Annotated in this window: 42 protein-coding genes and 1 tRNA gene; 18 read left to right on the plus strand and 25 right to left on the minus strand. The window is 64.4% G+C overall.

The genetic code is table 11. The features are described from left to right. The first annotated feature begins 291 nt into the window (after positions 1–291). Both KHP60_RS20655 and rlmN read left to right on the plus strand, forming a co-directional pair. Positions 292–993 carry a hypothetical protein gene (locus KHP60_RS20655; protein WP_213566189.1) on the plus strand — a complete coding sequence of 234 codons (702 nt, stop codon included), beginning with the start codon at positions 292–294 and terminating at the stop codon, positions 991–993. A 146-nt stretch (positions 994–1,139) separates the two neighbouring features. Next, entirely contained in the window at positions 1,140–2,453 is a 1,314-nt protein-coding gene (rlmN, locus tag KHP60_RS20660) for a 23S rRNA (adenine(2503)-C(2))-methyltransferase RlmN (RefSeq protein WP_249688980.1), read from the plus strand. A gap of 159 nt (positions 2,454–2,612) precedes the next feature. Here rlmN and KHP60_RS20665 read toward each other — a convergent pair whose 3' ends face one another. Beyond that, positions 2,613–3,119: a hypothetical protein gene (locus KHP60_RS20665; RefSeq protein ID WP_213566190.1), complete on the minus strand. Its 507-nt coding sequence runs from the start codon at positions 3,117–3,119 to the stop codon at positions 2,613–2,615. Positions 3,120–3,247: 128 nt separating this feature from the next. On the opposite strand from KHP60_RS20665, the gene KHP60_RS20670 reads away from it, so the two are divergent. Further along, the gene (locus tag KHP60_RS20670; protein ID WP_213566191.1) at positions 3,248–3,742 is read left to right on the plus strand and encodes a hypothetical protein; all 495 of its coding nucleotides are present in this window, start codon (positions 3,248–3,250) and stop codon (positions 3,740–3,742) included. Here KHP60_RS20670 and KHP60_RS20675 read toward each other — a convergent pair. Further along, positions 3,717–4,355 (minus strand): LysE family translocator, encoded by a 639-nt coding sequence (locus tag KHP60_RS20675; protein ID WP_213566192.1) that lies wholly within the window; start codon positions 4,353–4,355, stop codon positions 3,717–3,719. The genes KHP60_RS20670 and KHP60_RS20675 overlap by 26 nt on opposite strands. Positions 4,356–4,501: 146 nt before the next feature. Between KHP60_RS20675 and KHP60_RS20680 the strand changes: the two genes are divergently transcribed. Genes KHP60_RS20680 through KHP60_RS20690 form a run of 3 tightly spaced genes read left to right on the plus strand, consistent with a single transcriptional unit; the run spans position 4,502 to position 6,530 of the window. Then, complete coding sequence (locus tag KHP60_RS20680) at positions 4,502–5,101, plus strand: LemA family protein (RefSeq protein ID WP_213566193.1); 600 nt, start codon at positions 4,502–4,504, stop codon at positions 5,099–5,101. Between the two features lie 13 nt (positions 5,102–5,114). Continuing rightward, positions 5,115–5,918, plus strand: a complete 804-nt coding sequence (locus KHP60_RS20685) for a YgcG family protein (RefSeq protein ID WP_213566226.1) — start codon at positions 5,115–5,117, stop codon at positions 5,916–5,918. Then, positions 5,919–6,530 carry a TPM domain-containing protein gene (locus KHP60_RS20690; protein WP_213566194.1) on the plus strand — a complete coding sequence of 204 codons (612 nt, stop codon included), beginning with the start codon at positions 5,919–5,921 and terminating at the stop codon, positions 6,528–6,530. Here KHP60_RS20690 and KHP60_RS20695 read toward each other — a convergent pair whose 3' ends face one another. From KHP60_RS20695 to KHP60_RS20730, 8 genes are all read right to left on the minus strand, one after another. Beyond that, positions 6,531–7,268, minus strand: coding sequence for a thioredoxin family protein (locus tag KHP60_RS20695; RefSeq protein ID WP_249688981.1), 738 nt, complete (start codon positions 7,266–7,268; stop codon positions 6,531–6,533). It lies immediately after the preceding gene. Between the two features lie 28 nt (positions 7,269–7,296). Further along, positions 7,297–8,244, minus strand: coding sequence for a lipid A biosynthesis lauroyl acyltransferase (locus tag KHP60_RS20700; protein WP_311925217.1), 948 nt, complete (start codon positions 8,242–8,244; stop codon positions 7,297–7,299). 130 nt (positions 8,245–8,374) lie between these two features. Continuing rightward, on the minus strand, positions 8,375–9,397 hold the full coding sequence (locus KHP60_RS20705) for a zinc-binding dehydrogenase (protein ID WP_213566196.1): 1,023 nt from the start codon (positions 9,395–9,397) through the stop codon (positions 8,375–8,377). A 350-nt stretch (positions 9,398–9,747) separates the two neighbouring features. Then, positions 9,748–10,494 carry an SDR family NAD(P)-dependent oxidoreductase gene (locus tag KHP60_RS20710; RefSeq protein ID WP_213566197.1) on the minus strand — a complete coding sequence of 249 codons (747 nt, stop codon included), beginning with the start codon at positions 10,492–10,494 and terminating at the stop codon, positions 9,748–9,750. A gap of 2 nt (positions 10,495–10,496) precedes the next feature. After that, positions 10,497–11,777, minus strand: coding sequence for a beta-ketoacyl-ACP synthase (locus KHP60_RS20715; RefSeq protein ID WP_213566198.1), 1,281 nt, complete (start codon positions 11,775–11,777; stop codon positions 10,497–10,499). Positions 11,778–11,787: 10 nt separating this feature from the next. Beyond that, complete coding sequence (locus KHP60_RS20720) at positions 11,788–12,912, minus strand: beta-ketoacyl-ACP synthase (protein ID WP_213566199.1); 1,125 nt, start codon at positions 12,910–12,912, stop codon at positions 11,788–11,790. Then, positions 12,912–13,373, minus strand: a complete 462-nt coding sequence (locus KHP60_RS20725) for a 3-hydroxyacyl-ACP dehydratase FabZ family protein (RefSeq protein ID WP_213566200.1) — start codon at positions 13,371–13,373, stop codon at positions 12,912–12,914. The genes KHP60_RS20720 and KHP60_RS20725 overlap by 1 nt, the downstream gene beginning before the upstream one ends. 204 nt (positions 13,374–13,577) lie before the next feature. Continuing rightward, on the minus strand, positions 13,578–13,859 hold the full coding sequence (locus KHP60_RS20730; RefSeq protein WP_009490841.1) for an acyl carrier protein: 282 nt from the start codon (positions 13,857–13,859) through the stop codon (positions 13,578–13,580). Between the two features lie 308 nt (positions 13,860–14,167). Between KHP60_RS20730 and KHP60_RS20735 the strand changes: the two genes are divergently transcribed. Then, positions 14,168–14,890 carry a fused DSP-PTPase phosphatase/NAD kinase-like protein gene (locus KHP60_RS20735; protein ID WP_213566201.1) on the plus strand — a complete coding sequence of 241 codons (723 nt, stop codon included), beginning with the start codon at positions 14,168–14,170 and terminating at the stop codon, positions 14,888–14,890. Between the two features lie 16 nt (positions 14,891–14,906). Here the strand turns inward: KHP60_RS20735 and KHP60_RS20740 are convergent, their stop codons facing one another. Further along, positions 14,907–16,688: an ABC transporter ATP-binding protein gene (locus tag KHP60_RS20740; protein WP_213566202.1), complete on the minus strand. Its 1,782-nt coding sequence runs from the start codon at positions 16,686–16,688 to the stop codon at positions 14,907–14,909. A gap of 185 nt (positions 16,689–16,873) precedes the next feature. Between KHP60_RS20740 and KHP60_RS20745 the strand changes: the two genes are divergently transcribed. Further along, complete coding sequence (locus tag KHP60_RS20745; RefSeq protein WP_213566228.1) at positions 16,874–17,500, plus strand: LysE family translocator; 627 nt, start codon at positions 16,874–16,876, stop codon at positions 17,498–17,500. Positions 17,501–17,514: 14 nt separating this feature from the next. On the opposite strand, the gene KHP60_RS20750 is transcribed toward KHP60_RS20745, so the two are convergent. Continuing rightward, entirely contained in the window at positions 17,515–19,911 is a 2,397-nt protein-coding gene (locus KHP60_RS20750) for a transketolase-like TK C-terminal-containing protein (protein ID WP_213566203.1), read from the minus strand. A gap of 152 nt (positions 19,912–20,063) precedes the next feature. Further along, a tRNA-Gly gene (locus tag KHP60_RS20755) sits at positions 20,064–20,138 on the minus strand. 150 nt (positions 20,139–20,288) lie between these two features. On the opposite strand from KHP60_RS20755, the gene KHP60_RS20760 reads away from it, so the two are divergent. The 4 genes from KHP60_RS20760 to KHP60_RS20775 all read left to right on the plus strand — a co-directional run bounded on the left by KHP60_RS20760 (position 20,289) and on the right by KHP60_RS20775 (position 22,910). Next, positions 20,289–20,816 (plus strand): prolyl-tRNA synthetase associated domain-containing protein, encoded by a 528-nt coding sequence (locus KHP60_RS20760; RefSeq protein ID WP_213566204.1) that lies wholly within the window; start codon positions 20,289–20,291, stop codon positions 20,814–20,816. A gap of 259 nt (positions 20,817–21,075) precedes the next feature. Beyond that, positions 21,076–21,981 (plus strand): thioredoxin, encoded by a 906-nt coding sequence (gene trxA, locus KHP60_RS20765; protein ID WP_213566205.1) that lies wholly within the window; start codon positions 21,076–21,078, stop codon positions 21,979–21,981. Positions 21,982–22,005: 24 nt separating this feature from the next. Continuing rightward, a complete protein-coding gene (locus KHP60_RS20770) occupies positions 22,006–22,677 on the plus strand; it encodes an LON peptidase substrate-binding domain-containing protein (RefSeq protein ID WP_213566206.1) in 672 nt (223 codons plus the stop codon). An 11-nt stretch (positions 22,678–22,688) separates the two neighbouring features. After that, complete coding sequence (locus tag KHP60_RS20775) at positions 22,689–22,910, plus strand: Trm112 family protein (protein ID WP_213566207.1); 222 nt, start codon at positions 22,689–22,691, stop codon at positions 22,908–22,910. A 111-nt stretch (positions 22,911–23,021) separates the two neighbouring features. Here the strand turns inward: KHP60_RS20775 and KHP60_RS20780 are convergent, their stop codons facing one another. Continuing rightward, positions 23,022–23,903, minus strand: coding sequence for a CoA ester lyase (locus tag KHP60_RS20780; RefSeq protein ID WP_213566208.1), 882 nt, complete (start codon positions 23,901–23,903; stop codon positions 23,022–23,024). Between the two features lie 218 nt (positions 23,904–24,121). Between KHP60_RS20780 and KHP60_RS20785 the strand changes: the two genes are divergently transcribed. The 4 genes from KHP60_RS20785 to KHP60_RS20800 all read left to right on the plus strand — a co-directional run bounded on the left by KHP60_RS20785 (position 24,122) and on the right by KHP60_RS20800 (position 31,024). Then, a complete protein-coding gene (locus tag KHP60_RS20785) occupies positions 24,122–24,859 on the plus strand; it encodes a DUF429 domain-containing protein (RefSeq protein ID WP_213566209.1) in 738 nt (245 codons plus the stop codon). Between the two features lie 3 nt (positions 24,860–24,862). Further along, a complete protein-coding gene (locus tag KHP60_RS20790; protein ID WP_213566210.1) occupies positions 24,863–25,801 on the plus strand; it encodes a threonine/serine dehydratase in 939 nt (312 codons plus the stop codon). A gap of 13 nt (positions 25,802–25,814) precedes the next feature. Further along, positions 25,815–26,498 carry a carbonic anhydrase gene (locus KHP60_RS20795; protein WP_213566211.1) on the plus strand — a complete coding sequence of 228 codons (684 nt, stop codon included), beginning with the start codon at positions 25,815–25,817 and terminating at the stop codon, positions 26,496–26,498. Positions 26,499–26,605: 107 nt separating this feature from the next. Beyond that, on the plus strand, positions 26,606–31,024 hold the full coding sequence (locus tag KHP60_RS20800) for an S-layer family protein (protein WP_213566212.1): 4,419 nt from the start codon (positions 26,606–26,608) through the stop codon (positions 31,022–31,024). 171 nt (positions 31,025–31,195) lie between these two features. Here the strand turns inward: KHP60_RS20800 and KHP60_RS20805 are convergent, their stop codons facing one another. Both KHP60_RS20805 and KHP60_RS20810 read right to left on the minus strand, forming a co-directional pair. Next, positions 31,196–32,227 (minus strand): aspartate-semialdehyde dehydrogenase, encoded by a 1,032-nt coding sequence (locus tag KHP60_RS20805; RefSeq protein ID WP_213566213.1) that lies wholly within the window; start codon positions 32,225–32,227, stop codon positions 31,196–31,198. Positions 32,228–32,493: 266 nt separating this feature from the next. Continuing rightward, on the minus strand, positions 32,494–32,976 hold the full coding sequence (locus KHP60_RS20810) for a GNAT family N-acetyltransferase (protein ID WP_213566214.1): 483 nt from the start codon (positions 32,974–32,976) through the stop codon (positions 32,494–32,496). Between the two features lie 121 nt (positions 32,977–33,097). On the opposite strand from KHP60_RS20810, the gene KHP60_RS20815 reads away from it, so the two are divergent. Then, positions 33,098–33,892, plus strand: a complete 795-nt coding sequence (locus tag KHP60_RS20815) for a hypothetical protein (RefSeq protein WP_213566215.1) — start codon at positions 33,098–33,100, stop codon at positions 33,890–33,892. On the opposite strand, the gene KHP60_RS20820 is transcribed toward KHP60_RS20815, so the two are convergent. Next, positions 33,870–34,994, minus strand: a complete 1,125-nt coding sequence (locus KHP60_RS20820; RefSeq protein ID WP_213566216.1) for a sulfite oxidase — start codon at positions 34,992–34,994, stop codon at positions 33,870–33,872. The genes KHP60_RS20815 and KHP60_RS20820 overlap by 23 nt on opposite strands. A gap of 139 nt (positions 34,995–35,133) precedes the next feature. On the opposite strand from KHP60_RS20820, the gene KHP60_RS20825 reads away from it, so the two are divergent. Continuing rightward, on the plus strand, positions 35,134–35,469 hold the full coding sequence (locus KHP60_RS20825; RefSeq protein WP_213566217.1) for a hypothetical protein: 336 nt from the start codon (positions 35,134–35,136) through the stop codon (positions 35,467–35,469). Positions 35,470–35,515: 46 nt separating this feature from the next. Here KHP60_RS20825 and leuB read toward each other — a convergent pair whose 3' ends face one another. From leuB to KHP60_RS20865, 8 genes are all read right to left on the minus strand, one after another. Continuing rightward, the gene (gene leuB, locus KHP60_RS20830; RefSeq protein WP_213566218.1) at positions 35,516–36,622 is read right to left on the minus strand and encodes a 3-isopropylmalate dehydrogenase; all 1,107 of its coding nucleotides are present in this window, start codon (positions 36,620–36,622) and stop codon (positions 35,516–35,518) included. Between the two features lie 99 nt (positions 36,623–36,721). After that, positions 36,722–38,107 carry a bifunctional serine/threonine-protein kinase/universal stress protein gene (locus KHP60_RS20835; RefSeq protein WP_249688982.1) on the minus strand — a complete coding sequence of 462 codons (1,386 nt, stop codon included), beginning with the start codon at positions 38,105–38,107 and terminating at the stop codon, positions 36,722–36,724. A gap of 26 nt (positions 38,108–38,133) precedes the next feature. Further along, positions 38,134–38,874, minus strand: a complete 741-nt coding sequence (locus KHP60_RS20840) for a metallophosphoesterase (protein ID WP_213566219.1) — start codon at positions 38,872–38,874, stop codon at positions 38,134–38,136. A gap of 70 nt (positions 38,875–38,944) precedes the next feature. Next, entirely contained in the window at positions 38,945–40,135 is a 1,191-nt protein-coding gene (locus tag KHP60_RS20845) for a lytic murein transglycosylase (RefSeq protein ID WP_213566220.1), read from the minus strand. 80 nt (positions 40,136–40,215) lie between these two features. Further along, on the minus strand, positions 40,216–40,596 hold the full coding sequence (locus KHP60_RS20850) for a cupin domain-containing protein (RefSeq protein WP_213566221.1): 381 nt from the start codon (positions 40,594–40,596) through the stop codon (positions 40,216–40,218). A gap of 48 nt (positions 40,597–40,644) precedes the next feature. After that, complete coding sequence (leuD, locus tag KHP60_RS20855; RefSeq protein WP_213566222.1) at positions 40,645–41,247, minus strand: 3-isopropylmalate dehydratase small subunit; 603 nt, start codon at positions 41,245–41,247, stop codon at positions 40,645–40,647. 105 nt (positions 41,248–41,352) lie between these two features. Beyond that, positions 41,353–43,089, minus strand: a complete 1,737-nt coding sequence (gene poxB, locus KHP60_RS20860; protein ID WP_213566223.1) for a ubiquinone-dependent pyruvate dehydrogenase — start codon at positions 43,087–43,089, stop codon at positions 41,353–41,355. A gap of 129 nt (positions 43,090–43,218) precedes the next feature. Further along, positions 43,219–44,076, minus strand: coding sequence for a YdcF family protein (locus KHP60_RS20865; protein ID WP_213566224.1), 858 nt, complete (start codon positions 44,074–44,076; stop codon positions 43,219–43,221). Positions 44,077–44,899 lie beyond the last annotated feature (823 nt).

Consider the following 44,899-nt stretch of genomic DNA (forward strand, 5'->3'; position numbering starts at 1 on the left):
GTGGCGGGCGGCCGCGTGACAGGAATGCCCCGCCTCGACAAAGCGCGCCACTCGGCGGCGCAGATCCAGCGAGTAGGACTTGGTCATCGCTCATCTCCTCCCAGAAAGAGGGCTGAGACAAGTGAATCACGAAGCCGCCGCGCCGCATAGCCCCAAGGACTCCGTCAGAACTGCCGTTGCTCTAGAGTGCTGGTCGCCACCGCCACGTTTCGACGCATCGCCAATCCCGGACTCGGGCCTTAACGGAGATGGTGAAGAGTTCTTAACCATCCGCCTGTATGGTCCCGCCCCATGATTACTGCATCTCTCCAGCGCGGCATCGCCGCGGGCATCCTTTCCGCCATATTCGTCATCGGAACTGGTCCTGCAGCCCTGGCCCAGTCCCAGCGTGGGCAGCAATCGACGCGTCCGGCTGCCGCCAAACCGGCGCCGGCGGCAAAGCCCAAGCCTGCTCCGGCGGCCAAGACCAATGCGGCCAAGCCTGCAGCCGCAGGAGCCGCGGCCGGGGCGGCAGCTGCCGCCAGGCCGGCTCAGGCGGCGACGGGCCCGGGCGGCGCCTCGCTCCTCACATCCTATGGCGATTGGGGCGTCTATACGGCCCAGACCGGCCGCTCCAAGATCTGCTATGCCCTGAGCCAGCCCAAGGACCGGTTGCCGAAGAACGTGAACCGGGATCCGGCCTATCTCTTCGTGTCGTTCCGCCCGGCGGAGAACGTGAAGAACGAGGTCGCCCTGGTGCTCGGCTTCAGCGCCAAGGAGAACGGCCCGGCCGAGGCTGCCGTCGGCAATGCGTCCTACGCGCTGATCACCAAGGCGACGAATGCCTGGCTCAAGAACCCCGCCGAGGAGGGCCAGGCCATCGCCACCATGGCCCGAAGCGGAAACGTGACCGTCAAGATGCAATCGGCCCGCGGCTCGAGCCTGACGGACCGCTATTCCCTCAACGGATTCAGCAAAGCCCTGGAGCACGCCCGCAAGGAATGTGCGTCCTAAAAGAAGCATCCCGAGCGGTTGAAAAGACGAATCTCAATATGCATGTTCCGGGCCTTAAGCCCGGAATTTTGCGTTGTGAGGCTCACGTTTCCGACGCAATCGTGTTATAAGACCCGTTCATTCCCAACAACGAGGCTGAATTTCCCATGGCGACGGTGCTCGACATCGCCAAGCGTAACCCCAATGCGGCGCCCGTAACCGTCAGCGATGCTGCGCGTGCGGCCGGGTTCATCGAAAAGACGGCGGAGCTGAACGTGGCGGCGGGGGCCGCCCCCGGCGGCGCGTCGCTCGTCGGCCTCACCCGCGACCAGCTCAAAGATTCGCTTGCCGCCATCGGCGTGGCCGAGCGCGAGCTCAAGATGCGCGTCGCCCAGCTCTGGCATTGGATCTATTTCCGCGGGGCGAAAGACTTTGCCGAGATGACCAATGTGGGCAAGGAGCTGCGCGCCAAGCTGGCGGCCGCTTATACGCTCGCCCGCCCGCAGGTGGTCTCGGAGCAGGTCTCGAAGGACGGCACCCGCAAGTGGCTCATCCGCATGCCCTCCACCGGCCCGCTCGACAAGGGCGCGGAGATCGAGTGCGTGTACATTCCGGAGGTCGACCGCGGCACGCTGTGCGTGTCGAGCCAAGTCGGCTGCACGCTCACCTGCTCCTTCTGTCACACGGGCACCCAGCGCCTCGTGCGCAACCTGACGTCGGCCGAGATCGTGGCGCAGCTCATCGTCGCCCGCGATTCCATCGGCGACTGGCCCGACGCCACCCCGCCGGAAGGCGCCTTCGTGCCCACCGACGGTGGACGTTTCGTGTCCAACATCGTGTTCATGGGCATGGGCGAGCCGCTCTACAACATCGGTGACGTGGTCGCGGCCATCGACGTCATGTCGGACGGCGAGGGCCTGACCTTGTCGCGCCGGCGCATCACCGTCTCGACCTCCGGCGTCGTGCCGCAGATGGAGCGCTTAGGCAGCCAAGCCAACACCATGCTGGCGATCTCGCTCCATGCGGTGCGTGACGAGCTGCGCGACGAACTGGTGCCGATCAACCGCAAATACGACATCAAGCAGCTGCTCGATGCCTGCCGCGCGTATCCGGGCCTGTCGAACGCCCGCCGCATCACGTTCGAATACGTGATGCTCAAGGGCGTCAACGACTCGGATGCGGATGCCCGCGAACTCGTGCGCCTCTTGAAGGGCATCCCCGCGAAGATCAACCTGATCCCGTTCAATCCCTGGCCCGGCTCGAAATACGAGTGCTCGGACTGGGAGCGGATCGAGCGCTTCTCCGAGATCGTCTACCGCGCGGGCTATGCCTCGCCGGTGCGCACCCCCCGCGGCCGTGACATCCTCGCCGCCTGCGGCCAGCTCAAGAGCGAGACCGAAAAGCTGCGCGCCCGCGCCCGCATGATGGCCGAGCAGGTCATCGGGGCCGAAGGCATCTATGCCCTGAGGGACGGAGAGTAGCGCTCCGACGTTCCACGCCTTCGCTCAGAAGAGAGTCATCCCTCTCCTCGTCATGGCCGGGCTTGTCCCGGCCATCCCAATCGGAAAAACGTGACGCTTCAATTCATCGGGATCACCGGCACAAGGCCGGTGATGACGGAGGAGGAAGCGGAGCATTCCCTATGCGTTGTCCCGCACCGCCTGCGCGCGTTTGCCCGCCTGCGAGACGCGCCCGGCGTCCATGGGATTGACGATCCGCTCGCGCCGGGTGCTCGGGTTCTTGCGCATGCCTTTCCGGGCCGTCCGCCCGGAATTGGGGTGCGCCGGCGCCTCCGCGCCCTGTCGCAGGGCGAATGCCCGGCGGGCGTTCGCCCGGAACTCATCCGCTTTCCGGTGCATGCGCTCGCTGTTGATCCGGGTCAGGGCCTCGCCCAGGATTCCCGCCTTCTGACGGTTTCCGGCGTCCTGCTTCTCGAAAGTCGTGGCCTGCCGGCCCTTGCCGCGGACGTCGCGGCGCTGGCGATGGGCGATGTCCCGGGCCCGGTCGCGCCGCTCCCGCAGGCGCTGGGTCAGGTCCTTCAGTGCAGCGTCGTCCAGCTTGCCCAGAACGGGATAATGGGTCTGCTCGACGAGGGTATATTCCTCGTCTGTCATGAGCCGCCGCTCGTCCAGCTTCGACGTCGCCATCGCGTCCTCCTCCTGCATGGATGCCCGCCGCCCGGTTCCTTAAGTAGCGCATCGCTCGGCGAAGGAAACCGAACCGTTCCGAGGAGGCCTCTGGCGGGGCGATGCGAACTTTGCCACTATGCGCGGACATGATCCGCTGGCTTCTCCTGATCCCCTTCGCGCTCCTCATCGCCATCGGCGCGAGCGGCACCTTTTTCCTCATCGCCACCATCGTCGATCCGGTCATGGCGGTGCTGACGGGGGACACGCTCTTCGTCGGCTTGTGGTCGCTGGTGGACGCGGTATTTGCCGCGGAGGATCCCGGGCCCATCGTGGAGGACGCGTTCCTGGCCGTCGGCCGGATCGTCTTCACCCTGCTCGTCTTCCCGCCGCTGATGATCGCGATCATCAGCGAGGTGCTGGGTATGCGCAGCCTCCTCTGGCACGCGCTCGCCACGGGCATCCTCACGGCGGCCGTGCCCTTCATCCTGCGCGGATCTGCGCGGATCGCCTCGCCGGCGGAACTGCATGTCAGTGTTGTGCTCGGACTCACCGGTGCGGTTGCCGGCCTCGTCTATTGGGCGATCATCGGAGGGCGCGAGCCCAGGCGGCCCAATCCTACCGCGCCGTTGTCAGGATCTTGATCGCGAAGACCGAAAACAGGCCGGCGAAGGAATAGTCGATTCCGCGCATGAATTTCGGGTGCCCGCGCAGGAGTGCGATTACCTTGTCGGCGCCCAGGATCATGAGCGCGCCCATGGGCGCGGTGAGCGCGATGAAGTACAATCCCAGAAATACGAGCTTGTCGGCCGCATGCGGATCGGCCGTGTCGACGAATTGCGGCAGGAAGGTCACGAAGAACAGAACCACCTTCGGGTTCGTGAGGTTGATGCCTACTCCCATGAAGAAGGTCTTCCAGAACGGGATCTCCGCCCGTCCCTCTTCTTTCACATGCAGCGCCGAGCCGTTGCGCACGGCATCGAAGGCCATCCACAACAGATAGAGTGCACCGACGATTTTCAGCACCGTAAATGCCGTAACGGAAGCGGCCAGCAGGGCCGAGAGACCAAGCGCCGCAAGCAGGGTATGCACGCCGCATCCGGTCATCGCACCCAGCATCGAGGCCATGCCGGCCTTGCGTCCGCCTGCCATGGTCTTCGCCAGGAACAGGCTCATGTCGGGGCCCGGGGTGATGAAGAGCAGGATCGCGGCCAGAGTATAGGTGAGCAGGGTGCTGACGTCGGGCAGGAAGGTCATGAGGAGGATCCGGTCTGTATCCCGGCGGGATCATGCCTCAATCCCATGTGTACGGCCACTGAAAAGCGGCTTGTTGAAACGCCACCCCTGCTCCATGTGTTGATCCCAGCAAAGGTTCGAAAAACCGAATCGCGGGAAGGACCAAGATGAAGGCTTTGCTTTCGAGGATGCACGTGGCGCTGGCCGGCATGATCCTGGCATTCGGCCTGTCCGCCTGCGGCATCAACAACGTCCCGACCCTGCAGGAACAGGCCAAGGCCGCCTGGAGCGAGGTGCAGAACCAGTACCAGCGCCGGGCCGACCTGATCCCCAACCTCGTCGAGACCGTGAAGGGCTTCGCCCAGCAGGAGCGCGAGGTGCTGACCCAGGTGACGGAAGCTCGGGCAAAGGCGACGCAGGTCCAGGTCGATGCCTCCACCGTCACGGACCCTGAGAAGTTCAGGCAGTTCCAGGAGGCGCAGAATCAGCTCTCCGGCGCGCTGGGCCGGCTGCTGGCCACCGTCGAGCGCTATCCGGAGCTGAAATCGAACGCCAACTTCCTGGCCCTGCAATCCCAGCTCGAAGGGACGGAGAACCGCATCGCGGTGGCGCGGCGCGATTACATTGCGACGGTGCAGGCCTACAACACGGAGCTGCGCACCATCCCCGGCCGCTGGATCGCCTCCATCGTCTATCCCGACGCCAAGCCCATGGAGACATTCACCGCCACGGCCGGCTCCGATCGCCCGCCGGAGGTGAAGTTCTGACGTGCTTCGTCCGATGAAGGGCGGCGCTTCCTCCCTGCGCTTCTCGGTTTGGCAGAGGGTCATCGTGGCGCTCGTCGCCATGGTCTTCCTTGGGTTCGGCCCCGCCCTCGCCCAGACCTTTCCGCAGCTCACGGCCCGCGTCGTCGATACGGCGAATCTCCTGAAACCCGAGGAGCGGGCGGCCCTCGAAGCGAAATTGAAGGCCCACGAGGACAAAACCACCGATCAGGTGGTGGTCGCGACATTGCGCTCCCTCGAGGGCTACGAGATCGAGGATTATGCCAACCGTCTCTTCCGGCACTGGCAGCTCGGCCAGAAGGGCAAGGACAACGGCGCACTGCTCCTCGTCGCGCCGCAGGAGCGGAAGGTGCGCATCGAGGTGGGCTACGGGCTGGAAGGTGCGCTGACGGATGCGCTCTCCAAGGTCATCATCACCACGGCCATCGCGCCCCAGTTCCAGAAAGGCAATTTCGCCGGCGGCATCGATGCAGGCGTCGATGCCATGCTGTCGATCCTCACCGGCGACGCCGAGGAATGGCATCGCCGGGCCGAAGTGCGCGAGGACAGCTCCACGAGCATCGATCCCATCATCGCCTTCGTCATTCTCCTGATCCTGTTCTTCCTGATCTCGCGCCTGATGGGATCGGCCCGGGGGCGCGGGGTCAGGCGGGGCCGCCGCGGCCCGTGGATCGTCACTCCCGGCGGATGGTCCGGTGGAGGGGGCTGGTCCGGTGGCGGGGGTGGATGGTCCGGTGGGGGCGGCTTCTCGGGAGGAGGCGGCTCGTCGGGCGGCGGCGGCGCTTCGGGGAGCTGGTAGATGATTTCAAACGACGATCAGATGCGGCTCGCCCATGTGATCAGCGACGTGGAGGACAATACCTCCGGCGAGGTCGTGCTCGTGATCGCCGAGCAGGCGGGCCATTACCGCGCCATCCCGCTGCTCTGGGCGCTTCTCGCGGCTCTGGTCACGCCGTGGCCGCTGATCTGGCTGACATCGATCAGCACATCGCGGATCTTCCTGATCCAGCTCGTGGTGGCGCTGACCTTGAGCCTCGTTCTCTCCTGGCCGAAGCTGCGCTATGCCCTCGTGCCGCGCTCGATCAAGCGCGCCCAGGCCCACGAGGCCGCCTCGCGCGAGTTCCTGCGCCGGGGGCTTACCCGCACGCGGGAGAAGACCGGCGTGCTGATCTACCTGGCGCTCGCCGAGCACCATGCCGAAATCCTGGCCGACACGGGCATAATGGACCGGCTGGATGCGGGATTATGGGCCGACGTCGTTGCGGAACTGACCGCTGCGATCGGAGACGGGCGCATGACGGAAGGATTGGTCGAGGCTATCCGTCGCACCGGCGCGATCCTGGCGGAGCAGGCCCCTCCCCGCCTCGATGACGTGGACGAGCTGCCCAACAAGGTCATCATTCTGATGTGACTATAGGCCGGGACCTTTCGCGGCGCCCAGGATGATGCCGGGCCGGGACGCATCGGTGCTCTGCAGCAGCACCACATAGGCGTCCCCGCCGCTGCGTGCGGTTTCGAGTGGCACCTCGAAGCGGGCCGAGCCGCCGAGCCATTCGCCGACGCGCGTCAGGCCGCGCACCACATTGGCATAGGTGATCGTCTTGCCGCGGTTTTCGCCGCGCTCAATCGGCACCGTCTGCGTCTTCAGGACGGGCAGCACCCACAATTCAGCCGAACGCTGCGCAGTGTCCGGGGTCTCCTCGACGGCAATCGTCACCGTGCCGTTCTGCTCACCCACGGTCACGTTCACCGGCAGGGTCTTGCGGCCCTTCGAGGTATATTGGATGGCCTTCTCGATCTGGTCCCGGTCGGAGCCGATGCAGGATTTCTTGCCGTTGACGATCATCTGCGGCGTGAAGACCTGCCGGTCCTTGCGGGAATGAGCGTAGGCCTTCTGGCGCTCGGTGAAGGCCACGTGGGCGAGTGTGTCCTTCCAGCCGAGATAATCCCAATAATTCACGGGCATGGACAGGGCGATGATGTCCGGCTGGCGGGAATACTCGACCAGGAGTTCATCCGCCGGCGGGCAGGAGGAGCAGCCCTGGCTGGTGAACAGCTCGACGACCGCACGCGGGGGATCCGCCAGAGCAGGCTGAAGGAGGGCGGCCAGACCGAGGGCCGCCAAAGTCAGTATCAAACGGGACGCCATGGTGCCGCCATGGAACACGAAATCGACCTCAAGGGAAACTCACGTTACCTTGAACGGTGGCCGGAACCCGCCAGCGGCGGTGCATCCACAGCCATTGCTCAGGATATTCCCTTACCCATTCCTCTACGACGGAGGTCATGGCCTGCATGGCGCCCTGCACGTTGATCTGCCCGTCGGGATCGCGGGGCAGGTCGAGTGGCGGGGTGAGCTGCAGGCGGAAGCGGTGGTTGGGCAGACGGATCACCCGCACGCCGTGAACCGGGCAATCGAACCGGCGGGCGAACTTGCCGAGGATCGGATTCACCAGGGCCGGGCGGCCCATGAAGTTCACGATCACGCCTCGGGTGAAATGCTGGTCGATGAGCATGCCGAGGTGGCCGCCCTTCTCAAGCGCCCCCTGCATGGCGAAAGCCGCACCCTGGCGGGCCGCCTCCAGATTGCCCATGGTCTCGCTGCGGATCTCATGCAGGACGCGGGCGATGGCCGGATCGTTGGGCGCGCGGAACACCGCCGTGGTGTCGAGCCCGAAGCGTGCGGCGCAGATGGCGGGCAGCTCCCAATTGGCCAGATGGGCGGAGAAGATGAGCCCGGGCTTGCCATCGTCCCTCAGGCTGAGGAAGTGATCGATGCCGTCGACCTCCGTGCGGCCGGGTATCGTGCTGTCCGGATCGAAATCGAACAGGCGGCCGAGATGGGGATATTCGCCGCCCGTGCGGCCGAGATTGTCCCAGGCGGCAAGCGCGATCGCCTTCACCTCGGCGTCCGGTTTCTCCGGATAGGCGGCACGGATATTGGCGAGAGCAGTCCTGTGAGGCTTCAGGAAAGGGCCGATCCAGCGGGCGAGGGCCGCCCCGACCGCGCCTGAGCGCTCGGGCCCTAGAGCCCGCGACAGAGCAAAGACGCCGCGCACGACGCCGACCATGACCGTTCCAATGAGACGCGAGGCGAGATTCCGGGAACGGTGGGGCTGCTGCACGTCGGTGAAATCCTGGCACGATGAGCCGGCACAGGGCCGGTGTTAAAAAGAAAAGGCCCCGCGTCTTTTTCGCGGGGAGCCCGTTTCGTCAAGATCTGTAGCTGCGCGGCCGTTTGTACCAGAGGCCGGGTCAGAAAGTCACGACGACCTTGCCGAAGACCTTTCGGCCTTCCAGCCGCTCCAGCCCCTGTCGGAACTCATCGAGGGGGAAAACCGCGTCGATGACCGGCGTCATGCCTTGCGCCATCTTCTCCAACGACTGCGCGATGTTCTCGATCCGGCAGCCGAAGGATCCGAAGATCCGGTACTGCTGCTGGAACAGCTGCATCAGGTTCATGGTCGTGGAGACTCCGCTCGTCGAGCCGCAGGTCACGAGGCGCCCGCCGCGCTTGAGGCAGAGCAGCGAGCCGTTCCAGGTCTCGGCGCCCACATGCTCGAACACCACGTCGACGCCCTTGCGCTTCGTCAGGCGCCGCACCTCGCCCTCGAAGCGCTCGGTGCGGTAGTTGACGACGTAATCGGCGCCGAGCGCCTTCGCCTTCTCGCCCTTCTCGTCATCGCCCACTGTCGTGTAGACCGTGCAGCCGATGGCCTTGGCCATCTTGATCGCCGCCGTGCCGATGCCCGAGCCGCCCGCATGGACGAGGATCGACTCGCCCAGCTCCAGCTTGGCGTTGTCGAAGAGCATGTGCTGCACGGTGCCGAAGCCGATCGGCGCGCAGGCCGCCTGCTCGAAGGAGACGCCCTGCGGCACCGGAATGACCAGCCGCTCGGGCCGGTTGATGAGCTCACGAGCGAAGCCATCGATATGGAAGCCCATGATGCCGGCGACGTTCTCGCACAGATTGTCCCAACCCTTTCGGCAGGCCTTGCAGTGGCCGCAGGTCTCGGCCCCGTACATGGTCACCGGATCGCCCGCCTTGAACCGGGTTACGCCCTCGCCCACCGCGGCGATCTCGCCCGAGGCTTCGACGCCCACGGCCTGAGGCATCTTGCGCTTGGCAAAGGCCATGCCGCGAAAGCCCCAGACATCAAGGAAATTGAGGGCCAGCGCCTTCACCCGCACCTGCACTTCACCGGGAGCCGGTACCGGGGGAGGTTCCATTTCGGTGATGCGAAGGTCACGGTCGCCGAAGAGCTGAAGGGAGCGCATGAAAACCAATCCTGGTCGTGTGACCGCCTGCGTCTCAAAGTGCAGCGTTCACAGAGAAATTCTTTTCCGGCGGCTTAAAGGGCTGAGGGGCGGATGACAAGTTTTGTGTCATTTCCCGGCCGGAGCGGGAAAGACGCTCCATCATCGTCCGCAGCGCTTGTCAGTGGATCCCCTCTTGGCCTTTCGGCCGCCGGGACGACACCCTCCAGGTCATGGCCGGGCTTGACCCGGCCATCCCGATAGGAAAAGCGCGGCGTTTCAATCCATCGGGATCACCGGCACAGGGCCGGTGATGACGTGAGAGGTATCATTCTCTCGCAAAGCATCAGCGCCGAGGTCGACAGGGGAGACTACCGATGCACACCCAGCATCGAAGTCAGGCCGCCGTCGATGGGGAGCACTGCGCCGGTGATGTAGGCGGCAGGCTCGCTCAGGAGAAATGCGGCGAGGCCCGCGATCTCCTCCGGCTTGGCGAAGCGCCCGGCCGGGATCTGCTTCTCCATGTTTTCACGGTAGGCCGCATAAGGGGCCATCATGTCCGTGTCGATGAAGCCCGGCGCGATCACGTTGACGGTGACACCGCGCTTGGCGGTCTCGACGCTGAGCGTGCGGCAGTAGGAGATCAGCGCGCCCTTGGAGGCCGCATAGGCCGCATTGCCGGGATTGCCCTGGAGCGCCGCGACGGACCCGATGGTGACGATGCGACCGGCCTTGGCGCGGATCATGCCGCGCATGAGCGCCTTGGCGATCCGGGTAAGCGACCAGAAGTTCACCTGCATGGCGGCTTCGGCCTTGTCCTGCTGCATCATGGCGGCGAGCGCGTCGTAGGGCTGGCCCGCATTGTGCACGAGGCCGAAGAAGTTCTCGCCCTCCATGGTCTCGCAGAAGGCTTCCAGGGCCGCCTTGTCGGCAAGATCGACTTCATGCGCCGCAATGGTGCGGCCAGGGTTCGCCTGCATCAGCTCCTCGGCCAGCGCCTTCGCGGCATCGCCGGAGGAGCGGTAGGTGAAATCGACATCGTGGCCAGCCGCAACCAGCGCCCGCACGATGGCGGCGCCCACACCCTTAGCCCCGCCCGTCACCAGAACCCGGCTCATATCTAAGCCCCTTTCGGCTCGGCCCCGAAGACGAGGCAGGTGTTCTGGCCGCCGAAACCGAAGGAATTCGAAAGCACGTAGTCCACTTTCGCATCGCGGGCGACGTTCGGAACCACGTCGAGCGGGATCGCAGGATCCGGTACCTGATAGTTGATTGTCGGCGGGATGCGGCCGGTGGCGAGAGTGAGCAACGACATCACTGCCTCGACCGCACCGGCGGCCGTGAGAGTGTGGCCGATCATCGACTTGTTCGAGGAGATCGGAAGATTGGCTATGCGCTCGCCGAACACAGCGGTGCAGCTCATGGCCTCCATCTTGTCGTTCTCCGGCGTCGAGGTGCCGTGGGCGTTGATATAGTCGATGTCCTCAGGGACAACGCCCGCATCCTCGAGCGCCTGGCGGATCGCTGTGATGGCGGGCATGCCGTCAGGCGAGGAGCGGGTACGATGGAACCCGTCGCCCTTCTCGCCGCAGCCGAGCACATAACCGAGGATCTTGGCGCCGCGCGCCCTGGCGCTTTCCGCGTTCTCGAGCACGAGGGCCGCGCCGCCCTCGCCCATGACAAAGCCGTCGCGGTTCTTGGAGAAGGGCTTCGAGGCGCCTTCCGGGTTCTCATTCTGGGTCGAAAGCGCCGAGAGCAGCGAGAAGCGGATGAGCGATTCCGGATTGACCGAGCCATCGGTGCCGATGCAGAGCGCCGCATCCGTCTCGCCCCGACGGATGGCTTCGACGCCGAGCTGGATCGCGGTGGCGCCGGACGAGCAGGCGGTCGAAAGCGAGATCGGCGAACCCCTGGTGCCGAAACGATTGGCCACCCGGTCGGCAACGGTGCCGAAGATGAAGAGGTCGTGCCAGGGCTTGAACTCGCCGGAAGCCGCCGCCTTCAGGAGGTCCTTGTACGTGACGTCCCCCTCCTGACCAGACGCCTTGGCCAGCGCTTGGCGCTGCGGCCATTCCATCTCGACTGGAGGCACGGCGATGAAGAGTGCCCCGGGAAAATCCTCTTGGGCGAGGCCCGACTGGCCGACGGCTTCCTCCGCCGCCAGCATGGCGAGGCGCTCGGAAAGCATGGGAGCGCAGAAGGGCTCCACATCGACCGTGTCGATGGTGCCGGCAATGGTGGTGCGCAGGCCTTCCGTGGGGAAGCGGTTGATACGGTGGATGCCGGATTTGCCGGCCGTGAGTGCGGCCCAGGTGTCGTCCTTGCCCTGGCCCAGGGATGTGACCGTGCCCATGCCGGTGACGGCGACGAGCGGGCGACCCTGTTTATCGCGAAGCGCCATAGCCTTCTCCTCAAGCCTTGGTGAGCCGGATGGCGCCTTCGCCGCGCCAGTGACCGACGGAGGTGACGAACGCCTCGCCTGCTTTTCCTTGTGCGATCAGACCGGCGGCCAGCGCCACGCCGGTGGGGGCCTGGGCTTCCATCATATGGCCGACGAGATCGCCGGTGGCGTGAACCGCCGCACCCGGCGCGATGTCCTTGAGCGCCGCCTGCTCCTCGTCCGTGATGCCCTTGATGCCGGTGGCACCGGAGATCACCACGTCGGGCTTGGCTCCGAGCCGCTTCGACAGAGCGTGGAGCGCCCCCTCGATGCTGCCCGCCCTGCGGCGGGAGCGGTCGGAGGCAATGCCCGCGATGGCGGCGAGCGGCTTTGCGCCGCGTGATGCCGCATGCTCTCGGGATTCGAGCACCATGAAGCAGGCACCGGATCCGAGGATCATGCCACCGCCGTCGGCTGGGCGTTCCCGGACCGGGCGGTACGGCTTCTTCCAGAGGAAGCCGCCCATCTCGTAGATCAGGAGCACGTCGGCCCGCTCGGCATTGTAGGCTCCGCCGACGAGGAAGATGTCATCCTGCCCCGATGCGATCCGCTCGCGGGCGATGCGGATCGCATCGACGCCGCTCGATTCCTCACCCATGAAGGTGCGTGAAGCTCCCGTCACGCCGTGAACGATGGAAATGTTGCCTGCCAGGAGGTTCGAGAGCTGCGCGAGAAACAGGGTCGGGCGCAGGTCGCCCATCAGGCGCTCGTTGAGGAAGACGCCCGGGTTCCCGGCCTTCGCCAAGCCGGTGAGGATCTGCCCGTCGACCGCGTAGTCCCGCTCGCCGCCGCCGGCGGAGACGATGAGCTGCATGCGGCTCTTCAGGGCGGCGTCCTCCTTCGCACCCGCCGCGTCGAGGGCGAGACCTGAGGCATAGCAGCCGAGCTTCTGCCACGCCTCCATCTGGCGCTGGTCCGATTTCTTCGGGATCTGCCGGTCCCATTCCAGGGCCGCGACCGGATGGACCGGGAACGGCTCGAAGGTCGTGGCATCCGTGTTCGGAGCGCCGCCGCCCAGAAGCGCCGTCAGATGCGCCTCCAGGCCCTCCCCGGCGCTGGAGACCAGCCCGATCCCCGTAACGACGACATCCCGCATCAAACAGCCTCCTCCAGGAGGCCGATGCGCCTGGCTTGCGCGCGCATCAGGCCGTCCATGCCTTCGGGGAAGGGCATGATCCGGAAGCGCAGCTCCGCGTCGCAGATCGGCTTGCCCTCGGCCATGATCCTGGCCTTGGTCACCGCGTAGCCCGAGCCCTCGTGCTCCAGCTGCGCCGTGACGGTGAGCACCGTACCCGGTCCGACGAACGTGCGAAAGCGCGCCTTGTCGACGCCCATCAGGAACGGCATGTGGGAAAAGCCCATGAGGCCAAGCATGAGATAGCCGGAGGCTTGGGCCATGGTTTCGGTCAGAAGAACGCCAGGGACGAGGGGATGGCCGGGGAAATGCCCTTCGAAAACCGGGCTTTCCATCGGCACGGTGGAGGATACCTCGATCCGCTTGGTCTCGCGGTCGAGGTTCGTCACCAGGTCGATCATTTCAAAATATTCGAGGCGCATTTTTTTGCGGAACCTGTTCCCCCTTCCCTTGTGGGGAGGGGCTAGGGGTGGGGGTGCCAGCGCTGAACCGGACAAGCGTGGCGCTTACACCCCCACCTCCAACTCCTCCCCACAAGGGAAGGAGGGCTGCGTCGCGCCTGCCATCCGGGCTGGCATATCGAAAGGCCTACGGAGCCTACCCGCCAGGATGGAGTTCTTATGATATTAGGCCTGCTTGGCGGCCACGAGGGCGTCGATGCGCGCCACGAGGTTCTTCAGGACGAAGTACTCCTCGGCAGGAGCCTTGCCCTCGTTCACTTCCTGCGTCCACTGCTCCAGAGGCAGCTTGATCCCGAAGGCCTTGTCGATCGCAAATGCGATATCGAGGAAGGCCAGGGAGTCGATGCCGAGATCCTCGATGGCATGGCTCTCGGGCGTGATCTGCTCGCGCGGGATATCGGCGGTCTCTGAAATGATGCCGGCGACGGTCTCGAAGGTGGACGACATGACGCCGCTCTCCTGAACTGCTTGTTGATCTCAACGATCCAGCGCCGGCAAGCTCTCAAGGCCCGGTGTCCAGCCGCTCTTTTCGTCGAGGAGGGTTGTTTCGAAACGCACCCCTTACACGACCGGCCGCAGGGCGGCAACCGATTGGTTGCATCTCCGGGGACCCGTTTCGGCCCAAGCGTCGGAATTTCACCTGCGGCAACTACTTAAAAGGCAAGCGATTGATTAATCGGCTCCTATCGCCGATAAGGGCCACCTTCGGTCGCAAACCGAATTATCTTACATTTAGACAGATTGCTTGGATCGACGTGTTCAACAGGTTTCTCAAGCCTGAAATCCGCTATGCCCGCCGCATGGCCCGCATCGCGCGCTGGGACAGGCCCGTGGAGGGGCTGTCCGGCCGCCTGCGCGCCTGGGCGAACATGCTGCTCGTCGATCATGGGGTCTTCCGCCTCTTCTACCTGAACAAGCACCGGGTGACCGACCGCCTGTGGCGCTCGGCCCAGCCCGCTCCGCACCAGATTGCCGTCCTCAAAGCCGAGGGCGTGCGCACAATCATCAACCTGCGCGGCGGCCGCGAGCACGGTTCGTGGCAGCTTCAGAAGGAGACCTGCGAGCGGCTCGGCATCCATCTGGAGGAGTTCATCGTCCGCTCGCGAGGGGCGCCGGACCGGGAAACGCTGCTTTCCGCCAAAGAATTCTTCGACAAGATCGAGTACCCGGCCGTCCTGCACTGCAAGTCGGGCGCGGACCGGGCGGGCTTCGTGGCGGCCCTCTACCTCGTGGTCTACGAGGGCAAGTCCATCGACGAGGCCCAGCGCCAGCTCTCCGTGCGTTTCGGCCATTTCCGCTTTTCGAAGACAGGCATCCTCGACGAATTCTTCGATCTTTACCGGCGAGAGGGCGAGGCCAAGGGCATTCCGTTCCTCACCTGGATCGAGACGCGGTACGACGCCGAGGCCCTGGAGCGGAACTTCCGCCCGAGCTTCTGGTCGAGCCTCCTCGTCGACAGGATCATACGGCGCGAGTAAGGCCGGCCTCCAAGGACTATAACGCCACCAGGTTGTGCTCCCCGTCGTCGGAGAGCTGCAGGCGGTGCAGGCGGGCGTAAGTGCCCCTCTTCGCAATCAGGGCCTCGTGCGATCCCGTCTCGGCAATGCTCCCGTTTTCCATCACCACGATCTTCTCCGCATTGCGCACGGTCGAGAGCCGGTGCGCGATGACCAGGGTGGTGCGGTCCTTCATGAGGCGACGAATGGCGTCCTGCACCAGACGCTCCGATTCGGAATCGAGGGCGCTAGTGGCCTCATCGAGCAGCAGGATCGGGGCATTCTTCAGGAAGGCGCGGGCAAGGGAAATGCGCTGACGCTCGCCGCCCGACAGGCGTCCGCCACCGGGGCCGACCACCGTGTCGTAGCCTTCCGGCTGCTTCATGATGAAGTCATGGGCCGCTGCCGCCTTGGCGGCCGCAACGATGTCTTCCTCGGACGCGCCAGAGCGCCCGAAGGCGATGTTGGCCCGGATGGTGTCGTCGAAGAGGATCACGTCCTGGCTCACAACGGCAACGGCGCGGCGCAGGCTGGCCAGGGTCACGTCCCGCACGTCCTGCCCGTCGATCAGGACGGAGCCCTGATTGACATCGTAGAGGCGAGGCACAAGGGACAGGAGGGTGGACTTGCCGGAACCGGAGCGGCCCACCAGAGCCGTGGTCTGGCCGGCCTTGGCCACCAGATTGACGCGGTCGAGCGCCACGGCCTCGCCGTCGTAGGAGAAGGTGAGATCCGAGAATTCGATTTCGCCGCCTTCGAGTGCGAGCGGCTTGGCTCCGGGCTTGTCCTGGATCCGGGGCGCCTCGTCCATGATGGTGAAGGTGCGGTGGAGGGCCGATGCTGCCTCCTGCACGATGGCGTTCAGGTTTCCGAGCGCGCGAATCGGCTGCGCCGCCATGACAAGGGCGCTGACGAAGCCGGTGAAGTCGCCGACCGTGCTGTTGCCGGACAGAATCCTGCGGCCGATCAGCATGAGCACGATCGCGACCGCGAGGCCGCCGCCGGTCTCGAGGATCGGATCCATCCGCCCGCGGGCATTGGCGGCCTTCATCTTGAGATCGCGTACATCGTCGAAGGTCTTGGCGGCCTTCGCCTTGAGATAGCGCTCGAGCCCATAGGTCTTGGCAATGCGGGTTCCGGCCAGGCTCTCGGTGATGAGGCTTGCCATCAGGCCCGTCTGCTCCTGGGTCGAGACGGCGACCCGGCGCAGCTTGCGGCCGATCTGGTTCACGGGATAGGCGAAGAAGGGTGCGATGATAGCCGCCACCAGGGTCAGGACCGGGTCGATCCAGAGCATCGCGGCGATCAGGGCGATGATGGTCGTGATCTCGCGCAGGAACACCGTCGAGAGTCTGGTGAGCGCCTCCCGGATGAAGGCGAAATCCGTGGTGAAGCGCTGGGTCAGGGCGGCCGGGCTCTCGCGTCCGATCTGGGCGAGATCGGCCTCGATCAGGTGGCCGTAGAGCGCGGTCTGCATGTCGGCCTCGATCCGGGTCACCACCTTGTTGGTGAGGACCGTCAGGGCCAAGAGCGAAAAGCCCTTCACGGAGGTGACCGCGATCACGAAGAGCGGCGCCAGCATGATGGCCTGCGCGTCCTTGGCATCGAAGGCATCGAAGGCCGCCTTGATCAGTACCGGGTAGAGCCCAGTCGCACCCGACACCAGGATCACGAGCAGGAGCACCAGGGCGAGCGTCCTCGCATGCGGACGCATCCAGTCGCGCCACAGGCGGCTGATCAAGGGAAGGGTGTCGCCCCGAAGGAGGCTTTTGCGGGCCATGCTCTGTCTAAGGTTTTTCGTGCCGGAGGGCTCGCGGTTAGCATGCAAAGCCCCTCGGCGGCAAATCCTGCGCAGGGCTGGAATTCCACATGAGCGCCCGTTCGCCGCTTTCGGGCGGCGCGCTTCCCCTCGACACGGACCTGAATCCATGGCTGCATGACCGGATCGTCGCATCGGAAGTTGTCATGACCCTCGAGACCTGGCTCGCCTTCACCGCCGCCTCGGCCGTTCTGCTCGTCATTCCGGGACCGACCATTCTGCTGGTCGTGTCCTACGCCCTCGGACAGGGCTGGCGGACCGCCCTGCCGATGGCAATCGGGGTCGCGCTGGGCGATTTCACCGCCATGTCATTATCGCTGCTGGGTCTCGGAGCCCTGCTCGCCGCCTCGGCCACGCTGTTCACGATCCTCAAGTGGGCGGGCGCCGCCTATCTGGTCTGGCTCGGCATCAAGCTCTGGCGGGCCGGTGGAGCCCTCGACGCCAGGCCGCGCACGGATGCGGCGTCTTCCCTGAAGATGCTGGGCCATGCCTGGCTCGTCACGGCGCTCAACCCGAAGGGCCTGACCTTCTTCATCGCCTTCCTGCCCCAGTTCATCGATCCGAAGCTCGTTCTTCTGCCTCAGGTGGGCGTGTTCGCGGCAACCTTCCTGATCCTCGCCTTCGCCAACGTCATCACCTATGCCCTCATCGCGTCACGGGCGCGCCGCGTCGTCCAGAGCCCGCGGACGATGCGCGTGGTCAACCGGGCCGGTGGCAGCCTTCTGATCGGTGCCGGAGTTGCGACGGTAGCTTTGCGGGCGGGGCAGACTTAAGGCCCCGCCACGTTTCACACGGCCCTGAGGTGCCGGATCGGGCGGCCGGGCGCGATCATCCCGGCGGCAGCGATGATGCCCTGCGCGTCGATGCCGAAGTGACGGTAGAGATCCTTGATCGTCCCTGTCTGGCCGAAATGCTCGACGCCCAGGGAGCGCGTGCGGTGGCCCATGACGGAGCCCATCCAGGCCAGCGTCGCGGGATGGCCGTCGATCACCGTGATCAGCCCGCAATGGGGCGGCACGTCGGCGAGCAGGCGCTCCACATGGGACCTTGCATGGACGAGCCCGCGCTCGCGGGCGCGCTGCGCCGCCGTCCACCCGGCATTGAGCCGGTCGGCCGAGGTGATGGCGAGCAGGCCGATGTCGCGCCGGTCCTCAGCCATGAGTCCCACGGCTTCGATAGCCTCCGGCGCGACGGCGCCCGTATAGGCGACGACCACCTGGGCATTGGGACCGGGTTTTCGCAGCCAATAGGCGCCGGCCAGGATTTCGGAAGCGAGATCGGGCGCCATCTCGCGCTGCGGCTGTTCGAGGCTGCGGGTCGATAGGCGTAGGTAGACCGAGCCGCCGGTCTCGTCCCGCAGCCAGGTCTTCTCGTCCGCCTCGCCCTCGCCGTCGCGCTGCATGTAGTCGAAGGCCCAGCGCATGATGACGGCAAGCTCGTCGACGAAAGCGGGCTCGAAGGAGGCGAGCCCATCCTGCGCCATGCCGACGAGGGGCGTGCCGATGGATTGATGCGCTCCCCCCTCGGGCGCCAGCGTCACGCCCGAGGGCGTGGCGACGATCATGAAGCGGGCATCCTGATAGCAGGCATAGTTCAGCGCATCGGCGCCGCGGTAGATGAACGGATCGTAGAGGGTGCCGATGGGCAGGATCCGCTCCCCGAAGAGCGAGTGCGAGAGGCCGAGCGCCGACAACACGATGAAGAGGTTCATCTCGGCAATGCCGAGCTCGATATGCTGGCCTTTCGGCGAGAATTCCCAATTGTAGGTGGAGGGAATCCGTTCCTTCTTGAAGGTGTCGACCAAGCTCTCGCGGGCGAACAATCCACGCCGGTTCACCCAGGCGCCGAGATTGGTCGAGACCGTCACGTCCGGCGCCGTGGTAACCACGCGCGCGGCGAGCGCTTGGTCGGAACGGGCGAGTTCGTTGAGGATGAAGCCGAACCCCTGCTGGGTCGACATGGCGGGATTGGCCGGGAAGGCGAGCTTCTCGGGGACCGGCACCTGCGGCGCGTTGTAGCGCCGGGTTCCCTTCTGGATGAACGGGACCCCGCGCAGGAAGCGTTCGATCTCGGCCTGCGGCAACGTCACACCTTCGAATTTGTCCCATTCACGACCCGGGCGGACTCCTTGGGTCGCACGCCAAGCCTCCATCTGGGTCGGCGTCAGCATGCCGGAATGGTTGTCCTTGTGGCCTGCGAGCGGCAGGCCGAAGCCCTTGATCGTATAGGCGAGGAAGCAGACCGGCCGGTCATGGCGGCGGGCCTTCTCGAAGGCGTCGAGCAGGCTCGGCAGGTCGTGCCCGCCGAGATTGGACATGAGCTGCGCCAGCTCCTCGTCCGTACGCTTCTCGATGAGCCGTGTCACCGGGCCCTGATCGCCGAGATCATCGAGGAGGCGCTTGCGCCAGGCGGCCCCACCCTGGAAGGTCAGGGCCGAGTAGAGCTGATTCGGGCAGGAATCGATCCAGTCCCGCAGCTTGCCACCGCCGGGCTCCTTGAACGCCTCCTGCATCAGGGAGCCGTGCTTGAGGATCACCACGTCCCAGCCGAAATTGCGGAACAGGGCCTCGAAGCGCTCCCACAATCCCTCGCGGATCACCGCATCGAGGCTCTGGCGGTTGTAGTCGATGATCCACCAGGTGTTGCGGATGCCGTGCTTCCAGCCCTCGAGCAGCGCCTCGAAGATGTTCCCCTCGTCCATCTCCGCATCGCCCACGAGCGAGATCATGCGGCCCTCGGGCAGGTCTTTCGCCCAGCCGTGGGCCTTCACGTAATCCTGCACGAGGCTCGCAAAGAGCGTCTGTGCGACCCCGAGGCCCACCGAGCCGGTGGAGAAATCCACATCGTCGATGTCCTTGGTGCGGGACGGATAGGATTGCGCTCCCTTGTAGCCGCGGAAATTCTCCAGCTTCTCGCGGGTCTGGCGGCCGAAGAGGTATTGGATGGCGTGGTAGATCGGACTCGCATGGGGCTTCACCGCCACCCGGTCCTCCGGCCGCAGCACCGAGAAGTAGAGCGCGGTCAGAATCGTGGAGAGGGAAGCCGAAGAGGCCTGATGGCCGCCGATCTTCATCCCATCCTCGTTTGCGCGCAGGTGATTGGCGTTGTGGATGGTCCAGGTGGAGAGCCAGAGCACCTTGCGCTCGAGTTCCTTCAAGATGCTCAGGTGCCGCGCGTCCGCCATGTGTTGTCTCCCGGTTCTGCCGAGATATACGCTCGAAGCCACAGGGAGGCGAGACCCAAGCCGGCGGCATCGGATTGGCTTTTGGGAGGGGCCTGAAAAGCGAAAAGCCCGCCATGCGGCGGGCCTTCGTAATCTCTCGATCGTGAGAGAATTGGAGCGGGCGAAGGGATTCGAACCCTCGACCCCAACCTTGGCAAGGTTGTGCTCTACCCCTGAGCTACACCCGCGCTCCGCGATGCGCGAGGCATCGTTGCGAGGCCGTTGATGTGCCCCAAAACGGCGCGCATTGCAAGTGGGTCCTGCAGAACTTTTCCGGCAAACCCTTGAGCCTGCTTCCTCCGGTCGCTAGAAGCCGGTTGCATACGGAGGTTGCAAGCTTGGCCCATCTGTCCCCGCAGGAACTCCTGGATCGCCTGTCCTCGCTCGGCATCACGGCCGAGACGGTGGAGCACGAGCCCGTCTTCACGGTAGCCGAATCGAAATCCGTCAAGGAGCAGGTTCCGGGCGCCCATTCCAAGAACCTGTTCGTGAAGGACAAGAAAGGCCGCTTCTTCCTGATTTCCGCCAAGCACGACACCCCCATCGATCTCAAGCGCACGCATGAGGCCATCGGCGCCTCCGGCCGCCTCTCCTTCGGCTCCGCCGAGCAGCTGCGCGCCCTGCTCGGGGTCGAGCCCGGCTCGGTCACCGCGTTCGCCGTGGTGAACGATACGGAAGGCAAGGTCACGATGGTGCTCGACGCCAATCTCATGGATCATGAGCGGGTGAACTTTCACCCCCTGGTCAATTCCATGACCACCGGTGTTTCGCGGGAGGATCTGGTAACGTTCCTGCGGGCCACAGGACACGATCCGCTCATCCTGCGCCTGCCGGAGCCGCCGGTGGAATTGCCAGACAACGGTTAAGCTCCCATTTAGAGCATCGGACCCAGAGGCGGCGTTCACTTCTGGGATCTATTTGATGCTCATTTCCAAGTGGCGCATCGTGCAGAAAACCGGTCCTGCTTTTCTGCACGATGCGCTAAGACGTCCTTCTCACGACTCTCACTTTTCGAGGATCGCATGCTGTCCGATACCCCTGTCCCCGGAACCTCCTCCGACGATCTCGTGAAGGACACCACCACGGCGACTTTCCGCCAGGACGTGCTCGCCGAATNAGGATCGCATGCTGTCCGATACCCCTGTCCCCGGAACCTCCTCCGACGATCTCGTGAAGGACACCACCACGGCGACTTTCCGCCAGGACGTGCTCGCCGAATCCATGCAGCAGCCCGTGCTGGTCGATTTCTGGGCTCCCTGGTGCGGTCCCTGCAAGCAGCTCACCCCGATCCTGGAAAAGGCCGTGCGTGCCGCCGGCGGCAAGGTAAAGCTCGTGAAAATGAACATTGACGAGCATCCGCAGATCGCAGGCCAGCTCGGCGTTCAGTCGATCCCGGCCGTCTTCGCGTTCCAGCGCGGCCAGCCGGTGGACGGTTTCATGGGCGCCCTGCCCGAAAGCCAGATCAAGAGCTTCATCGAGCGCCTGGTCGGCCCGCTCGGCCCCAGCGCTGCCGAGGAGATCCTGGCCGAAGCCGACCGCCTGATGACGGAGGGCGATATCGGCGGCGCGGCCGAACTCTATTCCGCCATCCTCGCCCAGGACCCGGAGAACGTCGCGGCCCTGGCAGCGCTCGTGAAGCTTCATGTGGAGGTCAGCGATCTGGAAGGCGCCAAGCGCTTCCTCGCCATGGCCCCCGAAGCCAAAGCCAACGATCCGGCCCTCGCCGGGGCGCGGGCGGCGATCGAACTTGCCGAGCAGGCAGGCTCTCTCGGCGACTTGACGGATCTGCAGCGCAGGGTCGAGGCCGACCCCGCGGACCATCAGGCCCGATTCGATCTGGCGGTGGGCCTGAACGCCCGCGGACGGCGCGAAGAAGCTGTCAACCACCTCCTTGAAATCGTCCGTCGCGACCGCAATTGGAACGATGACGGCGCGCGCAAGCAGCTCGTCCAGTTCTTCGAGGCCTGGGGCCCGACGGATGCGATGACGCTGGCAGGGCGGCGGAGGCTTTCCTCGCTCCTGTTCTCTTGACGCCCAACGGTTTGGGAGATCGGAATGGGAATGAACGCGGTATACCGAGGGCCAGAGGATTGCCCGTCGGTCATCCCCGTCTTCCCGCTCCCTGGCGCCCTCCTCCTGCCCCGCGGGCAGATGCCGCTCAACATCTTCGAGCCGCGTTACCTCGCGATGGTCGATGAGGCTCTGAAAGCCGACCGCATCATCGGCATGGTGCAGCCGGACGCGGACAATGATCCCCTGGCGAATGTGCCGAGGCTCTACCGGGTCGGTTGCGCCGGCCGCATCACGCAGCTCGCCGAGACGGGCGACGGGCGATATCTGATCACTCTCATAGGCATCGCGCGCTTCCGCATCGAGGAGGAGCTGCCACTGGTCAACCTGTTCCGGCGCTGCCGGGTGACATTCGAGCCGTTTGCCACCGACTTCATCGCACGCTCCGGCGAGAACGACGTGGATCGCGCCGGCGTGGTGAAGGCCCTGCGCGATTTCGTCAACGCTGTGCATGTGAAGGTCGATTGGCGCGGCATCGAGGAGGCTCCCAACGAGGCCCTCGTCAATGCCCTCTGCATGATGAGTCCCTTCGGCGTGCGCGAGAAGCAGGCGCTGCTCGAAGCGCCTAATCTGAAGACCCGGGCGGAGGTGCTCATCGCACTCACCGAAATCGAGCTCGCCCGCGGCGGTGCCGGCTCGGACTCGACCCTGCAATAGGAATGACCACGATGGTTCCGGACACTCCCCAAGCCGAGACGCCCCAGCCTGTGGAAGCGACGCGGATCGACCCCAAGCTCCTGGAGCTTCTCGTCTGCCCGCTCACCAAGGAAACGCTCGAATACGATGCGGCCCGCCAGGAGCTGATCAGCCGGCGCGCCAAACTCGCCTACCCGATCCGCGACGGCATCCCGATCATGCTGCCGGAAGAGGCAAGGCAATTGGCCGATTGAACTGTTTGCCACCACGTCATCACCGGCCTCGTGCCGGTGATCCCGATCGAGTGAGGCGAAGCGCTTTCCCGTATCGGGATCTCCACTGCGCTTCGTCCAGGACGACACGCTCTACGATCGTCTCGCAATCGCCTCCGCCAGCGCCAATGTCCGCTTCGCCACCTCGGCATGCAGCCGCTCGACCATGCGGCCGTTGAGGCTGATTGCGCCCTTGCCCGCATGTTCCGGCTGGTCGAAGGCCGCGACGATGGCCCGCGCATTGTCGATCTCTCCCGACGATGGGGCAAAAATCTCGTTGGCAGCAGCAATCTGGTCCGGATGGATCAGGGTCTTGCCGTCGAAGCCGCAATCGCGCCCCTGCTCGCACTCTGCACGAAAGCCGTCCGCATCGGATAGAGCGTTGTAGACCCCATCGAGAATGTCGATGCCATGCGCCCGCGCGGCGGCAAGGGCCGTCATCAGCCATGGCAACATGGCCGTGCGGCCCGGCAGCAGGCGCGCCCGCGTGTCTTTGGCAAGATCGTTGGTGCCCATGACGAAGCAGGTCAGTCGCGTGTCGACGTCATGGGCCGCACTGGCAATGCTCTTGGCCTGAAGGATCGCGAGGGGCGTCTCGATCATCGCCCAAACCCTGGTGCGCTCCGCGGCACCGAACCTGCGCAGCCGCAGGCCCACCGCCGCGAGCGTTTCGGCGGAGGAAACCTTCGGCACGAGGATCGCGTCCGGCGCTGCGGCGACGGCGGCCGCAAGATCCGCCTCGCCCCAGGGCGTGTCGAGCCCGTTGACGCGAATCACCAGTTCCCGCTCGCCGTAGCCTCCTGCCTGCACGGCCGCGCAGACCTGCTCGCGCGCCTGCGCCTTGGCGTCGGGCGCCACCGCATCCTCCAGGTCGAAGATCACCACATCGGCGACGAGCGACTTCGCCTTCTCCATGGCCCGGGCGTTGGAGCCGGGCATGTAAAGCGCGCTGCGGCGCGGACGAATCAGGGTCATGGCATTTCCCTCGAGCGGCCAATCGGTTCTAGTAGCCGTCCAACGCGAAGAACAGCGTCATTCCCGGTAGGGCGCCGCAGAGAATAACACCCACCACGGCATCACCGGCCTCGTGCCGGTGATCCCGATGGATTGAAACGCCGCGCTTATCCTTATCGGGATGGCCGGGTCAAGCCCGGCCATGACGTGGAGGATGGCATCAATGGAGGCATAAGCGAATGTGGGTTGCAGGGGTCGACGGCTGCCGGACAGGGTGGATTGCCGTTTTTATGCGGGCGGGCGATCGGGACGCCTACCTCCTCGTGACGGTCCCGACATTCGAGGCCGTCGCCAATGCGCCGGAGCAACCCGCGGTGATCGCCGTCGACATGCCCATCGGCCTGCCCGACCGGATCGAAGGATCGGGCCGCCTGCCGGAGCAGCTGATTCGCCCCCTGCTCGGCGAGCGGCAATCCTCCGTCTTCGCGATTCCATCGCGCCGCGCCGTTGAGGCACTGGATTACGCGGAAGCCTGCACGATAGCCGCAGCCACGTCCGAACCACCGAGAAAGGTGTCGCGGCAGGGCTTTGCCATCTTCCCGAAGATCCGGGAGATCGATGCGCTCCTGGGCGCCCGACCCGACCTGGTGCCGCGCGTCTACGAGGTGCATCCTGAACTCGCCTTCTGGGCATTGAACGGAGGCCAGGCGCTCGGCCAGCCGAAGAAGGTGAAGGGAACACCCTACGGGCCCGGCATGGCGCTTCGTCGCGAGTTTCTCAGGCGCTCCGGGCTTCTCCCCGAGGCTCTCATCGAGGCTTCCCCTCCTCGGGGCGCCACAGCCGACGACCTGCTCGATGCGCTTGCGGGGTTGACCGTGGCGCTGGATCTCGCGAGAGGTGGGGGACAATCCTTTCCCGACCCGCCCGGCCGTGATGCTCACGGCCTTCCGGTCGCCATCTGGACGCTCCGCAGGTAGCTCATGATCATCACCCGCGCCGATATCGAAGCGGCCCATGCCCGCATCGCCCCCCATATCCGCCGTACGCCAGTCCTGAACCTAGGAGACGCCTTCCATGACGGACCGGTGAGCCTGAAGCTGGAATTCCTGCAGCATGCGGGTTCGTTCAAGACCCGTGGCGCGTTCAACACGCTCCTGTCGAATGAAGTGCCCGCGGCTGGCGTTGCCGCTGCGTCCGGCGGCAATCACGGTGCGGCCGTGGCCTATGCGGCGAAGCAGCTGGGGGTGAAGGCGCGCATCTTCGTGCCGGAGATCTCGAGCCCGGCCAAGATCGCGGTCATCCGCTCGCACGGGGCCGAGGTGGTGATCGGCGGCGCACGCTATGCGGATGCGCAAGCCGCCTGCGATCTCTACGTGGCCGAGAGCGGCGCCCTGCGCATCCATCCCTTCGGCGCCGAGAGCACCGTGATCGGACAGGGCACGGCGGCGCTCGAATGGGAGCAGGATGCCCCTGGCCTCGATACCGTCCTCGTCGCGGTGGGCGGCGGTGGGCTCATCAGCGGCGTGTCGAGCTGGTGGGCCGGCGGCGTGAAGGTGGTGGGCGTCGAGCCGGAAGGATCGCGGGCGCTTCACGCCTCCCTCGAGGCCGGGCGGCCTGTGGACGTGGAGGTCGATTCCGTCGCCGCCGATTCGCTCGGTGCGAAGAACACGGGCGATCTGGTCTATGGCATCTGCCGCGAAACCGTCGATCACGTGGCGCTCGTCACCGACGCGGCGATCCGCGATGCTCAGAGGCTGCTCTGGCGCGACTATCGCATCGCCTCCGAGCCCGGCGGGGCGGCGGCACTGGCGGCGCTGGTCTCGGGGGCCTATAAACCCGGTTCGGGCGAGCGGGTCGGCGTGCTCCTGTGCGGCGCTAATGTCGAACTCTCCAAGCTCGCCGAGATAACTCACCCGTAATGGAAGGACGCCCATGTTCCCGCAACGTCTGACCGAAGGCTACCGCGCGTTCCTGGACGAGCGCTTCCCGCGCGAGAAGAACCGCTTCGAGGCTCTCGCGGAAAAAGGCCAGTCACCGGAGGTGATGGTGATCGGCTGCTGCGACAGCCGCGTCTCGCCGGAAGTCATATTTGACGCGAGCCCCGGCGAATTGTTCGTGGTGCGCAATGTGGCGAATCTGGTGCCGCCCTTCGAGACGGGCGGCGATTACCACGGCACCTCCGCAGCGCTCGAATTCGCCGTGCAGGCGCTCAAGGTCAAGCATATTGTGGTGCTGGGCCATGCCCGCTGCGGAGGCATCCGCGCCTTCGCCGACGATAAGGCGCCCCTGTCGCCGGGCGACTTCATCGGCGGCTGGATGAACCTGATCGCGCCGGCCGCTAAACGCATCGGCCCACGGGAAAACACGGATTTTTCCGATTATCTCGCTCGGCTGGAACTCGCCGCCATCGAGAACAGTCTCAACAATCTGATGACCTTCCCTTGCGTCCGCATTCTCGTGGAGCGTGGCAAGCTGCAGCTCCATGGCGCCTTTTTCGGCGTGGCATCCGGCGTCCTGATGGTGCGCGATCCGGAGACTGGGGAGTACAGATCCATGGTCGAGGATATGCCCCACCGTGTCTCGATGTTCAGTGCCCGCCGCGTCGACGCGCCCTAGACGCAGGCACCGATCGGCTGCCAGTCGTTCGGTTTATTCCTATACTGTTTAGAGATTGACGGCCCATTGAGATATAATAACATATCTCAATTATCCAGGGGGCCGTCATGACTACTTTATTCGTTTCCAGTACGCGAACCACCGCCGTTAACCTTGAGTCGTCGACCTACGACGTGCTTCACGTCACGCAAAGCGGATCGATCACGACCGTTGAAACGTCGGTCACGGGAGAACCTGGATCGGAGGTTGTCGTCGACGGCTCGCTCCGCTCGGAGGATCAAGCCGTTGTATTTTGGGGGGCCGGTTGCGCCCTCACCGTCGGCAGCACTGGAACCGTCCGTGGTGGCACACATGGTATAGTCCTGGCAGACAATTCCAATGTGGTGGTCAACAATGGACAGATTTCCGCTTCGTTGACCATCCCCACCACTGCCGCCATCCTCCTCGACGGTTCCGACAATCATATCTTCAATCACGGAATTCTGTCGGGCTATTACGGCATCAGCGGCGCCGTCGACGGAATCGATGGCAGTCTCGACCACATCGCCAATATCGGCAGGATCGAGGCAACCGATACCGGCATTTTCCTTTTGGGAGTGTCGAGCCTCGTGCCCGCCGTCGCATCTCCCGATACTCCCTACGGCGTGTTCAACAGCGGCACGATCGTAGCCGGTGTTACGGGGGTCTACGTGGAAGCCTCCGGCGATGTAACCAATAGCGGCCTGATCCAGGCCGGCAGCTTCGGCGTTGCCTTCGCCAGCGGCGATTCCTTCCTGAGCAACACCGGCACTATCGTGGCGCAGACTGCGGTTTTCGGCTCCTACGACCGGGACATCCTGCTCAATCAAGGGACCATCCAGGGCGACATCCTCCTCAACGAGGGCGACGATCTCTATGATGGACGCACCGGAACAGTGACCGACATCGTGAACCTGGGCAAGGGCGACGACGTCGCCTATGGCGGCAGCGGTGTCGAGACTCTTGTCGGCGGCACCGGCAGGGATTCCCTCTTCGGCAATGGCGGCGACGACAGCCTCATCGGCGGCATCGGGCAGGATTATCTCGACGGCGGCGCAGGCATCGATCAGATGGCAGGCGGTACGGATGATGACATCTATGTCGTCGACGATATGGATGATGTCGTGGTCGAGGCCATTGACGAAGGCACCGATCTCGTCCGCGCGTCGATCTCCTACGCGCTCGGCACGAATCTCGAGAATCTCTGGCTGACGGGCAGCGCCAACCTCAACGGCACGGGCAACGCACTGGCCAACAGGATTACCGGCAATGCCGGCAGCAACCTTCTCGATGGCGGCGTTGGCGCCGATAATTTGGCGGGCAGTGCGGGCAACGACACCTATATAGTCGACGACCGAAACGACGTCGTGACGGAAGCGGCCGACGAGGGCACCGACGCGGTACGCGCTTCCGTGTCTCACACGCTCGGTGCGAATGTAGAGAATCTCCTTCTCGCGGGCGCAGGCGATATCGACGGCACCGGCAACGATCTCGCGAACAGCATCGTCGGCAACGGCGGCAGCAATCATCTCGATGGCGGCGCAGGGGCGGACGTTCTCGCCGGTGGCGAGGGCAGCGACACCTACACGGTTGATCATGAAGGCGACCTCGTGACGGAGCGGGCCGGCGAAGGCACCGACACGGTGCGCACCTCCGTGTCCTATGCGCTCGGCGTGCATGTGGAAAATCTCGCTCTCACCGGATCGGACGATATCAGCGGTTACGGCAACGAACACTCCAACCAGATCACCGGCAACGCAGGCAACAACCTCCTCGACGGTGGCGCGGGGGCAGACCGTTTGGCCGGGGGGCTCGGCAACGATACCTACATCGTCGACGATGCGGGCGACATCGTCAACGAGGCTCTCGACGAAGGTGTCGATACCGTGCGCGCGTCGGTCTCCTACACGCTTGCGGACAATGTCGAGAACCTCGTTCTCACAGGTACCGGCGACAGCGACGGCACGGGCAATTATCTTGCCAACATCATCACCGGCAACGGCGGCGGCAACCGTCTCGAAGGTGGCGGCGAGGACGACCAGCTCGACGGCGGCGCCGGCCAGGACACGGCTTTGTTCTCTGGCCTCCTGTCCGACTACACCATCACACGCAGCTCCGACGGCACCCTGACGGTCCGGGACAACATGGGTGATGCCCGCGACGGCACGGACACGCTGAAGAACATCGAGTTCCTGCAATTCCAGAACGGCACGATCACCGTGCCGACGCGCGCGCCTGTCGCGCCCGCGGTGCAAGGGTCCGTGAGCCCGATCAACGAGAACGCCGCGCCGTTCACCCCCGTGGCGAGCGTGCTATCGCCCGGACTTGCGGCCGGGTCCGTTGCTTACTCGATCACGTCCAATCCCGGCAGCAAGTTCATCATCGACCCCACGAGCGGCGTGATCAGTCTCGTGGGCGCCGTCGATTATGAATCGACGGAGGATCCCGATCTGCAGACCGAGATGGTCGGGGCGCTGGTGCGCAAGTTCTATGTCCTCAGCGTCAAGGCCACCGAGTCCCTCACCGGCTGGTCCTCCGCGGCCACCCAGGTAAAAGTCTATGTGAGCGACTTGAACGAGGCAGCGACGGGCTTCTCCTTCACGGATGGGGCGACGAAGGCCGCGATCAGCGAATCTGCTGCCGACGGCGCCCTCATCGGGGCCTTACAGGCCTTCGATCCGGAAGGCGATGCGGGGCTCCTCTACGCTTTCGACACCACGGGCGCCAATGGTACGAGCGGCGCCGGCAATGCGGGCGGCCGGTTCAAGCTCGAGAACGGCCAGCTGAAGGTGGCGGCGCTGACCGACATCACCAAGACCGAAACCTATACGATCACCCTGAAGGTCACGGACAGGAACGGCGGTCCCGGCGCCGTCTCGACCTACAAGGATTTCCAGATCACGGTGAATCCGGTCGGTGACGGCAACACGCCGCCATCGGCGCCCCAACATGGTTCGGTCACGGAGCTCAGCGAGAACGGCGGACCGGTCGCGACCGTCGCGACGGTGCAGTCGACCGACGACGGTTTCGGCGGGACGACGATCCTCTACGAGCTCGTCGGCAATCCCGGCAACCTGTTCTCCATCGATGAGAATACCGGCGCGATCTCGTTCAAGGGCGGTGCCAATTACGAGGCCGCGAACATCGGGCTTCAGGCCGATAATGCCGGCACGCCTGAAGAGAAGAGATACTTCAACGTGGTAGTGCGCGCCCGCGAAAGCGGGCCGGACGGCAAGGTCTCCGTCAACACGACCGTGAAGGTCTATCTCAACGACGTAAACGAGGCGCAGACGGGCGCGAATTATGCGGTCAATGCGGTGTCGAAGGATGCTCAGGCCGGCGCCACTCTGGCGACCCTGCAGAGCGTGATCGATCCGGACACGCAGCCCGCCTTCCGCAGCTACACCTATGCTCTCGTGAACGCCGATGGCAGCGCCTACACGGGCAACGAGTTCTCGATCGATGCCGGCGGGAACGTGAAGATCGGTGCAGGCGGGCTGCGCGACGTGCTCGGCCCGACCTTGGTTCCGGTTCACGTGAAGATCATGGATCAGAGCAATGCGGCCTTCACCGTCACCAAACAGATCGATCTGACGATCAAGCCGGTCAACCACGGACCGACCGATATCACCCTGTCGAACACCTCCATCCGTGAATTGTCGGCAGCAGGCGACTTCGTGGGCAGCCTGGGCGCTGCCGACCAGGATGCTGGCGAGACGTTCACCTACCAGCTCATCGACACCGCCGGCGGCCGCTTCAAGATTGTCAACGGACACGACCTTGTGGTCGACAACGGCTTCCTACTCGATTTCGAGCAGGCGGCCGCGCACAGGATCAAGGTCCAGGTGACCGACAGCGCCGGAGCCTCCTTCGTCAAGGACATGGCTGTCGGCCTGATCGATTGGAATCCCGAGTTCACGGCGGGCTCCAGCGCCAACGACGTGTTCTATGGTGGCGCCGGCAACGACTCGCTGTCAGGCGGACTCAATCACGACCATCTGGTAGGCGGAGCCAGCGTCGATACGCTCAAGGGCGATGGCGGCAACGACACGATCGGTGGCGGTGCCGGCAGGGACAGGCTCTATGGCAGCACCAGCGCCACCAAGGGCCTGAAAGACACCGATATCTTCCTTTTCGACACCAATCTGAAGAACAAGAAGGCGGAGGCCAACAAGCACAAGGACATCGTCTACGGCTTCGAGCACAAGAAGGATGCCATCTGGCTCGACGGCGACGTGTTCAAAACCTCGGTCTTCACGAAGCTCGACAAGCGGGGCAACGACGTGAAGGCCCAGAAGGTCAGCGCCGCCAATGTCGCCTTCGATAGCGCGAAGGACGGGAACGACTACATCATCATCAAGAAGATCGGATCCAAGAAGGCGCAGATCCTCTTCGATGCGGACGGCACCGGCCGCAAGGCCGCCGTCGAGGTTGCGACGATCAACTATGAACCCAATCCGAAGAAGATGGGTGGGGCTCTCGATCACACCGACTTCTTCATCATCTGATCGAAGATTTTTGAGAGAGACCCGGTTCCGGTAGAACCCCTGCCGGGGTTTCATATCCAGACGAGAATCCGCCGCCGCCAGGCGCTGCGGACGTAAAAAGAGCCGCTGTCGGGTCCGACAGCGGCTCTTTTCATTCATGCATCAAGACCGGGAGCCTTGCCCGGTCAACCTTCAGGCCGCCTGCTTCTTCGGCTTCAGCAGGCCGCGGTTGGCCATGGCTTCGGCGATCTGGACGGCGTTCAGCGCGGCTCCCTTGCGCAGGTTGTCGGAGACGCACCAGAAGGACAGGCCGTTTTCGACCGTGATGTCCTCGCGGATGCGCGAGATGTAGGTGGCGTCCTCGCCCGCCGCCTCGTGCGGGGTGATGTAGCCGCCGGGCTCGCGCTTATCGATCACCATGATGCCGGGTGCCGCCCGCAGGATGTCGCGCGCCTCGTCCGCCGTGATCGGGTTCTCGAATTCCACATTGACGGCTTCCGAGTGGCTGATGAAGACCGGCACGCGCACGCAGGTTGCGGTAAGCTTGATCTTCGGGTCGAGAATCTTCTTCGTCTCGGCCATCATCTTCCACTCTTCCTTCGTATACCCGTCCTCCATGAACACATCGATATGCGGGATCAGGTTGAAGGCAATGCGCTTGGGGAACTTCTTCTCCTGCACGTCCTGCAGCGAATAGAGCGCCTTGGTCTGGCGGTCGAGCTCGTCCATGCCGTCCTTGCCGGCGCCGGAGACGGACTGGTAGGTGGCGACGACCACGCGCCTGATGGTGGCACGATCATGCAGCGGCTTGAGGGCGACGACGAGCTGGGCCGTGGAGCAGTTCGGGTTGGCAACGATGCCCTTCTTGATGTCGCGAAGCGCCTCGGCATTCACCTCCGGCACCACCAGCGGCACATCCTGGTCGTAGCGCCAGGCGGAGGAGTTGTCGATCACCACCGCACCCTGCGCGGCGATCTTGGGAGACCATTCCTTCGAGACCTCGCCGCCAGCCGACATGAGGCACAGATCGACATCGGAGAAATCGTAGGTGTCGAGGGTCTTCGTCTTCAGCGTCCTGTCGCCGTAGGAGACCTCCGACCCTTGGCTGCGGCGGGAGGCGAGAGCCACCACCTCGTCGGCCGGGAAGGCCCGTTCGGCGAGGATGCTCAGCATCTCGCGGCCCACATTGCCGGTCGCACCGACGACGGCGATCTTGAAACCCATTGATCTTCTCCTGTTGCGGCTCTCCCCGGAAAACTAAAAACCCTGTTCGGGCGTCGCCTCTCGCCCCGTGGGAGAGAGGACCGGGGACGACGAGGCTTATTCGGCTGTTTTTGCAGCCGTCGTGGCGGTTTTCGTTTTGCTCGTCGTCAGGTTGAGCATCGCCATTGCCATCGTCCATCCAAAAGCCCGGCTCGGGCTTCGATACGCTGCCAGCAACACACCAAAGATACGCTTTCGTCAAGCATTTCCTTGTATGCGCTACGCTTTCAATCGCCCGTCAGCACGTCGGTCGAGAGATTGAACCGGTAGAAGACCTTGTTCATCCGCTCGGCTCCGAGGTGCTCGTAGAACGCCTGCGCGCCCGTGTTGGTGCCGTCGGTCGTCAGGTCGATTCGCGTCAGCCCCTGGGCACGCGCATGTTCCGCCAGCCAGCGCATGAGCACGAGGCCCACAGCCTGTCCACGTGCGTGGCTCTCGACGAAGAGCTCCTTGAGGAAAAGGAGCCCCGAGAGCTTGAAGCCAGGTCGCAACACCGCAAAGCAGGCGAGGCCGACAGCGTGGCCGTCACGGGAGGCCAGGGCATAGCGCGTGCCTTCCGCCTCCCGCATGGAGCGCTCGACCATGGCCAGGGTCGGCTCAAGGGGTTGGGCTATCTCCGGGCCGACATAATGCAGGTCCACGGCCCGAACCAGGGCCGCAACGTCCGCAGCATCCTTGAGCGTGGCAAGGCGGACGATCGTCTGAGACATGGGGAGCGCTCGGGTGGGTTAAGCTTTGGTTTACCTTGCTTAGCAAAACCTTTCGAAACTTGGCCAGTGTCACGGTAGAACATGTTGATGACGTGATCACCGGACTTGATTGGTTTGAGCAATGCCACGGGCAGTCTTTGCCGAATGGGATGAGGACGACGTCGCCGACTGGGTCGACGAACGCCCCGCTCGTCGCCTGCGTCGAAAGCCCTTGCCCTGGCTGCGTACCATCCTGACCTCGTCCTGCAGCATCGCAGGCCTCGTCTATTTCGCCCTCGAGCAGGAGCAGAGCATTCGTCCGGCCGAGCGCGGGAAAGCGGTTCCGTCTTCTGTTCTGGTCGCGCCGGTGCCGGCCTGGAAACCGCTGCCCCCTGCCCCGGCTGCCTATGCGCTCGCAGGCACGTCCGCTCCCATCACGTCAGAAGCACGCGAGCATGCGAACGGAGCCCGGGAGGACACCCTGGTTCTCGGGCGCTTCGGCGATTTCCGGTATGCGCAGCTTTCTCTGGTCCAGGGAGCGGGCGAGCCTGCGGGAAGCTTCTATATCGAGACGGTCCGACGGGCGGCTCGCTCCGGCCTCGCGGTTGCCTATCAGGGCCAAAGCCGGATTGTCGTGACGAAATTCGGCTCCGTGGAAGCCGCCCCCATGACCCTGGCGAACAAGGGCGAGCAGACCTGCGAGGCATTCCGCTTTTCGGATATGACCGCCGAGTTCAGCTTCCAGGGCTGGCTGTGCGGATCCTCCGCTCCCGACGAGGCGCAGCTCGCCTGCTTCATCGACGGCATCACCCTGGCAGGCGGTGCAAGCCCTTCGTTGAAAGCCGTTTTCGCCCAAGCCGAGCGCAATCGCCCAGATGCCTGTGGGGCGAGCGCCCGCACCGCTTCCGTTACGGTCAAACCTCCGGCCCGACCATAACCGCCACGCGGTGCATCACGTTGCAGCCATAGCCGTTCGGGTTCCAGTTGGCGGCCCGGAAGGGCTGGGCGCGCCCCTGCGAGTCGGTCGCGCGGGCGAAGATCTCATAATAACCGTTGCCCGGCAGTATGAGAGAAGCCTGCCAGCGCACCCAGTCGTAGCGATTGCGCGGCAGTGTCGTTTCCGCCTCGACCCAAGTCGCGCCGCCGTCGATGGTCACGTCGACCCGCGCAACCTCGTCGTCACCGGCCCAGGCGGCACCCCGGATCTCAATGGATCGGGTGCCTTCGGGATATCGTCTGCCATCCGCCGGCGCAGTAACGATGCTCCGCACCGGCATCGATTCGAGGATCCGGGTTTCGGTGTCCTGTCCGTTCAAGCCCGGCGGCAGGGGACGGATTGGAACGCGATAGGATAGCCCCGTCATGCCCGGTCCATCATGCTCCCGGTCACGGATCCAGATCCGCGTGAGCCATTTCTGGCTCAAGGACCCCGGCCAGCCCGGCACGACGAGGCGCAAGGGGCTGCCATGGATGAAGGGCAAGGGCTCGCCGTTCATCGCCCAGACGAGCAGCGTATGCTCGTCCAGGGCCTTGGCGATCGGCATGCCCCGGGACATGGCCTGTCGCTCATGACTTCCGGGCTTGTCCGGATCGGCGCCGAAATGGCCCGTGAACAACGCCGTCTCTTTCAGGCCTGCCTCGCGCAGAACGTCGCCGAGCGAGACACCTGTCCATTCCGCGCAGCCGACGCCGCCATGGGTCCAGGGATTGCCTTCCGCCTCGGGCTCGAAGAAAGAACGGCCGTTGCCGCCGCATTCGAGCACCATGCGAAACGATTTCTGCGGGAAGCGGCATTTCAGCTCCGCGACGGTCAGGGCGAGCGGGCGTTCGACCTCGCCATCGATGGTGAAGGACCAGGACTCGGCGTCATCCACCGGTTGGGGCAGCAAGCCGTTGTTGCGGACGAAGAACCGCGCAATCGGCGTCGTCTCGTCATCGAGAAGCTCCTCGGGGGTTTCCGCCACCAGCGGAGTCTCGCCCAGCAGGCTCAAGCCTTCCTTCGCCGACAGACCGAGACGGATCTTGGGCTCATCCTGCATCGATGATTTCCTTCTCACCTCTGGGCGAACGGCGGAGTTCTACGGAACCAATTTAGAAGCTTCGCCTTGTTCTGACAGTATTTGCATGTGTTGACGGCGCACAACAGAACGTCCATGCGCCACTTTTGGAGATATACCCATGCGCCGCTTCGCACTTTTGGGTTTGGCTTCATTGGCTGCGCTCACGACCGCCTCGGTGGTGGCGGATGCACAGGCCCAGGATCGTCCCCTCGTTCTCCGGGTCCAACCCCGCAGCTTCCTCGATCCTGGTCCGGTGGCGCCGGTCGGATCGATGAACCGCTATGTCACGGCGCCGATGATCTCCTCCGTCGCCAATCCCCCCTGGGCATTCCAGCGCGACCGCTTCGGCGAGGGATCGCTTCCCGACCCGATCGGCGGACCGTTCGTCGGCGCGCGCAACCCGTTCCCCATGTTCGGCGTTCCGGACGTCGAGGCGACGGGCTCGATCCGATAATCGGCCCTACGAGGATGCCCCGGGTCAGGCCCGGGGCTTTTGCTTGTTACGAAAGAGCCTCGAGTTCCCTGACGATGGCATCGCCCACATCCTGCGTGCCTACCGCATTCGCCCCGGGAGCGGCGATGTCCTTGGTGCGGGTGCCGGAGGCGAGCACGTTGGCGATGGCCTTATCGAGACGATCCGCCTCGTCGAGGAGACCGAAGGAATAGCGCAGGGCCATGCCGAAGGAGCCGATCATGGCGATGGGATTGGCAAGGCCCTTGCCGGCGATGTCCGGCGCGGAGCCGTGCACGGGCTCGTAGAGCGCCTTGCGCTGGCCGGTGGCCGGATCCTCTGCGCCGAGCGAAGCGGAGGGCAGCATGCCCAGCGAGCCGGTGAGCATCGCGGCGATATCCGACAGGATATCGCCGAAAAGGTTGTCGGTGACGATCACGTCGAACTGCTTCGGCCAGCGCACGAGCTGCATGGCGCAGTTGTCGGCGAGCACGTGCTCGAGCCCCACGCCCGAGAACTCTGCCTTATGGATGCGGGTGACGACCTGGCGCCAGAACACGCCGGTCTTCATGACGTTGAACTTTTCGGCCGAGGAGACCTTGTTGCGGCGCTTCCTGGCGAGGTCGAAGGCGACGCGCGCGATGCGCTCGACCTCATGCGTGTGGTAGAGCTGCGTGTCGACAGCGCGCTGAGAGCCGTCTTCCAGGGTCACGATCTCCTTCGGCTCGCCGAAATAGACGCCGCCGGTGAGCTCGCGCACGATCATGATGTCGAGGCCTTCCACCACCTCGCGCTTGAGCGAGGAGGCATCGGCCAGCGCCGGGTAGCAGATGGCCGGTCGCAGATTGGCGAAGAGGCCAAGATCCCTGCGCAGGCGCAGGAGACCGGCCTCGGGGCGCACCGCGTAAGGCACGCTGTCCCATTTCGCGCCGCCGACGGCGCCGAAGAGGACCGCATCGGCCTGTTGAGCCCGGTCCATGGCGGCTTCCGAGATTGCCGCGCCATGGGCGTCATAAGCCGAGCCGCCGACGAGATCCGTCTCCGTCTCGAAACCGACGCCGCGCTTGCGGAACCAGCCCACAATCTTCTCGACCTCGCGCATGACCTCCGGGCCGATGCCGTCGCCGGGGAGAAGGTGAAGCTTGTGCGTTGCCATGGGAAGACCCTGTTCTGTCGTGATCGAATGCAGGCCCTTAAAAGACCGAATGCACGGCTTGGCAAGCTTTTGTCGCGTCGTTCCTTAGGCGAAGGCGTCTCAGGCGTTCTCTGCTCGCCGGTCCTTGGGAGTTCTGACGACCGTCACCGAACAGGGCGCCTCCGCCACGACGCGGGACGAAACGCTGCCCAGATAGCGGCGCAGGGCGGAAGAGGCCCGCGCGCCGATGACGATGTGGTCGACATTGTTGTGGTGGGCGTAATCGACGAGCGCGGAGGCCGGATCGGGAGCCTCCAGCACGCTGTAGGTGATCCGCTCCTTCGGAATGTCGAGTGACGCGCCCCAGTGCCGGAGCAGGACCAGGCGCTGGACATGGAGGCTTCTCCCATCCTCGTCCTCCAGGATATCGACGGCGATGCGCGAGGTTTTCAGGATGTTGACGCAGGCAATGCGTGCCTCGCCTTCGATGGAGAGAATGCGGCCGATCATCAGGCGCAAGGCTTCGGCAAGATCCTCGTTTCCCGGTGAAAGATCGACGGCGGCAAGAACGATGGGCGCCCGGGACAGCTGTCCGGCGATGTTGGGCGTCTCGAGAGGTTGCGCCTTGCGGGCCTTGAGCCAGCGCCGGAAGGTCTTCACGCCGCTGTCCCGCTCCAGGCGTTCCGCCCGCTCCGTGAGCCGGACCTGCTCCGGGTTTTCCAGATCCAGGGCCAGCTGGGCCGCCGTAGCGTAACGGTCGTCCGGATCGACCTCCAGGCAGCGCAGGATCACCTCTTGCAGCCACGGGGGGCAATCGGGTGCGAGGGCCCGCGGCGGCACAGGGTCCCGCCACAGGCGGCGGCGGATCTGGCCGCCGCGCGGAGTGCCGAAGGGGCGCTCCCCCGTGACGAAGAAATACAGCATCACGCCGAGCGCAAAGAGATCGCTGCGCGGGTCGGCCCTGTCCTGCAGCACCTGTTCCGGCGCCATGTAGGGCGTGGTTCCGAAGGGCTCGCGAAACTCCTCGGCCAGGAGATCGGGCAGGCGTTCGTGCCGGGCAAAGCCGAAATCGATGAGAACCGCCTCACCGGTCTCACGGATCATCACGTTGCTCGGCTTGATGTCGAGATGGATGACGTGCTGGAGATGCAGGTCGTGCAGGGCATGCGCCGCCTTCGCTCCGATCATGACGACGTCCGGCCAGGGCAGAGGAGCCTCGTCGAGGCGGCTTTTGAGCGATTCCCCGGGAATCCGCTCCATGACGATGTAGGGCATTGGATCGAGCGGACCCGCCGCGATGAAGCGGGGCACATGCGGGCCTGTCAGGCGCGGCATGATCATCTGCTCGGTCTCGAAGCAGACGATGGGCAGTGGATCGTCGCTGTCGATCAGCATCGGGATCTTCATGATCAGCGGCGTCGCATCCCCTTCGCGAGCGACCGCCCAGAGCTGCGCCATGCCGCCGGTCCCCAGGTTCTCCTGGAGTTCGAAACCGTCAATCACCATGCCCGGGCTCAGGCGCCACCGCATGGTCACCGGCCCTGTTCGAGGCGCAGGGCCAACTTCTCCGGCAGCCCCGCCTCCCGTACCTTGCGGGCCGCCGTAGCCGTGTCGTAGGGCACTCGCAGGTAGCGCAGGGTCTGACGGGCAGTGTCGAAGACTGCGTAATTCGCCGCCGCAACCCCGTCCCGCGGTTGTCCGACAGCCCCGATCACAGCAAGCCAGGTGCGGGTCGGCAGAAGCGGGATGTCGTTGTTGGCCACGGGCGAGAAGGTGCCGACCTTGGCGGTGGTGCTCATGTGGTAGAGCATCGGCACGTGCACATGCCCACAGAAGGTGATGTGCGCGTCCACGCGGCTGAAATGCCGGATCGCCTCCATGGGGCCCGCCATGTAGTCCCAGTTGCGGGGGGCATAGCCGTTGGCATGAACGTAGAGGACGCTCCCGTCCTCATGGGTCAGGGGAAGGTCGGCGAGGAACCGCCGCTGCTCCATGCCGAGCTGATTGCGCGTCCAGCGGATCGCCTCCCGGGCCACGCTGTTCATGTCCTCGTCGGAGCCGTCGATGGCCGCATCGTGATTGCCGAGAAGCGCCACGGCACCCTTGTCCACGAGCCCCCTGATCGTATCGACCACCCAGGCCGGATCGGCCCCGTAGCCGACATAATCGCCCAGAAAAACCAGGCGGTCGGTATGAAGCAGGCGTGCGTGGGCAAGGCAGGCCGACAGGGCCTCGCGGTTGCCGTGGATGTCCGTGAGAATGGCGATGAGCATGAAGTCAGTACAACTCCAAACTCACTGCCACTGCAACTGCGCGTTCATGGCGATTATTGATGTGAGGCGCTCAACCCCTCAGCGCTTCCAGCACCTTGCCGCCGGGCCGGCCCCGCGGCTCCAGGCCGATGCGGCGCTCCACATCCTTGATCGCCTCGCGGGTCTTGGAGCCGATCTTGCCGTCCGGTTCGCCCACATCGTAGCCGCGGGCGGTCAGGAGCTGCTGCAGCTCGCGGCGCTGGGCGCGCGAGAGCGGCGGATCATCGGTGGGCCAAGCGGTCTGGATGCCGGGCAGGCCTTTGAGGCGGTCGCCCAGCAGCGCGATGGCGAGGCCATAGGATTCGGCCGCGTTGTAGGAATAGACCGCATCGAAATTCTTGGTGACGAGAAAGGCCGGGCCGTTGATGCCCGCCGGAATGATGATGCCGGCAGCGTAATTGCCCGAAAGCGGACGTCCGTCGACGCGCCGCACGCCCATGGTGGCCCAGGTGGCAAGAGGCTTCTTGTTCTTGCGCCCGGCGAGGCCCGAGTTGAAGTTTTCCGGCAGGCGCACCTCGTAGCCCCAGGGCAGGCCGTTGACCCAGCCGGCCTTTTTCAGGAAGTTCGCCGTCGAGTGGACCGCGTCGGGTACGGAGGTCATGATGTCCCGGTGTCCGTCCCCGTCGCCGTCGACGGCGAGACGCTGGAAGGTCGAGGGCATGAATTGGGTGTGCCCGAAGGCACCGGCCCAGGAGCCGCGCAGATTGGCCGGATTGATGTCCCCATCCTGTACGATTTTCAACGTCGCCATCAGCTCGCCGGTGAAATATTCGCGGCGGCGCGGTCCGTAGCAGGCCAACGTCGACAGGGACTGCACCAGCGGCCGCCCGCCGATATCCTTGCCGAAGTTTGATTCCACGCCCCAGACGCCGGCGATCGCATGACGATCGACGCCGAAGCGTGCTTCGGCCGAGGCGAGCGCCTGCCCCCACTGACGCATGGCGGTCCGGCCATCCTGCACCCGCTCCTCGTCGACGAGCGCCGAGAGATAATCCCAGATCGCGGTCTTGAATTCGGGCTGGTTGTTCATGAGGTCGAGGATCGCCAGATCCGGCGTGACACCGCGGGTCGCGACATCGAAAGCTTGGCCGGAAATACCCTTGGCAGCCGCCTGACTGCGCAGTCTGGCCAGACATGAGCCGAAATCGGCCTGGGCCGCGGCGGGTGTCGCGGCAGCGAGGCCGGCGAGAACGATGAGGATGGGGGCAAGGATGTTCTTCATGGCCCGCACATTGCAGGGAATTTGGTTAATCTTGTGAAAACGGGGCCGCTCCTCACGCTTTCGTCATAGGCGCCCTTAGCTCAACCGGCCTCAGCCTCCGGATCGGAAAGATCGGTCTGGATCCAACGATCGCTCACATGAATGTCGGTGGTCTCCAGCCGCCCTGGGCCGAGATTAACGAATTTATGCGGAATGCCGGCCGGTCCGAGAACGACCTGACCCGCCTCGCATTCGAAGCGCTCATCGCCAACGGTGAAGAGTGCCCGCCCCTCGCGGATGATGAAAATCTCGTCATAGGGGTGAACGTGCCATTTCGGCCCGACGCCGACCTCTTCCGTGGCATAGAAGAGCACGGTCACGCCGGTGCCCAGCCTGTGCCCTTCCACATAACCCTTCCAGAAAAGATCGGGATGGGTGGCCCAGTCGGCGCGGTTGAGTATCCGGGGCTTGCCCTGCGCCATCGACGCTTCCTGCTGGGTTGAGCGCCAATCTCGGCGCTTCGGAAACGATCAGGCCCAGGCGCGCTCGGCGAGCTTCTTCTCGAAGCTGTCGATGGAAGGCGCCTTTTCCATGGTGAGGCCGATCCCGTCGAGGCCGTTGAGGAGGCAGTGCTTCTTGAACGGGTCGATGTCGAAGGTGACCGATCCGCCGTCGGGGCCTCGGATTTCCTGCTTTTCCAGGTCGATGGTGAGCGTCGCGTTGGCGCCGCGCTCCGCATCGTCGAAGAGCTTCTCCAGGTCCTCGGGGCTCACCTTGATCGGCAGGATGCCGTTCTGGAAGCAGTTGTTGTAGAAGATGTCAGCGAAGCTGGTAGAGATTACGCAGCGGATGCCGAAATCGAGCAATGCCCATGGGGCATGCTCGCGGGACGAACCGCAGCCGAAATTGTCGCCCGCCACCAGAATCTTGGCGTTGCGGTAGGCCGGCTGGTTGAGCACGAAGTCAGGATTCTCCGAACCGTCCTCGCGGTAGCGCATCTCCGAGAACAGGCCCGTGCCAAGCCCCGTGCGCTTGATCGTCTTCAGGTACTGCTTGGGGATGATCATATCGGTGTCGATGTTGATGATCCGCAGCGGCGCCGCGACGCTTTCCAGCACGGTGAACTTGTCCATGGTCCTCATATCCCTGAAGGCGGCAGCCGGGCCGCTGTCATCTGCCTCATATCAAAGGCTCGTGAGGACGGCTAGGCCAACGATGGTCGCGGCGGGATGGGACCCTCAGCGCCAGAGATTCGTCCGGGCGAGGTCATAGACCTCGTCGGCACGGCCGTTCAGCACGGCCTTCACCATGTAGAGGGTAAACCCCTTCGCCATGTCCAGGGTCACGGAGGGTGGCATCGCAAGCTCCGTCCGGTTCACCACCGCGTCGATCAGAACCGGCCCGTCATGGGCGAAGGCGGCGGCGATCCCATCCTCCACCTCGGCCGGATCCTCGAGCCTGATCCCGCGAATGCCGATGGCTTCGGCCATGGCGGCAAAATTCGGGTTCTGAAGCTCCGTTCCGAAATCCAGGAATCCGGTGGATTTCTGTTCCAGTTCGACGAAGCCCAGGGTGCCGTTGTTGAACACGACGACCTTCACGGGAAGGCGCTGCTGGGTCAGGGTCAGGAGGTCGCCCATCAGCATGGCGAAGCCGCCGTCGCCGGACAGCGAGATCACCTGCCGATCGGGAAAGGCCGCCTGGGCGCCGATTCCCTGCGCCATCGCATTCGCCATCGAGCCGTGCCAGAACGACCCGAGGAGCCGCCGCTTCCCGTTCATCGCGAGATAGCGCGCCGCCCAGACCGTCGGCAGGCCGACGTCGCAGGTGAACACGGCGTCGGCCGACGCCCGGTCGCTGATCGCCTTGGCGACCTGCTGCGGATGGATCGGCCGCCGGCCGGGTGTCCCGACGGCAAGCTCGTCGAGCGCCTGGCGCGCCTTGGCATAATGCTCCCGCGCCTGGGCGAGGTGTGCGCCGTCGGTCTTCCGGTCAAGCAGCGGCAACAGGGCGGCCAAGGTTGCGCGGACATCGCCCACGACGCCGGCATCGACTGCGACGCGGCGGCCGATGTTCCCACCGCGAATATCGACCTGCGCGATGCGGACGTCGGCTCCGTCCGGATAGAACTGGCGATAGGGAAAATCGGTGCCGAGCATCAGCAGGGCATCGCAATCGCGCATGGCGTAGTAGCCGGACGAGAAGCCGATCAGACCGGTCATGCCCACATCGTAGGGATTGTCCCACTCCACATGCTCCTTGCCGCGCAGAGCATGCACCATGGGCGCCTGGAGACGCTCGCCCAAGGCCAGCAGTTCGTCATGCGCCCCGGCGCAGCCCGAGCCGCACAGGATCGTGATGCGCCCAGCCTCGTTGAGCAGCGCCGCGAGACGGTCGAGATCGTCCGGCGCAGGCGTGACGACGGGAGCGGATTGCAGCAGCCCGTCGAGCTTGGCCGCTGGCGCCGCGGCGGCCGGTTGCAGGGCAACGTCGCCAGGGATCACCAGCACCGACACGCCGCGCTTGGCCCTCGCCTCCCTGATGGCGACCTCGAGGGTGCGCGGCATCTGACCGGGGCCGGAGACGAGCTCGCAATAGTGGCTGCATTCCCGAAACAGATTCTCCGGGTGAGTCTCCTGGAAATATCCGCTGCCGATCTCAGGCGATGGGATGTGCGCCGCGATGGCGAGGACCGGCACGCGCGAGCGGTGGCAGTCGAACAGGCCGTTGATGAGGTGCAGATTGCCCGGCCCGCAGCTCCCGGCACAGACGGCGAGCCCATCCGTCAGCTGCGCCTCGGCGCCGGCCGCGAAGGCCGCGACCTCCTCATGCCGGACGTGAATCCATTCAATCTGGTCTTGGCGGCGGATGGCGTCCGTCAGCCCGTTGAGGCTGTCGCCGACGATGCCGTACATGCGTTTGACGCCCGCGGCGGCCAGGATCTCGACGAACTGTTCGGCCACAGTCTTTGCCATGAGAGTTCTCCTGAATGAGGACGGGTCACGGCCGCCGAGGGGGCGAGCCGGTTTGTCGTGGAGCAAGACCTATGTGGCGCAGCTTCGGGCCGCCGTCAGGGGCCTCCTATCAAAGGCTCGTGAAGGCTTTCAGGCCCATAACGGGTGCGGCGGCATCAGGCGGCTCTGGAAATCTCCAGCCAGGCCGTCCTGTAAGCGCGCAAAGGCAGTCTGGATATGTTCCGGAATGTCAACGTGGGCAATGTATCCCTTTCCGTTCAGGCCATATCCATGAGAATCGTTTCGCAATCGGGGGATCTCACCCATCACAAGGGCGAGAAATCGATCCATGGACCAGGGTCCGGCAATGCCGTTCAACGCAAACCGAAGCTCTCCTTCCATGAGGCAGACACGGGGAGTGAAGGTCGGCCAGCTGAGGAATGACAATTCGGAACGATCGCTCCAGGTGTGGCGGAACGTGGCGTCCGCCCGCCTTTGCATTGTGGGATCCTGAACGAGCAGGATGGTCTTCAACGGCTCCCCGGCGTCCTCGAGGAGCTTGCGCGAGAATCGGGCATTCTCGCCGCTGTTGGTCGAATCCGATTCGACCAGGAGACTTGAACGATCGACGCCCCAGAATGTCATCGCGATGTCGGTAAGGATGCAGGCTTCAGCTCGTCCCTCCGTTGGTACGGACCGATAGACCGGATGGGCGGCCACCTTCCGGCGCAGAACCTCTGTTGCATGCCCGATGCCACCTGAGATCAGAAGCCTTGGGCAGATCCCGCCTCTCACGAGACGGAAAGCGCCCTCCGCCGTCTCCAGCACGCAATTGCCGGACAGGATAATGCAATCGATGGGCATTGTTGCGATGCCCTCAGGAAGCCCATCCGCTCCTTTGGGACCGAAATCGTTTAACGCCAATAAGCCGGCTACGTCATTGAGCGCTGCCACGATCAGTGGGGCGAGGCGGGGTGTATCCTGGTCCATATCGGTTCCATCGAACATGAAAGGGGCGGACTCATGTGCGTTCTCATAATTCCTGCGCCGACGCCTTGTAAACTGTTATTTTAAATCAATGGTTTAGCACTAGGTAAGCTGCATAAATGTGAGTCGTGGCTGCGTAAAAGGTGAGCCAGATTGCGCGGAATTGCGCAAAAGCCGAGTCGTTTTTCCTGGACGGCCCAACGGTATGTGAAATGTGCAAGAAAAGCCTGTTTGGCGAACTCTTTTTATCGAGTTCTAACCCGACCAATGGTGGAGTAGATTTGGCCTAGATTAGGAAATCGCTCCAAAGCCACTGTGCCATATCCGTTAGCTTTTTTAGTGATGGGACCGCAATGCAAGACTGAGACAAATGATACTCTATTATCGATTGTCAGGAGAGCGGATCATGCTCCCGTCTCTATGAGGAGGGATTTTTGTTCCGGTGCCGGACTATAAAGCTCCACATTTCATCATGTTTTGCTTCAAACTCTCTTCGATACGCGACGTATGCCGTTCGGTTAGGAAGAGTCACGCTTTCCAGACCCACGACTCTACCATATCTGGAGGCTGAATTCACTGATATCCCGAGCCGATATCCTATTTCTGACGCCGAAATATAGGTTTCATGCACGCGCAATAAATCATTTTGTGATATCGTACGATAGGATCGAGATGGGGAAACGCTTATCCCTAAGAGGCTGACTGAAAAAGGTTGGGTGGCCTCAAGCCCCTGTGATTCCGTCGGATTTGCGAAGATTCGATGGAGGTCAAGATGGTTTGGACCGAGGCCACTCGCCGACAGTATCGGCGAGATGAACTGCGCTATGCAAGCAATCTCACGGAT

The organism is Microvirga sp. 3-52, from assembly GCF_018383585.1.
Lineage (GTDB): Bacteria > Pseudomonadota > Alphaproteobacteria > Rhizobiales > Beijerinckiaceae > Microvirga.

Bases quoted from the DNA above. Each gene is read 5' to 3' on its own strand.
- leuD (WP_213566222.1), bottom strand. From the start codon at position 41,247: ATGGACAAGTTCACCGTGCTGGAAAGCGTCGCGGCGCCGCTGCGGATC.
- KHP60_RS20785 (WP_213566209.1), top strand. From the start codon at position 24,122: ATGTGGGTTGCAGGGGTCGACGGCTGCCGGACAGGGTGGATTGCCGTT.
- KHP60_RS20730 (WP_009490841.1), bottom strand. From the start codon at position 13,859: ATGTCGTCCACCTTCGAGACCGTCGCCGGCATCATTTCAGAGACCGCC.
- KHP60_RS20835 (WP_249688982.1), bottom strand. From the start codon at position 38,107: ATGGTGATTGACGGTTTCGAACTCCAGGAGAACCTGGGGACCGGCGGC.
- KHP60_RS20705 (WP_213566196.1), bottom strand. From the start codon at position 9,397: ATGCGCTCCCTTCAGCTCTTCGGCGACCGTGACCTTCGCATCACCGAA.
- KHP60_RS20850 (WP_213566221.1), bottom strand. From the start codon at position 40,596: ATGGCGCAGGGCAAGCCCCGGATACTCAACCGCGCCGACTGGGCCACC.
- KHP60_RS20655 (WP_213566189.1), top strand. From the start codon at position 292: ATGATTACTGCATCTCTCCAGCGCGGCATCGCCGCGGGCATCCTTTCC.
- KHP60_RS20665 (WP_213566190.1), bottom strand. From the start codon at position 3,119: ATGGCGACGTCGAAGCTGGACGAGCGGCGGCTCATGACAGACGAGGAA.
- KHP60_RS20845 (WP_213566220.1), bottom strand. From the start codon at position 40,135: ATGAAGAACATCCTTGCCCCCATCCTCATCGTTCTCGCCGGCCTCGCT.
- leuB (WP_213566218.1), bottom strand. From the start codon at position 36,622: ATGGCAACGCACAAGCTTCACCTTCTCCCCGGCGACGGCATCGGCCCG.
- KHP60_RS20820 (WP_213566216.1), bottom strand. From the start codon at position 34,994: ATGCAGGATGAGCCCAAGATCCGTCTCGGTCTGTCGGCGAAGGAAGGC.
- KHP60_RS20695 (WP_249688981.1), bottom strand. From the start codon at position 7,268: ATGGCGTCCCGTTTGATACTGACTTTGGCGGCCCTCGGTCTGGCCGCC.
- KHP60_RS20865 (WP_213566224.1), bottom strand. From the start codon at position 44,076: ATGTTCGATGGAACCGATATGGACCAGGATACACCCCGCCTCGCCCCA.
- KHP60_RS20680 (WP_213566193.1), top strand. From the start codon at position 4,502: ATGAAGGCTTTGCTTTCGAGGATGCACGTGGCGCTGGCCGGCATGATC.
- KHP60_RS20725 (WP_213566200.1), bottom strand. From the start codon at position 13,373: ATGCGCCTCGAATATTTTGAAATGATCGACCTGGTGACGAACCTCGAC.
- KHP60_RS20715 (WP_213566198.1), bottom strand. From the start codon at position 11,777: ATGGCGCTTCGCGATAAACAGGGTCGCCCGCTCGTCGCCGTCACCGGC.
- KHP60_RS20780 (WP_213566208.1), bottom strand. From the start codon at position 23,903: ATGACCCTGATTCGTCCGCGCCGCAGCGCGCTTTACATGCCCGGCTCC.
- KHP60_RS20775 (WP_213566207.1), top strand. From the start codon at position 22,689: ATGGTTCCGGACACTCCCCAAGCCGAGACGCCCCAGCCTGTGGAAGCG.
- KHP60_RS20800 (WP_213566212.1), top strand. From the start codon at position 26,606: ATGACTACTTTATTCGTTTCCAGTACGCGAACCACCGCCGTTAACCTT.
- KHP60_RS20685 (WP_213566226.1), top strand. From the start codon at position 5,115: ATGAAGGGCGGCGCTTCCTCCCTGCGCTTCTCGGTTTGGCAGAGGGTC.
- KHP60_RS20815 (WP_213566215.1), top strand. From the start codon at position 33,098: ATGCCACGGGCAGTCTTTGCCGAATGGGATGAGGACGACGTCGCCGAC.
- KHP60_RS20690 (WP_213566194.1), top strand. From the start codon at position 5,919: ATGATTTCAAACGACGATCAGATGCGGCTCGCCCATGTGATCAGCGAC.
- KHP60_RS20720 (WP_213566199.1), bottom strand. From the start codon at position 12,912: ATGCGGGATGTCGTCGTTACGGGGATCGGGCTGGTCTCCAGCGCCGGG.
- KHP60_RS20745 (WP_213566228.1), top strand. From the start codon at position 16,874: ATGACCCTCGAGACCTGGCTCGCCTTCACCGCCGCCTCGGCCGTTCTG.
- KHP60_RS20750 (WP_213566203.1), bottom strand. From the start codon at position 19,911: ATGGCGGACGCGCGGCACCTGAGCATCTTGAAGGAACTCGAGCGCAAG.
- rlmN (WP_249688980.1), top strand. From the start codon at position 1,140: ATGGCGACGGTGCTCGACATCGCCAAGCGTAACCCCAATGCGGCGCCC.
- KHP60_RS20810 (WP_213566214.1), bottom strand. From the start codon at position 32,976: ATGTCTCAGACGATCGTCCGCCTTGCCACGCTCAAGGATGCTGCGGAC.
- KHP60_RS20670 (WP_213566191.1), top strand. From the start codon at position 3,248: ATGATCCGCTGGCTTCTCCTGATCCCCTTCGCGCTCCTCATCGCCATC.
- KHP60_RS20840 (WP_213566219.1), bottom strand. From the start codon at position 38,874: ATGCTCATCGCCATTCTCACGGACATCCACGGCAACCGCGAGGCCCTG.
- trxA (WP_213566205.1), top strand. From the start codon at position 21,076: ATGCTGTCCGATACCCCTGTCCCCGGAACCTCCTCCGACGATCTCGTG.
- KHP60_RS20710 (WP_213566197.1), bottom strand. From the start codon at position 10,494: ATGAGCCGGGTTCTGGTGACGGGCGGGGCTAAGGGTGTGGGCGCCGCC.
- poxB (WP_213566223.1), bottom strand. From the start codon at position 43,089: ATGGCAAAGACTGTGGCCGAACAGTTCGTCGAGATCCTGGCCGCCGCG.
- KHP60_RS20790 (WP_213566210.1), top strand. From the start codon at position 24,863: ATGATCATCACCCGCGCCGATATCGAAGCGGCCCATGCCCGCATCGCC.
- KHP60_RS20825 (WP_213566217.1), top strand. From the start codon at position 35,134: ATGCGCCGCTTCGCACTTTTGGGTTTGGCTTCATTGGCTGCGCTCACG.
- KHP60_RS20805 (WP_213566213.1), bottom strand. From the start codon at position 32,227: ATGGGTTTCAAGATCGCCGTCGTCGGTGCGACCGGCAATGTGGGCCGC.
- KHP60_RS20770 (WP_213566206.1), top strand. From the start codon at position 22,006: ATGGGAATGAACGCGGTATACCGAGGGCCAGAGGATTGCCCGTCGGTC.
- KHP60_RS20740 (WP_213566202.1), bottom strand. From the start codon at position 16,688: ATGGCCCGCAAAAGCCTCCTTCGGGGCGACACCCTTCCCTTGATCAGC.
- KHP60_RS20675 (WP_213566192.1), bottom strand. From the start codon at position 4,355: ATGACCTTCCTGCCCGACGTCAGCACCCTGCTCACCTATACTCTGGCC.
- KHP60_RS20795 (WP_213566211.1), top strand. From the start codon at position 25,815: ATGTTCCCGCAACGTCTGACCGAAGGCTACCGCGCGTTCCTGGACGAG.